45 protein-coding genes, 1 pseudogene and 2 riboswitches (1 of these 48 cut by a window edge) are annotated in these 45,904 nt (G+C 64.7%); of the genes and pseudogenes, 26 read left to right on the top strand and 20 right to left on the bottom strand.

The features are described 5' to 3' along the window. The 4 genes from AWB66_RS20865 to AWB66_RS20880 all read left to right on the top strand — a co-directional run. Positions 1–314, top strand: partial view of a hypothetical protein gene (locus AWB66_RS20865; RefSeq protein ID WP_125469762.1) — the 3' portion only. Its footprint begins 163 nt before the window's first position; only the last 314 of its 477 coding nucleotides appear in the window; the start codon falls outside the window, past its left edge; the stop codon is at positions 312–314. Between the two features lie 137 nt (positions 315–451). Beyond that, a complete protein-coding gene (locus AWB66_RS20870; RefSeq protein WP_200819031.1) occupies positions 452–1,789 on the top strand; it encodes an MFS transporter in 1,338 nt (445 codons plus the stop codon). A gap of 225 nt (positions 1,790–2,014) precedes the next feature. Next, positions 2,015–3,367: an MFS transporter gene (locus AWB66_RS20875; RefSeq protein WP_087632075.1), complete on the top strand. Its 1,353-nt coding sequence runs from the start codon at positions 2,015–2,017 to the stop codon at positions 3,365–3,367. Positions 3,368–3,409: 42 nt separating this feature from the next. After that, entirely contained in the window at positions 3,410–3,766 is a 357-nt protein-coding gene (locus AWB66_RS20880; RefSeq protein ID WP_235021185.1) for a DUF4148 domain-containing protein, read from the top strand. 94 nt (positions 3,767–3,860) lie between these two features. Here the strand turns inward: AWB66_RS20880 and AWB66_RS20885 are convergent, their stop codons facing one another. Further along, the gene (locus AWB66_RS20885) at positions 3,861–4,814 is read right to left on the bottom strand and encodes a LysR family transcriptional regulator (protein WP_087632076.1); all 954 of its coding nucleotides are present in this window, start codon (positions 4,812–4,814) and stop codon (positions 3,861–3,863) included. Positions 4,815–4,954: 140 nt separating this feature from the next. On the opposite strand from AWB66_RS20885, the gene AWB66_RS20890 reads away from it, so the two are divergent. From AWB66_RS20890 to AWB66_RS20900, 3 genes are read left to right on the top strand one after another with little or no spacing between them, the layout of a single operon-like run. Then, positions 4,955–6,283: an MFS transporter gene (locus tag AWB66_RS20890; protein ID WP_087632077.1), complete on the top strand. Its 1,329-nt coding sequence runs from the start codon at positions 4,955–4,957 to the stop codon at positions 6,281–6,283. A gap of 30 nt (positions 6,284–6,313) precedes the next feature. Then, a complete protein-coding gene (locus tag AWB66_RS20895) occupies positions 6,314–7,822 on the top strand; it encodes a M81 family metallopeptidase (RefSeq protein WP_087632126.1) in 1,509 nt (502 codons plus the stop codon). A 42-nt stretch (positions 7,823–7,864) separates the two neighbouring features. After that, positions 7,865–8,911 carry an alpha/beta fold hydrolase gene (locus tag AWB66_RS20900; RefSeq protein ID WP_087632078.1) on the top strand — a complete coding sequence of 349 codons (1,047 nt, stop codon included), beginning with the start codon at positions 7,865–7,867 and terminating at the stop codon, positions 8,909–8,911. A 27-nt stretch (positions 8,912–8,938) separates the two neighbouring features. Here AWB66_RS20900 and AWB66_RS20905 read toward each other — a convergent pair whose 3' ends face one another. Beyond that, positions 8,939–9,880, bottom strand: a complete 942-nt coding sequence (locus AWB66_RS20905; protein ID WP_087632127.1) for a LysR family transcriptional regulator — start codon at positions 9,878–9,880, stop codon at positions 8,939–8,941. A 107-nt stretch (positions 9,881–9,987) separates the two neighbouring features. On the opposite strand from AWB66_RS20905, the gene AWB66_RS20910 reads away from it, so the two are divergent. The 4 genes from AWB66_RS20910 to AWB66_RS20925 all read left to right on the top strand — a co-directional run bounded on the left by AWB66_RS20910 (position 9,988) and on the right by AWB66_RS20925 (position 15,575). Beyond that, positions 9,988–11,499 (top strand): CoA-acylating methylmalonate-semialdehyde dehydrogenase, encoded by a 1,512-nt coding sequence (locus tag AWB66_RS20910; RefSeq protein WP_087632079.1) that lies wholly within the window; start codon positions 9,988–9,990, stop codon positions 11,497–11,499. A gap of 134 nt (positions 11,500–11,633) precedes the next feature. Continuing rightward, positions 11,634–12,545, top strand: a complete 912-nt coding sequence (locus AWB66_RS20915) for a LysR family transcriptional regulator (protein WP_087632080.1) — start codon at positions 11,634–11,636, stop codon at positions 12,543–12,545. Positions 12,546–12,597: 52 nt separating this feature from the next. Further along, positions 12,598–13,698, top strand: coding sequence for an NAD(P)H-dependent flavin oxidoreductase (locus AWB66_RS20920; protein ID WP_087632081.1), 1,101 nt, complete (start codon positions 12,598–12,600; stop codon positions 13,696–13,698). A gap of 647 nt (positions 13,699–14,345) precedes the next feature. Then, positions 14,346–15,575: a glycosyl hydrolase gene (locus AWB66_RS20925; protein WP_087632082.1), complete on the top strand. Its 1,230-nt coding sequence runs from the start codon at positions 14,346–14,348 to the stop codon at positions 15,573–15,575. Between the two features lie 143 nt (positions 15,576–15,718). Here AWB66_RS20925 and AWB66_RS20930 read toward each other — a convergent pair whose 3' ends face one another. From AWB66_RS20930 to AWB66_RS20950, 5 genes are all read right to left on the bottom strand, one after another. Then, positions 15,719–18,100 carry a two-partner secretion domain-containing protein gene (locus tag AWB66_RS20930; RefSeq protein WP_087632083.1) on the bottom strand — a complete coding sequence of 794 codons (2,382 nt, stop codon included), beginning with the start codon at positions 18,098–18,100 and terminating at the stop codon, positions 15,719–15,721. Between the two features lie 191 nt (positions 18,101–18,291). Then, positions 18,292–18,546, bottom strand: coding sequence for a tautomerase family protein (locus AWB66_RS20935; RefSeq protein ID WP_087632084.1), 255 nt, complete (start codon positions 18,544–18,546; stop codon positions 18,292–18,294). A 47-nt stretch (positions 18,547–18,593) separates the two neighbouring features. Beyond that, positions 18,594–19,304 carry an SDR family NAD(P)-dependent oxidoreductase gene (locus AWB66_RS20940; RefSeq protein WP_087632085.1) on the bottom strand — a complete coding sequence of 237 codons (711 nt, stop codon included), beginning with the start codon at positions 19,302–19,304 and terminating at the stop codon, positions 18,594–18,596. 153 nt (positions 19,305–19,457) lie between these two features. Then, a complete protein-coding gene (locus AWB66_RS20945) occupies positions 19,458–20,252 on the bottom strand; it encodes an alpha/beta hydrolase (RefSeq protein ID WP_087632086.1) in 795 nt (264 codons plus the stop codon). Positions 20,253–20,355: 103 nt separating this feature from the next. After that, positions 20,356–20,706, bottom strand: coding sequence for a DUF4148 domain-containing protein (locus AWB66_RS20950; protein WP_087632087.1), 351 nt, complete (start codon positions 20,704–20,706; stop codon positions 20,356–20,358). Positions 20,707–21,430: 724 nt separating this feature from the next. On the opposite strand from AWB66_RS20950, the pseudogene AWB66_RS20955 reads away from it, so the two are divergent. Next, positions 21,431–22,025 (top strand): annotated as a pseudogene (locus AWB66_RS20955) (response regulator transcription factor). Between the two features lie 29 nt (positions 22,026–22,054). Here AWB66_RS20955 and AWB66_RS20960 read toward each other — a convergent pair. The 3 genes from AWB66_RS20960 to AWB66_RS20970 are packed head-to-tail and all read right to left on the bottom strand — an operon-like array spanning position 22,055 to position 26,044. Then, positions 22,055–23,332 carry a c-type cytochrome gene (locus tag AWB66_RS20960; protein WP_087632088.1) on the bottom strand — a complete coding sequence of 426 codons (1,278 nt, stop codon included), beginning with the start codon at positions 23,330–23,332 and terminating at the stop codon, positions 22,055–22,057. A gap of 11 nt (positions 23,333–23,343) precedes the next feature. Next, positions 23,344–25,584, bottom strand: coding sequence for a xanthine dehydrogenase family protein molybdopterin-binding subunit (locus AWB66_RS20965; protein WP_087632089.1), 2,241 nt, complete (start codon positions 25,582–25,584; stop codon positions 23,344–23,346). 1 nt (position 25,585) lies between these two features. Beyond that, positions 25,586–26,044, bottom strand: a complete 459-nt coding sequence (locus AWB66_RS20970) for a (2Fe-2S)-binding protein (protein WP_087632090.1) — start codon at positions 26,042–26,044, stop codon at positions 25,586–25,588. A 180-nt stretch (positions 26,045–26,224) separates the two neighbouring features. On the opposite strand from AWB66_RS20970, the gene AWB66_RS20975 reads away from it, so the two are divergent. Together AWB66_RS20975 and AWB66_RS20980 are read left to right on the top strand one after the other, a co-directional pair. Then, the gene (locus AWB66_RS20975; protein ID WP_087632091.1) at positions 26,225–26,647 is read left to right on the top strand and encodes a hypothetical protein; all 423 of its coding nucleotides are present in this window, start codon (positions 26,225–26,227) and stop codon (positions 26,645–26,647) included. Between the two features lie 78 nt (positions 26,648–26,725). After that, positions 26,726–27,274 carry a hypothetical protein gene (locus tag AWB66_RS20980; protein WP_087632092.1) on the top strand — a complete coding sequence of 183 codons (549 nt, stop codon included), beginning with the start codon at positions 26,726–26,728 and terminating at the stop codon, positions 27,272–27,274. Here AWB66_RS20980 and AWB66_RS20985 read toward each other — a convergent pair whose 3' ends face one another. After that, the gene (locus tag AWB66_RS20985) at positions 27,275–27,571 is read right to left on the bottom strand and encodes a DUF2934 domain-containing protein (RefSeq protein WP_087632093.1); all 297 of its coding nucleotides are present in this window, start codon (positions 27,569–27,571) and stop codon (positions 27,275–27,277) included. It abuts the gene before it with no gap. Between the two features lie 35 nt (positions 27,572–27,606). Continuing rightward, positions 27,607–28,026 (bottom strand): hypothetical protein, encoded by a 420-nt coding sequence (locus tag AWB66_RS20990; protein ID WP_087632094.1) that lies wholly within the window; start codon positions 28,024–28,026, stop codon positions 27,607–27,609. A 418-nt stretch (positions 28,027–28,444) separates the two neighbouring features. Between AWB66_RS20990 and AWB66_RS20995 the strand changes: the two genes are divergently transcribed. The 6 genes from AWB66_RS20995 (at position 28,445) to AWB66_RS21020 (ending at position 34,022) form a co-directional block, all read left to right on the top strand. Further along, positions 28,445–29,503, top strand: coding sequence for a phytoene/squalene synthase family protein (locus tag AWB66_RS20995; protein ID WP_087632095.1), 1,059 nt, complete (start codon positions 28,445–28,447; stop codon positions 29,501–29,503). Between the two features lie 213 nt (positions 29,504–29,716). Continuing rightward, entirely contained in the window at positions 29,717–30,583 is an 867-nt protein-coding gene (locus tag AWB66_RS21000; protein WP_087632096.1) for an STAS domain-containing protein, read from the top strand. Between the two features lie 2 nt (positions 30,584–30,585). Then, on the top strand, positions 30,586–30,966 hold the full coding sequence (locus tag AWB66_RS21005) for an STAS domain-containing protein (protein WP_087632097.1): 381 nt from the start codon (positions 30,586–30,588) through the stop codon (positions 30,964–30,966). A gap of 35 nt (positions 30,967–31,001) precedes the next feature. Further along, on the top strand, positions 31,002–31,364 hold the full coding sequence (locus tag AWB66_RS21010; RefSeq protein WP_087632098.1) for an anti-sigma regulatory factor: 363 nt from the start codon (positions 31,002–31,004) through the stop codon (positions 31,362–31,364). Continuing rightward, positions 31,349–32,356, top strand: a complete 1,008-nt coding sequence (locus tag AWB66_RS21015; RefSeq protein ID WP_087632099.1) for an ATP-binding SpoIIE family protein phosphatase — start codon at positions 31,349–31,351, stop codon at positions 32,354–32,356. The genes AWB66_RS21010 and AWB66_RS21015 overlap by 16 nt, the downstream gene beginning before the upstream one ends. 1 nt (position 32,357) lies before the next feature. Continuing rightward, the gene (locus AWB66_RS21020) at positions 32,358–34,022 is read left to right on the top strand and encodes an ATP-binding response regulator (RefSeq protein ID WP_087632100.1); all 1,665 of its coding nucleotides are present in this window, start codon (positions 32,358–32,360) and stop codon (positions 34,020–34,022) included. 24 nt (positions 34,023–34,046) lie between these two features. Here the strand turns inward: AWB66_RS21020 and AWB66_RS21025 are convergent, their stop codons facing one another. Both AWB66_RS21025 and AWB66_RS21030 read right to left on the bottom strand, forming a co-directional pair. Next, complete coding sequence (locus AWB66_RS21025) at positions 34,047–34,784, bottom strand: dienelactone hydrolase family protein (RefSeq protein WP_087632101.1); 738 nt, start codon at positions 34,782–34,784, stop codon at positions 34,047–34,049. 103 nt (positions 34,785–34,887) lie between these two features. Further along, positions 34,888–35,625: a sigma-70 family RNA polymerase sigma factor gene (locus tag AWB66_RS21030; RefSeq protein ID WP_159462924.1), complete on the bottom strand. Its 738-nt coding sequence runs from the start codon at positions 35,623–35,625 to the stop codon at positions 34,888–34,890. 175 nt (positions 35,626–35,800) lie between these two features. Here AWB66_RS21030 and clpP point away from each other — a divergent pair, with 175 nt between their 5' ends. Beyond that, complete coding sequence (gene clpP, locus AWB66_RS21035; RefSeq protein WP_087632103.1) at positions 35,801–36,418, top strand: ATP-dependent Clp endopeptidase proteolytic subunit ClpP; 618 nt, start codon at positions 35,801–35,803, stop codon at positions 36,416–36,418. Between the two features lie 13 nt (positions 36,419–36,431). Here the strand turns inward: clpP and AWB66_RS21040 are convergent, their stop codons facing one another. Then, the gene (locus tag AWB66_RS21040; RefSeq protein ID WP_087632104.1) at positions 36,432–37,706 is read right to left on the bottom strand and encodes a D-amino acid dehydrogenase; all 1,275 of its coding nucleotides are present in this window, start codon (positions 37,704–37,706) and stop codon (positions 36,432–36,434) included. A gap of 83 nt (positions 37,707–37,789) precedes the next feature. Continuing rightward, positions 37,790–37,884: riboswitch (glycine riboswitch) on the bottom strand. 3 nt (positions 37,885–37,887) lie between these two features. Beyond that, positions 37,888–37,983, bottom strand: a riboswitch (glycine riboswitch). Positions 37,984–38,141: 158 nt separating this feature from the next. On the opposite strand from AWB66_RS21040, the gene AWB66_RS21045 reads away from it, so the two are divergent. The 3 genes from AWB66_RS21045 to AWB66_RS21055 all read left to right on the top strand — a co-directional run bounded on the left by AWB66_RS21045 (position 38,142) and on the right by AWB66_RS21055 (position 39,162). Continuing rightward, positions 38,142–38,366, top strand: coding sequence for a hypothetical protein (locus tag AWB66_RS21045; protein ID WP_125469765.1), 225 nt, complete (start codon positions 38,142–38,144; stop codon positions 38,364–38,366). Positions 38,367–38,598: 232 nt separating this feature from the next. Continuing rightward, the gene (gene flhD / locus AWB66_RS21050) at positions 38,599–38,916 is read left to right on the top strand and encodes a flagellar transcriptional regulator FlhD (RefSeq protein WP_087632105.1); all 318 of its coding nucleotides are present in this window, start codon (positions 38,599–38,601) and stop codon (positions 38,914–38,916) included. A 21-nt stretch (positions 38,917–38,937) separates the two neighbouring features. Next, the gene (locus tag AWB66_RS21055; protein WP_087632106.1) at positions 38,938–39,162 is read left to right on the top strand and encodes a hypothetical protein; all 225 of its coding nucleotides are present in this window, start codon (positions 38,938–38,940) and stop codon (positions 39,160–39,162) included. Between the two features lie 42 nt (positions 39,163–39,204). Here AWB66_RS21055 and AWB66_RS21060 read toward each other — a convergent pair whose 3' ends face one another. Together AWB66_RS21060 and AWB66_RS21065 are read right to left on the bottom strand one after the other, a co-directional pair. Further along, the gene (locus AWB66_RS21060; RefSeq protein ID WP_200819032.1) at positions 39,205–40,476 is read right to left on the bottom strand and encodes a hypothetical protein; all 1,272 of its coding nucleotides are present in this window, start codon (positions 40,474–40,476) and stop codon (positions 39,205–39,207) included. A gap of 364 nt (positions 40,477–40,840) precedes the next feature. Continuing rightward, positions 40,841–41,743: a LysR family transcriptional regulator gene (locus AWB66_RS21065; protein ID WP_087632107.1), complete on the bottom strand. Its 903-nt coding sequence runs from the start codon at positions 41,741–41,743 to the stop codon at positions 40,841–40,843. 82 nt (positions 41,744–41,825) lie between these two features. On the opposite strand from AWB66_RS21065, the gene AWB66_RS21070 reads away from it, so the two are divergent. Together AWB66_RS21070 and AWB66_RS21075 are read left to right on the top strand one after the other, a co-directional pair. Further along, on the top strand, positions 41,826–42,593 hold the full coding sequence (locus AWB66_RS21070; protein WP_087632108.1) for a sulfite exporter TauE/SafE family protein: 768 nt from the start codon (positions 41,826–41,828) through the stop codon (positions 42,591–42,593). 413 nt (positions 42,594–43,006) lie between these two features. Continuing rightward, positions 43,007–43,420 carry a DoxX family protein gene (locus tag AWB66_RS21075; RefSeq protein ID WP_087632109.1) on the top strand — a complete coding sequence of 138 codons (414 nt, stop codon included), beginning with the start codon at positions 43,007–43,009 and terminating at the stop codon, positions 43,418–43,420. Positions 43,421–43,436: 16 nt separating this feature from the next. On the opposite strand, the gene AWB66_RS21080 is transcribed toward AWB66_RS21075, so the two are convergent. The 3 genes from AWB66_RS21080 to AWB66_RS21090 all read right to left on the bottom strand — a co-directional run. After that, positions 43,437–44,678, bottom strand: a complete 1,242-nt coding sequence (locus AWB66_RS21080; RefSeq protein WP_087632110.1) for an MFS transporter — start codon at positions 44,676–44,678, stop codon at positions 43,437–43,439. Between the two features lie 60 nt (positions 44,679–44,738). Then, positions 44,739–45,287, bottom strand: a complete 549-nt coding sequence (locus AWB66_RS21085) for a DUF2889 domain-containing protein (protein ID WP_087632111.1) — start codon at positions 45,285–45,287, stop codon at positions 44,739–44,741. Between the two features lie 14 nt (positions 45,288–45,301). After that, on the bottom strand, positions 45,302–45,904 hold a 603-nt coding region (locus tag AWB66_RS21090; protein WP_200819033.1), incomplete at its 5' end, for an electron transfer flavoprotein subunit alpha/FixB family protein.

Consider the following 45,904-nt stretch of genomic DNA (forward strand, 5'->3'; position numbering starts at 1 on the left):
AGCAGCTCGACCGGCGGTCCGTCGGCACACCAACGCCGTTCATGCAAGGATCGCACGACGCGCCGCAGTGGAAGCCCGTTTGCCGCAGAAGCGAGGACGCGTTCAACTTCGGGATGCTTGGGCTTTCCCTGTTCTTGACGTTATTTACCGGAAGCTACGCCTGCTGGCTCCTGAGTCGAGTCTGCTCGATGACGATGCGGCGGCTGACAGGTCGCTCGACGCGAGTCGAAGTGCAGGACGATCGTGCTTTGATCGTATGGAGCGTGCGCGATGCCAACATGCTTCGGATAGACGGCGCGCGCTATCGCCGCTGAAGCTTCCGCTTCCATGCCGCAAGGGTATGGAGCGAGACTCGATCGGTATTGGACGTCGTGTATTGGGTTCACCTATTCTGGCCCGGCAATGAACTGCCAGACCAACCAGAACAGAGTGCCAATCGCACGGAGACACCATGAGCACGCCACTCGACGTTTCGTCGCTGATCGACCGGGAGCCCATTCGCCCCTTCCAATGGATGATTTTCATCCTGTGCTTCGCCACCGCCCTATTCGACGGTTTCGATACGCAAGCGATCGCCTATACCGGGCCCGCGATCATCGCGGCGTTCGGCCTGCGCCCCGGCGACCTCGCGCCGATTCTCATCGCAGGCACGCTCGGCATGACGATAGGCGCGATGACGCTCGGCCTCTTCGGTGACCGGGCGGGAAGGCGTCCGGCGCTGCTCGGCGGCGTGGCGATCTTCAGCGCGGCGTCTTTGCTCACGGCGTTCGCCGGCAGCACCGGCCAGATCCTGGCCCTGCGTTTTATCGCGGGCTTAGGGATGGGCGGCTGCACGCCCGTGCTGCTCGCGCTCGCGGCCGAATTCGGTCCCGCGCGGCATCGCGGCGCGATCATGACGGGCGTGCTGCTCGGTCTTCCCGCCGGCGCGATGCTCGGCGGATTGCTTGCGGCGCGCATGATGCCGGTCATCGGCTGGCAGGGCGTGTTCGTCGTCGGCGGCGCGGTGCCGCTGGTGTTGCTCGCCGTGCTCTATGTCCTGCTGCCCGAGTCGCTCAACTACCGGATCAGCCGGTCGCGCGGCAACGCCAGCGAGTCCGTGCGCAAGACGCTGAGCCGCATCGTGCCGGCCGTGCTTCCCGCCGACGTCGTGTTCAAGACGCCCGCGACGGCCGCGCGCGCGAGCGTCGCCGCATTGTTCGCCGACGGGAACGCGCGCAACACCATCGCCATCTGGGGCGTGTACCTGTTCAACTGGATCGCGTGGTTCATGCTGCTCTCGTGGTTGCCGACCGTGCTCAAGACAGCCGGTCTGCCCGCGACGCAGGCGCCGATGGGCACGGTCGTCGTCAACGCGGTTTTCATTGTCTGCGCGATACCGCTTTCCATCCTGCTCCCCAAAGTGAACACGCGGCGCCTCCTGATCGCTCTGCTCGCGCTCGGCATTGCGATCGCGGTCGGGCTCGCCTACGCGGGCACGTCGTGGGGGCTCGTGTTCGTGCTGGCGGGCGCGGCGGGACTCGGCATCGGCGGCCAGCAGATCGCGCTCAACTATCTTGTTGTCGGCGCCTATCCGACGACCCTGCGCGCCACCGCGACCGGATGGGCCATCGGCATGGGCCGCGTCGGCGCGATCGCGGGTTCGGCGGTCGGCGGCAGCGTGCTGTCCATGAGCGGTCCGTCCGGCTTTTACATGGCCCTCGCGTTGCCGCTTGCTGCCGCACTGCTCGCGGTCACCGCGATCCGCACGAAGCATCCTGTCGTCGATGCCGGGCTTGCCGCAGCGCACTGACATCACAAGCAGACCGGGCACGCGCGACATCGAAAGCCCGGCGTCCATAAAAAGAAACGGCTCGCGCCGTCCACCGACCGCGCAGTAAAGAAGCCGGACCCATTCACCTCGACAGCACCTCTTTTGCGATCGGACGCGAGCATCGTTGCTCGCGTCCGTCGCATCGTCGCGTGCACGGGGCTTGCGCCGAAGGGCGCATCAGAACGACAGCGAAGGAGATATCGCATGCGTCAAATCGATGTTCATCAACTGGCCGACGACGCCCGCTTAAGAGGGTTTCACGCACTCGTGCTGTTCTGGTGCGCGCTCATCATCATTTTCGACGGCTACGATCTTGCCGTGGCCGGTATCGCGTTGCCGTCGATCATGAAGGACATGGGCGTCAATCCGACGAGCGCGGGCTTCATGGTCAGCTCGGCGCTCTTCGGCATGATGTTCGGTGCCGTGTTTCTTGGAACGATCGCGGACCGCATCGGCCGGCGGCGCGCCATCGCCATCTGCATCGTGCTCTTTAGCGTGTTCACTGCCGCAGCGGGCCTGACCCGCGATCCGGTGATGTTCGGCATCACGCGCTTCCTCGCGGGCCTCGGCATCGGCGGGGTCATGCCGAACGTCGTGGCGCAGATGACCGAATATTCGCCGCGCAGGATGCGCAGCACGATGGTGACGCTGATGTTCAGCGGCTACTCGGTCGGCGGGATGCTGGCGGCGCTGCTCGGCAAGGGCTTGATCGAGCGCTTCGGATGGCAGTCGGTGTTCATCGCGGCGGGCTTGCCGATCCTGCTCGTGCCCGCCATCCTCAAGTGGATGCCCGAGTCGATGCCCTATCTCATCAGGACGGGCCGCATCCCGGCGCTCAAGCAGATCGTTGCGCGCATCGAACCGGGCTACGTGCCCGAGCAAAGCGATCGGTTCGCGCTGCCCGGCGAGGACGTCGCGCACGCGCCGCCCATCGGCAAGCTGTTCACGGATGGCCGCGGCTTTAGCACGGCGATGCTGTGGATCGCGTTCTTCATGTGCCTCTTCATGGTGTACGCGCTGAGTTCGTGGCTGACGAAACTGATGGCAAGCGCAGGTCACAGCCTCGGCTCGGCGCTGACCTTCGTGCTCGTGCTCAACTTCGGCGCGATGATCGGCGCGATAGGCGGCGGATGGCTGGCCGACCGCTTCAATATCAAGTACGTGCTGATCGCAATGTACGCGCTTGCCGCGGTCTCGATCAGTCTGCTCGGGTTCAAGGTGCCTGCGTGGACGCTCTTCATGCTCGTCGGCCTCGCGGGCGCATCGACCATCGGAACGCAGATCGTGACGTACGCGTTTGCCGGTCAGTTCTATCCGATGGCGGTTCGCGCGACGGGCATCGGCTGGGCATCGGGCGTCGGGCGCAGCGGGGCGATCCTCGCGCCGATCGTGATCGGCGTATTGGTTAGCATGGCGTTGCCGCTTCAGCAGAATTTCATGGCGATCGCGGTGCCGGGCGTGATCGCGGTGCTTGCCGTGTCGCTCATCAACCAGCGCCGCTCGGATGCCGCCATCGGAAGCGGCAGCGCGGACCATGCGCTGGCCGAGACAGTCTGAATCGACGCGGCGCGCGCGGGTCGATGCGCGCCGACGGAAACTATGGCAATCTCGTTGGGCTTTTGCATTGCCCGGTTGTCGAATATTCGTTGCATCAGACCAATGGGAGGAATCATGCGAGGAACGCGAATCACATCGGTTGCAATGGCTGCCGCTCTTGGTGTTGCCCTCAGCTTCGCGCCGGTTGCGATGGCGCAGACGGCCGACGCCGGCGCATCGGGCACGGGCCAGGCGACCAAGGCCGAGAAGAAGGCGCAGAAACACGCGTCTCATCAGGCGACTAAAGCAAAACGAACGGCCGATCTAAAGGAAGCCGAGAAGAACGGTTACAAGCCGACCGGCGAAGAAGCGAATTATCCGCAGAACGTTCAGGGCAAACCGGGACAGAAAGCGCCCTGACACGCGCGTATAGGCGCGTGCGCCTGAGCCTGTCGCCGTCGCGTTCACCAGGACACGCGACGGCGAACGATCGTTTTGTCACGTAGCATCCTCGTCACTTTTTTCGTCTGCGGACCTTGCCCGCTTCCTTGGCTTCAGGCGTTGAAAACATCGGCATGCGCTCCTGAATCCACTTGAGCAATTCAAGCGGACCGGCGGCAAGCGGTCTGTCGATCTTGACCAGCACTCTTGCCTGCGCGCCTTCGAACAGAGGATGTGCAATGGGGATCGTCGTCAGCTCGCCGGATGCGAGTTCCTTGTACGCAGCAAATTCGCCGATCAGCGTCACGAAGTTCTCCGCCGACACGAAGCGCTTGAGCGCGCGTAGCGAGTTGGTCGTCAGCGTCGGGCGAATTGTCGTGTTCTCGGCAAGCTCAAGCATCTTCACGACATGACCGATCCCGAACGTCGGCGGCATGAGCGCGAGCGGATACGCGCGAAGATCGTCGATGCTCGCGGGTCCTTTTCGCCGCGCCAGCGGATGATCGCTGCGCAATAACAGCACGACCGGCTGAAGCGAACTCGCACGATATTCGATGCGCGGATGCGGCGGCGGGTTGTACGCGAGTCCGATATGCGCCCGGCTTTCTGCGACTTCGTCGAGTATCGCGTCGACTGCGAGCGTCTCCATGCCGATCTCCAGATTCGGATACTGCGCGCAAAACGGCGCGAGCACGTCGTCGACGAGCATGTCCACGTAACCCTCGCTGACCGCGAGCTGGATGTGCCCTCGCTGAAGGCCTTTCAACGCCTGAAGCTGGTCTTCGAGCTTTTCCTGCTGCGAACGATAGCCCTGCCAGAACTCGAGCAAATGCGCCGCCGCTTCCGTGGGCCGGACGCCGCGCGCCTGCCGTTCGAACAGCGTCGCGCCGAGTTCGTCTTCGAGCAGCCTGATCTGCCGCGTGATGACGGATGGCGACGTGTTGATGTTGTCGGCGGCGCCGCGAATGGAGCCGTGCGTGAGCACTTCGTGGAAATATCGAAGGCGCTGGTGATTGATCTCTCGCATTCCGTGGCTCCCGGGCAGATTGGGTGTTGCTCACAGGGCAACGATACGTGAACTTAGTTGCTCTTGCTGCCATGGTTTGGCGCTGCCACCATGCACTCAACCCCAGCGACGGGCCGAGTGAAGGAAACCGGGAGACACCCATGTCAGCAATCCATCCATCGAAGGCCGGCGATGCCGCCTCGACGCTCTATAGCAAGCTCAACTGGCGCCTCTTGCCGTTTCTGGTCGTCTGCTACATGTTCGCGTATCTGGACCGCGTGAATGTCGGCTTCGCGAAACTCCAGATGCAACACGATCTCGGCTTCTCCGATGCAGCCTACGGCGTCGGTGCCGGCATCTTCTTTCTCGGCTACGTGCTGTTCGAATTGCCGAGCAACCTGATGTTGCCGAAGATCGGCGCACGCCGGACGTTCAGCCGCATTCTCGTGCTATGGGGCATCACGTCGGCGTGCATGCTGTTCGTGCGCAACGTGCCGGCCTTCTATGCGATGCGATTCCTGCTGGGCGTCTTCGAAGCGGGATTCGCGCCGGGGATGATCTATTACCTGTCGTGCTGGTACGGTCCGGCACGCATGGCACGCGCCATTGCACTCGTATTCGTTGCCGGGCCGCTGGGCGGCATCGTCGGCGGGCCGGTGTCGGCGTGGCTCATCACGACGCTGTCCGGCGTTGGTGGTCTGAGCGGCTGGCAATGGATGTTTCTGGTCGAAGGGCTGCCCTGCATCGCGCTCGGTCTGCTCACGCTGCGTGTCCTGTCCGATCGTCCCGCCGATGCCCGCTGGCTGAGCGACGACGAGAAGCGCCTGCTTGATCGCGAGACCGCTCCCAGCCTGCATCGCGCGGATTCGTTCAGGGAGGTGCTGAAAAGCCCGAGAGTCTATGTGCTCGCGATCGCCTACTTCAGCATCATCTTCCCGATCTATGCGCTCAGCTTCTGGCTCCCGACCTTGCTGCGGGATCAGGGCGTGAACGACACGATCCGCCTTGGCTGGTACGCGGCGATTCCTTATGTGGCAGCCGCGATCGGCATGTATCTCGCGGGACGACGCTCCGACCGGCTGGGCGAAAGACGCTATCACTGCGCGATTCCGGCGCTTGCCGGCGCGGCCTGCCTGATCGCCACCGTCTTCGCCGACGGACATCTGACGCTGACACTCGTCGCCCTGACGTGTGCAACCGCCGGTCTCTGGATGGCTTACACGGTGTTCTGGGCGATCCCGTCCGAGCTCGTCGAGGGCAGCGCAGCGGCGGGCGGCATCGCGCTCATTAATACGGTCGGATTGTCGGGCGGATTCTGGGGCCCCGCTGTATTCGGCTGGACCAAGACCTGGACGGGAAGCGTGCGTGCGGGACTGCTCATCATGGCGTGCGTAGCGGCGGCCGCGGCGCTGCTGATCCTGACAGCCAGGCTCACGCTTCGGAAAGACCGCACCTTCGAGCCCGTTGCCGCGAACAATTCCGTCGTCTGATCGACACCCATCGCGTGGAGAGTGAAAAACATGAACATCCTGATCGCCGGTTTCCAGCATGAAACCAACACGTTCGCGCCGACCAAGGCCTCGTATACGAGCTTCGTTCAAGGCGGGGGATTCCCGCCGATGGTACGCGGCGCCGATGTGCTCGCGCTTCGTAACGTCAACGTTCCGATCGGTGGATTCATCGAGGCCGCGGAGGCTACCGGCCACGACCTGACGCCGGTGATCTGGGCAGGCGCGAGCGCCTCGGCGCACGTCACGACCGATGCGTTCGAGCGGATTTGCGGCGAGATCGTCGCGGCCGTCAGCGAAGGCGGATTCGATGCGATCTATCTCGACCTGCACGGCGCGATGGTGACCGAGCAGATCGACGACGGCGAGGGCGAGATCCTCGAACGCGTGCGGCGGATCGTCGGCGATCGCATACCGGTGGTGGTCTCGCTGGATCTTCATGCGAACGTGACTCAGCGAATGATCCGGCACGCCAGCGCGCTGGTGGCATACAGGACTTATCCTCACGTCGACATGGCGGAGACGGGCGAGCGCGCCGCGCAGATTCTCGAACGCCTCGTGTCCGAGCAGCGCCCGTTGCACTGCGCGTTTCGTCGCGTTCCGTTCCTCATCCCGGTGAACGGCATGTGCACGCTCGTCGCGCCGGCGAACGACATGTATCGCCTGGTGTCTGCACTCGAAGACGAGTCCGTGGTATCGGTGTCGTTTGCGCCGGGTTTTCCTGCCGCCGATTTCGCCGAGTGTGGCCCCACGATCTGGGCCTCTTCGTTCAGCAAGGAAGCGGCGGAACGCGCGGCAGATGCGCTGTATGCAAAGCTCGTCGATGAAGAGTCGCGCTGGGACGTGCCTTTCCTCACACCCGACGAAGCTGCGCTCGAAGCGATCAGCTTAAGCCGCGCGGCGAGCAAGCCCGTCATCATCGCGGATACGCAGGACAACCCGGGCGTCGGAGGCGATTCGAATACGATGGGCATGGTGCGGGCGTTGCTGCGTCACGGCGCGAGCGATGCGGCCGTCGGCGTGATCTGGGACGCCGATGCCGCGGCCGCCGCGCATCGGGCGGGCGTCGGCGCGCGCATCCGGATCGCGCTGGGAGGCCGCTCGGGCGTGCAGGGCGATGCGCCGCTCGAAGCCGTGTTCGAAGTCGAGCATCTTTCGGATGGACGCTTCCGTTTCGATGGCCCGATGCTCAACGGGATGAAAGGGGAACTGGGACCGGTTGCGTGCTTGCGGATCGAAGGCGTGAGGATCGCGGTGAGCTCGGTGAAGATGCAGGTCTTCGATCGCAACCTGTTCCGCGTTGCAGGTATCGAACCCGAGCGGATGAAGATACTCGTGAACAAGAGCTCGGTGCATTTCCGGGCGGACTTCGAGGCGATTGCCGAAGCGATCCTCGTCGCGAAGGCGCCAGGACCGATGGCCGCCGATCCGGCCGATTTGCCGTGGAAACATCTCGATGCGGACATGCGCGTGCGGCCGATGGGTCAGCCGTTCCGTTCAATGGGCCCCGTCACTGCCTGAACCCAACCTACCGTTATCGACACATCGAAAAGGAGAATAACCATGCCGGATCAAGTCAACGCTCGGCGTCGTCGCTTGCTGCAGACGACCGTCGCGGGTATCAGCCTGATGGAACTGGGGTTGAGCGGTCTCGTTCACGCGCAATCGAAGGAGGGCACGGGCGGCACGAAGCCGGCCACGCCTCGCGCCGGGTTTGCCGCGATCCGTCAGGTGAAGGCCGGCACGCTCGATATCGGCTACGCGGAAGCGGGTCCCTCGAATGGTCCGGTCGTGATCCTGCTGCACGGATGGCCCTACGACATCTACAGCTTCGCCGAGGTCACGCCGTTGCTTGCAGCCGCTGGATATCGCGTCATCGTGCCGTATTTGCGGGGCTACGGATCGACGCGCTTTCTCTCCGCCGATACGCCTCGCAACGGACAGCAGGCGGTCGTCGCCGTCGACATCATCGCGTTGATGGATGCGCTGAAGATCGACCAGGCCGTGCTCGGCGCCTTCGACTGGGGTGCGCGCACGGCGAACATCATGGCGGCGCTGTGGCCGGAACGATGCAAGGCGATGGTGTCGGTGAGCGGGTATCTGATCGGCAGTCAGCAGGGCAACAAGGCGCCGCTGCCGCCGCAGGCCGAGCTTGCGTGGTGGTATCAGTTCTACTTCGCGACCGAGCGCGGCCGTGCGGGCTACGAGGCCAATCGCCACGACTTCAACAAGCTTATCTGGCGTCTCGCCTCGCCGAAATGGAACTTCGACGATGCGACTTACGATCGCTCGGCTGAATCGTTCAACAATCCGGACCACGTGGCGGTCGTGATCCATAACTATCGCTGGCGGCTGGGGCTCGTCGAGGGCGAGGCGCAATACGACGCGCTGGAACAGCGTCTGGCGATGGCGCCCACCATCTCCGTTCCGACCATCACGATGGAAGGCGATGCCAACGGCGCGCCGCATCCCGATCCGGCGATGTACGCAAAGAAGTTTACGGGCAAGTATCTGCATCGGACCATCGGCGGCGGCATCGGGCACAACTTGCCGCAGGAGGCGCCGAAAGCCTTCGCGGACGCGGTCGTCGACGCGGCGCGCCTTGCGTGACCGACAGCATCGCGAGCCGCGTATTCGTCAGAGGGAAAATCCTTCGGCGAATGCCTGGCGCAGATAGGCGACGAAGACTGCCACGGCACGCGGCACGTGCGGCGCATAGGGCCGCACCACATAGAGCTGGTCCGCGAATCCGCCGACCGGGCGCCATTCCGGCAGCAGCGCGATCAGCCGGCCCGAGCGGATCGCGGTCTGCGCCGTGAAATCGGGCAGCAGCGCGATGCCCAGGTCGTCGAGTGCGGCATCTCTCAGTACCTCGCTGTTGTTGGCCGAGAACGGGCCGTTCACCGTCACCGTGGTGGGACCCGTGCTCGGCTTGCGGCCCGCCTTGCGCTCGAACGACCAGATGCCGGCGTTCATGCCGCGCGGATAGAACAGGCAGTCGTGCGCGGCGAGATCGGCGGGCGTCTGCGGCATGCCGCGCCGCTTGATGTACGCGCGCGTGGCGGCGATCACCGAACGTGTTTCGCACAGCTTCCACGCGACGTGCGTCTCGGGCACCTGCGCGCTGTGCCGAAGCGCTAGATCGAAGCCTTCGGTCGCGATGGAACTGAGGCGGTCCGACGCTTCCAGTTGCACGCTGACTTCCGGATTGGCGCGCAGGAATTCGGCCATTCTCGGAACGAGTTGCTGCCGCGCGAACGCCACCGGAGCCGTGACCCGCACGAGGCCGCGCGCGACGCCCGCCAACTCGCGGACCGTCGCGAAGCTGGTTGCGATCTGGTCGTACTGCGGCCGCGTGTTCTCGACAAGACGCTGTCCCGCCTCGGTGAAGCGCACGCTGCGCGTGGTGCGCTGAACGAGTTGAACGCCCGCGACACGCTCCAGTTCCGCGATGCGCTGGCTCATCGCCGCCTTGCTGACGCCCAGGCGCGCGGCGGCGGCGGTATACGTGCCTTGCTCGGCGAGCACCGTCAGCCAGTGGAGATGCGTCCACAGTCCCTCGATATTTTGCGTATCCATGTTCGATTGTTCGCTATGGAAAACAATGATTTCAATCATAGCGTCTTTGCAGGAAGCGGGGAGCTTCCTACACTTGTGTCACGCCAATCATACATAGAGGAGTCGAAATGCAAGCCTTCAGCGACAACGCCGACGTCACCCATTTCATTCACGGAGAACCTGTCCGCGGATCGGGGACGCGCACGCAGCCGGTGTTCAACCCGGCGACGGGCCAGCGCGCGCGCCAGCTTCTGCTGGGCGAGGCGGCCGACGTGGATGCGGCGGTTGCGAGCGCGAAGGCTGCGTTTCCCCAGTGGAGCGACACGCCTCCCATTCGCCGTGCGCGCGTCATGCTGCGCTTCCTCGAACTGATGAACCGCCATCGCGATGAACTCGCCGCCATCATCACGGCCGAGCACGGCAAGGTGTTTTCCGACGCACAGGGCGAAGTTTCGCGCGGCATCGACATCATCGAATTCGCTTGCGGCATTCCGCAGTTGCTTAAGGGCGACTACACGGAGCAGGTCTCGACCGGCATGGACAACTGGACCGTGCGGCAGGCGCTGGGCGTCGTGGCCGGCATCACGCCGTTCAACTTCCCGTGCATGGTGCCGTGCTGGATGTTCCCGATCGCGATCGCGGCGGGCAATACGTTCATCCTCAAGCCGAGCGAGCGCGACCCGTCGGCGTCGCTCTTCATGGCGCGCCTGCTGAAGGAAGCCGGGCTGCCCGACGGCGTCTTCAACGTGGTTCAGGGCGACAAGACGGTCGTCGACGCAATCCTCACGCATCCGGTCATCAAGGCGGTGAGTTTCGTGGGCTCGACGCCGATCGCCAACTACATCTATGAAACCGGCGCCAAGCACGGCAAGCGCGTGCAGGCGCTCGGCGGCGCGAAGAATCACATGGTCGTGATGCCGGATGCGGACCTCGATCAGGCGATCGATGCGCTGATCGGCGCGGGCTACGGCTCGGCGGGCGAGCGTTGCATGGCGATCTCGGTGGCGGTGCTGGTCGGCGATGTCGCGGACAAGATCGTGCCTCGGCTTGCCGAGCGCGCGCGCAGCCTGGTCGTGGGGAACGGCATGGAAGACACGGCGGAGATGGGGCCGATCGTCACGCGGCAGGCGCTGGAGCGCATCGAAGGCTACATCGCGATGGGCGTCGACGAAGGGGCGTCGCTGGTCGTGGACGGTCGCGGATTGAAGGTGGCGGGTCACGAGGACGGCTTCTTCACGGGCGGCACGCTGTTCGATCATGTGACGCCGGAGATGCGCATCTACAAGGAAGAGATCTTCGGGCCGGTGCTGGCGTGCGTGCGCGTGAAGGACTTCACGGAAGCGGTCGATCTCGTGAATGCGCATGAATTCGGCAACGGCGTGGCCTGCTATACGCGCGACGGTCACGTGGCGCGCGAATTCGGACGCCGCATCGAAGTGGGGATGGTCGGCATCAACGTGCCGATTCCGGTCCCGATGGCGTGGCACGGATTCGGCGGCTGGAAGCGCAGCCTGTTCGGCGATACGCACGCGTATGGCGAGGAAGGCGTGCGCTTCTACACGAAGCAGAAATCGATCATGCAGCGCTGGCCGGAGAGCACGGAGAAGGGCGCGGAGTTCGCCATGCCGACGTCGAAATAACGCTGCTGCGGTTTGAGGTCGAGGAAGGGCGTCGGGCGAGAAATCGCGCGGCGCCCTTTTTGCATTGCCGCGCCCGTCGTTCAAATTGCCTATCCTTCGGTGTATCAGTCTCGAGCGAGAAGGGCACACCAAGCATGCAGCGACAATTCGACGACCTGGTCCTCGGCAGTATCGAACTGTTTTGCCTTGCGGCCGAACTCGGCAGCTTCACGCTCGCCGCGACATCGGCAAGCGTGACGCCGGCGGCCGTGAGCCGCGCGGTCGCACGCCTCGAGGAGCGGCTTGGCGTCAGGCTCTTCGTGCGAACGACGCGCCAGATACGCCTCACCGATGCCGGACGCAGCTACTTCGAGCATTGCCGCCAGGCATTGGCCCAGCTCGTGGACGCCGAGCGGGAAGCGACAGGCCAGCAGACGACACCGGCCGGCGTCCTGCGCATCAGCATGCCGACACCATACGGCCACGGTCGCGTGCTGCCGCTGATCGCCGAATACCGGATGCGATACCCGGACGTGACCGTCGAAGTGCATCTGAGCAACCGGAACATCGATTTCGCCGAGGAAGGTTTCGATCTCGCGATACGCGGGCGCGCGCCCAGGGACTCGGGCCTGATCGCGCGCAAGCTGGAGGATGCCGAGCTTGTCGTCGTCGCGTCGCCGGCGTATCTGAAGCGAGCCGGCACGCCCATAACGCCCGACGATCTCGCGAGGCACGATTGCATCCAATACGAATTGCCGAGTAACGGCCGGAACATCGCGTGGTCGTTCATGAGGGACGGCGAGAGCGTCGAGGTGATGACGGGCGGCGGCTATGGCTCGTCGGGCGACGTGCTGGCGGGCGTGACGCTGGCTCGCCACGGCGCCGGGCTGTTTCAGACCTACCGCTTCACTGTCGCGCAGGATCTGAACGATGGCATGCTGGTGGAAGTCCTACGCGAGTTCGGAGGCTGCACGCGGCCGTTCATCTTGCTGTATCCGCATGCGCGACACGTGTCGTCGAGAGTGAGAACGTTTGTGGATTTCCTCATGGAAAAACTGCATGCATGAACGCAACGCGTGATTCACGCATGTTCGATCAACCCCAATGAAGAGACATGACATGAACAGTCGTACTGAACACATTCCGCTGTTGCAACGGCTCGGCATCGACAAGCCGATCATCCAGGCGCCGATGGCGGGCGTGAGCACGCCGGCGCTTGCCGCGGCGGTTTCTAACGCGGGTGGACTCGGCTCGCTCGGCGTGGGCGCAATGAACGCCGAAGGCGCGCGCAAGGTGATTCGCGAGACGCGTGCGCTCACGGACAAGCCCTTCAACATCAATGTCTTCTGCCACGAACCGGCGGTCCTCGACGAGCCGACCGAGCGCGAATGGCTGAACTGGCTCAAGCCGCATTTCGACCGCTTCGGCGTTGCCCCGCCCACGACGCTCGGCGAGATCTATACGAGCTTCAAACGCGACGAGGCGATGGTGAAGGTGTTTCTCGAAGAGAAGCCGCCCATCGTCAGCTTTCACTTCGGACTGCCTTCGCCGCAAGTGATTTCATCGCTGAAGGCTGCGGGAATCAGGCTGCTTGCATCGGCGACGAACGTTGACGAAGCCACTCAGTTGGCGGATGCCGGAGTCGATGCGATTGTCGCGCAAGGCATCGAAGCGGGCGGCCATCGCGGCATGTTCGATCGTCAGGCATTCGATGACGGCCTGGGCACGTTCGCCTTGACGCGCTTGCTCGTGCGCAGTGTCGATCTGCCGGTGATCGCCGCCGGCGGCATCATGGATGGTGCGGGCATCGCGGCGGCGCTCGCGCTCGGTGCGCAGGCTGCGCAACTCGGCACCGCGTTTGTCGCGTGTCCGGAGACGTCGATCGACGACGGATACCGGCGCGCGATTCTGAGCGATGCCGCGCGTCATACCATCCTCACGTCGGCGATCTCGGGCCGGCCTGCACGCAGCATGGTGAACCGGTTCACCGAGCTGGGGCGTTCGGTGGGTGCTCCGAAAACGCCGGACTATCCCGTTACCTACGATGCGGGAAAAGCGCTGCACGCGGCCGCCAAGGCGCAGGGTGAGTTCGGCTATGGCGCGCAATGGGCGGGGCAGGCTGCCTCGCTTGCACGCCACTTGCCAGCCGCCGAACTGATGGCGCAACTCGAAGCGGAGTTCGACGAGTGCGTAAAGGGACTACAACGCTTCGGCGCGTAATGCCGTTCGGGTGACGTTGCCAAGGGAGTGACTTGTTTGCTCCGGCAACATGTCACTTGAAGCGAGCGAAAGGCGAATTCTCCGGCATTTGCCGCCATTGGCGGGAATGAACGGCCATACGAATTCGCCGTAACTTCTATTCCTCTGACTTAATTAACAAAATCGCGCTCCGATTCGGAAATGGCGTTTCGCCAGCCTTGCGAACGATTTTCTCGTGAAATTATTTCCGACAGAATATCTAAATACTTAAAAACAGCGCTTTTTACCGCGTAATTTATGCCGTTTTCAGTCTAATCAATAATATGATTAGGAATATCTGGTGACGTTTTCCAATGTCGTTAGGAGTATTTTCCTTCATACATATGAGTTAAAGGCAATTGTTTCTATCTTCAAAGAGTTACATTGTGTTACGCGTGCGGTAGTTTATTCCAAAATATACTCATGCCTTCTGAGTACTAACGCACATACTACCGATGCGACCTGCCAATTCTCCTGCCGCTAAAGTCGAAACTGCCGATTCGAACCGTTTTCAGCTCAATACGTCGTCCGTAACACGTCGAAATTTCCTGTCCATGTTAATGGCCGGTGCGGGGAGCGCTGCGCTCGCCGCTTGCGGTGGTGGAGGCGATATTGCCGATTCCGGCGATGTGGCGGGTGTTGCAAAGGCTGCTGCCACGGCATCGCCGGATGGAACGGTCATTCCGTCGGCGCAGTCGATCGTCGACTCGTCCGGCAATACGTGGACGCTCGTCAGCAGCCGCGTGACGAAGAACGGTACGGGCGTGGCGACGGGTTCGCCCAGCGCGTTGACCCTGATGCTCTGGTACGGCGGCGTGATCTACGCGAAGAACTCGGCGGGCACGTGGTACAAGAACGGCAGTGCGTGGACCTCGATTGGAACGGTTGACCCGCGCACGAAGACGCCGGCGACGGCTGCCGCGGCGGCACCGCTCTTCTACGGCATGAACGGCCACATGGCTTACGGCACCGGCATCTACAAGACGCTGGGTCCGGCTGCCCAGCTCGCGATGCTCAAGGACCTCGGCGTCACCAACTACCGTGCGGACGTCGCAAGCGACGGCATGGCGCAAGTGATCTCCGACGCGCTGCGCGGTCCGTTTGCGAACAGCGGCGTGTCGATCCTGCCGGTGCTCAATCCGCTCTCGTGCGGCTGGAGTCCCAACGCCTCCGAATCGGCGTCCTATACGCTCGGCTACAACCTGGCTGTCGGTTGCACGAAGGTGCTGAAGGGGCTCGTCAAGTACATCGAGTGCGGTAACGAACTCGACGTCGCGCTCAAGATCAGCGGCAACGGCAGCAGCTACAACCACTGGAGCCCGACGATGTGGCCGTCGTTCCGTGGCGTGCTCCGCGGCATGATCGACGGCGTGAAGGCCATCGACCCCACCATCAATTGCGGCGTGAACGTCGGCATCCCGATGGCGTATGGCGCGCTTCAGATGCTATGGCGAGGCATCACGCCGAACGGCACGACGGCAGGTCTCGCGAACGCAGCCGCCATTCGCTGGGACTTCACGACGTATCACTGGTATCACAGCTCGGGCGACATCCTGTGCGGCTGGAACAACAACGCGTGCCAGGACGTTCTGCAGGTGCTCAAAGACTCGTTCGGCAAGCCGATCTGGCTGACGGAATGGGGTTGGACCGGCGGCGTCGATTCCGGCCAGGCGGCCGCGGATTACGTCACGAAGACGCTCACCGAATATCGCTCGATCAAGGACAAGTACAACATCCAGTCGGTGATGATGTACTGCATCGTCGATGCGAACTATGGATTGATCCAGGCGAACGGCACGACCAAGAACCCGGCCTACGCCGCGTTCAAGAACTTCGTCGCTGCAAACCCGGTTTCGTGATCGACCGCATCACGCAACACCCTCACGCAACATCATCACGCAACACCGTCCGCCGTGCTGGTGACGCCGCGCCTCGCATCGCAGGCGGGCGTACCGCACGGATCGATTTTCCACTTCCCATCGCACGCGCGGGTGGGTGCCCTTCAGAGACCGAGGAACCATCGAAGGACCGGCTCGCCACTACCCGGCGGCAAGGCCCAGGCGCCGGTCGCGCTGAAGTCCCATCTCGGCCCGTAGCTTGCGGGGTCGCGCATTTGCGCGGTCGTCATCCGGCTCGAAGTCGGGGCAGCCGTGCCGGCTCCGGCGCCCACGAGCGCGCCGGATGTATCGGCGTTCCAGTAGACATCGCGGGCAATCGTGCCGGTGTTGTTGCCGGCAATGCCGCCCGGCCGCTGCGTTCCCGCGCCGGCAGGCGTCACCGATGACGTGGTGAACGACTGCCCGATCGCGCCGCCGTTGTTGCCCACCAGCCCGCCACGATAGTTGCCTCCGTCGACAGAGCCGCTCGAATACGACTGGGTGATCGTGCCGCGATTGGCGCCCGCCAGTCCGCCGACCTGGCTGCGCGCATCGCCGCTCGCGTTGCCGAGCGAATACGACTGCACGATGGTCCCATCGTTCTCGCCGACGAGACCGCCCGTCGCGCCCTGACCGGATGTCGCCCCACCGCTCCAGCCGCGTTCGATCGACCCGCGGTTGACGCCGACGAGCCCACCGGCCGCCGAGCCCGTCGCCGAGCTCGTCGAGACGGAGCCCGTTGCGCCGACGTTGACCACACGCCCGTCGTTCACTCCCGCGAGCAGGCCGACCGGCCCTTGCGAGGACGATGCGGTGCTGCCCGCGATCACGAAATTACGCACGACCCCCGTCTTGCCGATGTCTGCGAACAGTCCCGTGCCTTGTGACGACGTGCCGGATACGTTAAGGCTGCTGAGCAGATGCCCCATGCCATCGAACTGTCCGGTGAACGGTTTCGCCGCGCTGCCGATCGCGTGCACCGCGTTCGGCGCGAAGCCGAGATCGAAGCTCGTGCCGAGCGCATAGTTGCCGCCCAGGTTGTTGTTGATCGCGTTCAGATCGGCCGTCGAGTTGACGAGCCGGTAGCCCGTGACCTGCGTGACGCGCCCGCTGAAGGGCGCCGGACTCCATGATGCATTCGTGATGACGGTGCCCGGCTTGTAGCTGCCGTTCATGTCGTAAAGCGCCGTCACGATACCGCTGCTGCGCGACCAGTCGAACGTGCCGTTGTTCGTCACGCTGCCGTGGTTGTCGATCGAGTTGCTGTCGGCGCGGACCGTCAGGCTGCCTGCGCCCGCGTTGGCGATCGTCGTGCCCGGCGCGATGCTCACCGAACGAGTGGCATCGAGCGTGAGCGACGATGCGCCTTGCCATCGAATGTCCGATCCCACGCCGATATTGCCGCTGGCCTTGTTGGCGCCGGTCGCGTTGAGCGCAACCGAAGTCCCGCTTGAGAGGCTATCGGCGAGCGTGTTCGCAGTCGGCTTGTCGATCGCGAACTCGGGCGACGTCAGGTTCCATTGCGCCGCGCGGACCTTCGCGCCGGCCACCTTCAACGTATCGGCGTTCATGTCGACCGTGCCGCCGCTGCCGTCCGCGTTGCGCGCCGCGATGTTCGCGCCGCGGGCATCGACCGTGCCGGCATCGGCGACGAGCCACACGTGACCCTCGCGCGTCTCGGTGCCGGTCGAGCGCAACGCACTGTTCTTTCCCGCGAGCGCGTAGACGTTGCCGTCGGCGGCCTGCAGGTTGATCTGCGCGGCCTGCACCGTGCCGGAGTTGATGGCCCGCCCGTGGCTCGGCATCTCCACCGACACTTGCGGCCCATAGGCGTAGTCGGACAGCAATACCTTGCTGCCGGCGACGAGTTCGGCGGAGCCCTTGGGCGCATCGATGGTGCCGGCGTTCACGACATCGCTACGCGCGATGAGGAACACATCGCCGCCGCTCGAACTGATCTTGCCGAGGTTGACCACTGCGCTGTTGGACGTGCCCTCTAGCGACAGAGAGTCGAAGCCGTTCATGAAGGCGTTGTTGTCCGCGTCGAGCGTCGACGCGACGAAGCGTCCGCCGGTCGTGATCACGCCGCTCTTACCGACGACCACGCCATGCGGGTTGATGAGATAGACGCTGCCGGTGGATTTCAGCGTGCCGTCGATCGTCGACATCGCGTTGCCGGTGACGCGATTGAGCGTCGTCCCCGATCCGTTGTTGATCGAGACCGTGCGTCCCGCGCCGATCGAAAAACTGTTCCAGTTGATGATGCCGCGCGCGCCCGACTGTGTGATGTCGAGATTGGCGCCATTGCGCGCGATCGTGCCCGTGCCGCCGACGAACTGGCCGTTCTGCGGCAAGGGCGGCGCGGCCAACACATCGGCGACGTCGATGCAAAAACCCATGCTCAAGGCGACGAGCGCCGCTAAGGGTCGAAGCCTTAAAGGCCGCGTGCAACCCGCGGCGAAGCCGAGCGCCTTGGCGCTCTCAGGACGGTAATTGGAATGCCGCATGTGCTCCTCCAGTGCGCGGATGTCCCCGTTTAATCATTTTTCAAATTGTTATCCATCACCGTCGAAGGCAGTGTAACAGAGCGAATTTGAATTTCTAGAGGGGAAAAGAAGGGTACGAACCATGCGTGCTTAGCGCGCTTGCGACGGCGCGCTCTAAGGCAAGCGCCATCGAAGGGAGCGCTTGACCGGGTTCAGGCCTGCATGCACGTTTGCCCTGTCTTTAGCGCTTTTTGCGCACGATAAGCATCGACGGGCAATCCGCCCCAGCCCCAGTTTTCCTTCTCGACTTCCTGTATTACGACGAACGTGGCTTCGAGTGGCTTGTTCAGCACATCGCGCAGCAGTTCGCTGACGCCCTTGATGAGCTGCGCTTTTTCATCGGCGGTGACGGCATCGGTGCCAGGCGTGTTCCCTTCGCGAGTCACCTGGATTGTGACGATAGGCATGTTGCGCTCCTTCGAAAGAGGGGCACCCGCAAGCGCCCCGACTGGGTTTAGTGGCCGGCGCTCTGACCGCCGTCGACGTGCAGGATTTCGCCGGTGACGAACGGTGCGGAGTCCAGATACAGGACCGCGTTCACGATGTCGCTCATCTCGCCCATGTGTCCTACCGGATGCAGCGCGCCCAGCGCTTCGTGCGTATCGGGCGCATGCATCGGCGATTTGATGATGCCGGGCGATACCGCGTTAGCCCGAATGCCGGCCTTGGCATATTCGATCGCGATCGACTTGGTCGCCGAGTTAAGGCCGCCCTTGGTGAGCGACGCGAGCACCGAAGGCACGCCGCTGACCGCATGGTCGACGAGACTAGTCGTGATCTGGACCACATGCCCGCTGGCCCGCTTTTCCATTTCGGCGATCGCCAGTTGCGTCACATGGAAGAACCCATTGACGTTGACGTTGAGAACGGCGGCGTAGTCTTCCGCCGTGTACTGAGTGAACGGCTTCGCGATGAAAATGCCGGCGTTGTTGACGAGCGTGTCGATGTGGCCGAAGCGTTCGATGGCTTCGTCGACGACACGTTGCGCGACCTTGCGATCGCCGATATCGCCGGCAATCGCAAGAACATGCGGGTCCTCGGACGGCTTGATCGAACGCGCAGTCGCGACCACGCGATAGTCGCGCTCGCGGAAAGCCTTGACCAGTTCAGCGCCGATACCTTGCGATGCGCCCGTGACGACGACCACTTTCTGTGAGTTGCTCATGATGCGTAACCTCGAATAAGTAGATGGGCTGTGTTGCCGATCGGGCCAACGGCGCCGATGGATGCCAATCTAGGCTTATTGAGGCGTGTTGCGTACACCCGCCACGGACAAACAGTTTTGAGTCGCGAGAACAAATGGATTTCCGCGCCCGGCTTATTGGATTGCGTGCCTTGCTGCATCCTCGATCACGGCGGCAACCTGCTGCGGGCGCGACTCGTACACAGAATGACTCGCGCCGGGAATGACCGTCGTGTGGCTGTGCGCGCGTGCGTAGTACCAGCGCTCCAGATCCGGGCTGATGATCTTGTCGTCGGCCGCGACGATGCCCCAGCTCGGCTTCGTGGTCCAGGCCGCCGCGGTCAGCGGCGCCGAGAAGACTTTCGCGGCGGTCAGCATCTGCGAACGCGATTCGAATCGAGCTTGCTTGAGCGGCAGATCGGCGGCGAAGTCCTTTGGAAAGACGGCGGGATTCAGGTAGGTGTAGCCGTCATCGGTTTTTTCGACTGCGCCCGTCTGCTTCGATGTATAGCTGGGCTTGCCCTTGCCGAGCGCGGCCTCGTCTTCACCAACATTCGGCGCGTGAGCGGCGACATAAACCAGACCCACGACGTTCGAATGAACGCCGGCTTCGGTAATGACGGAGCCGCCATAGCTATGGCCGACGAGGATCGTCGGACCGGGTTGGAGGTCGAGGACGCGCTTTGTCGCCGCGACGTCGTCTTCGAGCGAGGTCAGCGGTTCCTGGACCACGCTGACATGGAAGCCGTCGCGCGTAAGGATGTCATAGACCGGCTTCCAGCCGGAACCATCGACCCACGCGCCGTGGACCAGAACGATATTCTTGACCGTCGTGGGGTTGTGCGGGGCGTCCTGCGCCATTGCACCCGCCGATGAAAAAATGGAAAGCGACAAGGCGACGACCGAAGCCGCGCGCGAAACAGTATTCATTCGAAACTCCATGGGGATAAAGCAAATGCAGGATGGCCGGCCGACTTCGCGAACGTCGAAATGTCGTGCGCGCGGCCGTCGGCACGACATCCCGCTCTCGTGCTTAGCTGCCGAAGTAGAGCTTGCAGAAGCTTGCCGGGCCGACGCACGCCGAATTCATTGCGGTGTGCGACGCCCGACCGGAACTTGACGTGCCGTTCTGCGCGACGCCGCCATAGCCAAGCTTCGCCTGGGTTTGCTCCTGTTGAGCAGCGACCTTCGCTTCTGCGGCCTGGATGTCCGCGGGATAGTCGGTGTCGCTGGCGCGCGCCGGGTTGTATCCGGCCTTTTCCACTTGAACGAGGTCGGCACGGACTTCGGCGCGCGTCACCGGGCCATTCGATTGAGCGAAACTCAGAGCGGGAGCCGCGAATGCGCCAGCAACAAAGGCGAGACTAACGAGAAGCTTTTTCATGACGTGATACTCCTTGAAGAGAGGTGAGTGAAACATTTGGGCAATGCATGAAAACGGTCATGCGGGTTTCGAATACTAGTTAGGCATACGTATTGATGAAACAGCGGATATGCGCTTAAAACCGATCGTGCCTGTTCCAACATCGAAAAGGACGCGCCTTGCGGCGGCCATACTTACGTGAACACGGACAATCGCGAAGTAATCCACTGTCCCGCAGTTATTTTTCGCTGGCTGATCGTTGGATCGCTTGCAGGTTCAGCCGTGAACGTAATGTAATCGCGGTTGCGGCTTGAACCAAGACCTACGAACGGCGGTCGGGAGACAACGATCGTCGTATGCGTGGATACATCCGGATGAGTCGCGCGAGCATTGCGTGTTGGTCCGCGTGAAGAACTCAGCCTTCGGGATGAACACGCGAGTCACGCGTATTAACCGGTCATACGCAGGTATGAGGGCGGATCGAATCGGACCGCGAGCGCTTCGGTTTTTCGCCCGTCTAAAGAAATCACCTACCTAAGACGCGCTGTGGCCCGTACTCGGGTATTCATGCTTTGCGGTTCGATTTCGTCTGGTTATGATTAAATTTTGAGATGACGCATCGCGGGGCCCAAATTGCCTTGCGGGAAGCGCGCCGTTCGCCATGAATCCCTGCATTGCCGAGTCGCCGATGACTTAATCACCTTCGACGTCCTCCCTCGTCTATATCGTCGACGACGATGCGGGCATGCGCACGTCCCTGTCGTGGCTGCTGGATTCGGTCGGAATCAAGTCGCTTTGTCTCGCGAGCGCGCCCGAGTTTTCTCGCCGCGTTCGATCCCACGATTTCAGCGTGCCTCGTGCTCCACGTGCGCATGCCGCAGGCGAGCGGCTTCGACGTGCAGGGCGCGCTGAACGAACAGGGCGCGACCTTGCCGATCATCTTCGCGAGCGGTCACGGCGACATACCGATGTCGGTGCGCGCGTTGCAGAATGGCGCGATCGATTTCGTCGAGAAGCCCTACAACTCGCAGCAGATGCTCGACCGCGTGCAGCCGGCGTTGAAGCTCGCGACGCAGCGTCATGCAGCGGACTAGAAGCGGCGCGCATTGACGAAGCGGATTGCATCGCTGACGGCACGCGAGCGGGAGGTGCTGCGCGGTGTCGTCGATGGTAAGGGCAGCAAGCTCATTGCCGCCGATCTCTCGATCAGCGTGAAGACCGTGGACGTCCATCGCGCGAGCATCAAGGAGAAGCTCGGCGCGTCGTCCATCGCCGCGCTGGTGCGCGACGTGATGCCCGTCTGGGACGACAATGCGCAATCAGAAGCGCCGCTGCGCTGAACGGCGTGCGCTTCCAGGGGCCAGCGCTTTTACTTTGCGGCTTGCGTCGACTTGCGCAACTTCGCGACGTCCTCCACCGACACCGCCGCCGCGCCGTTATTCCAGCCGCCGCGGATGAACGTGAGCACATCGGCGATCTGTTTGTCCGAGAGCGTCGGTGCGTATTTCGGCATCGGATACGCGGACGGCAAGCCCTGAATCACCAGATCCTGCGTGCCATTGAGCGTCACGTTGATGAGCGACGACGCATCTTTTTCCATCACGTTCGGATTGCCCGCAAGCGGCGCGAGCATCGGCGCAAAACCCATTCCGTCGACACCGTGGCAATGCATGCAGTACGCGGTATAAACCTTGGCGCCGGCATCGACCGCGGGATGCGCGAGCGACACCTTCGTTACGTTCGGATCGTACGCATAGCGCGGCGCATTCGTGCCGCCGGACGCGGGCAGTGACTTCAGGTATTGCGACATCGCGGTGATGTCCTCGTCGGTCAGGCCCTGCGTGCTGTGGTTGATCACGTCCGTCATCGAGCCGAATGCGGAGGCGTGCTTGTTCGCACCGGTCTTCAGGAACTGCGAGACTTCGCCTTCCGACCAGCGCCCGAGCCCGACGTTGTACTCGCCGGTCAGGTTCGACGCGAACCAGCCGTCGAGCAGGCCGCCCGTCAGGAACGCGCTGCCGCTCTCGTCGAGCGCTTTCTCCTGGAACGCGATGCCGCGCGCCGTGTGGCACGAGCCGCAATGTCCGAGTCCCTGGATGAGGTACGCACCGCGATTCCACGCGACGTCCTTGCCGCTCTTGTCCTGATACACGGCCTTGTCGAGGAAGACGACGTTCCAGAGCTTGAGCGGCCAGCGCATATTGAGCGGGAACGGAATGTCGGACGCGCGATTCGCTTGCCTGACGGGCGCCACGCCCTTCATGAAGTACGCGTAGAGCGCCTTCACGTCGTCGTCGCGGACCTTCGCGTAGGACGGGTAAGGCATCGCCGGATAGAGATTGTGACCGTCCTTCGCGACGCCGCGTCGCAACGCGCCGTCGAAGTCCTGCTCGCTCCAGTTGCCGATGCCCGTTTCCGGATCGGGCGTGATGTTGGTCGTGTAGATGCGGCCCATCGGTGTGTTCATCGGCAGGCCGCCGGCGAACGGTTTACCGCGTGGCGCCGAGTGGCACGCGATGCAATCGCCGGCCTTCGCGAGATACGCGCCACGCGCGACGAGCGCGTCGTCGGCGGTGGCCGCGCCGGCGCCCGACGAAGCCGCAAACGACAAGGCAAGGCCGATGCCTGCAAGGATTTTTCTTGGCATGTCGGTTCTCCTCACGCGGTGTGCAGTTGACGGCCGACCGGCAACTGCTTCAGGCGTTTGCCTGTCGCGGCGTAGATCGCGTTGGTGAGCGCGGGCGCGAGCGCCGCGGTGCCCGGTTCGCCGATGCCGCCGGGCGCCTCCGTGCTCTTCACGATATGCACGTCGATCGGCGGCGTCTGCGAAAGACGCAGCATGCGGTAATCGGTGAAATTGCTCTGCTCGACGCGGCCGTCCTTGATCGTGACCTCGCCGTACAGCGCTGCCGTGATCGCAAAGATGATGCCGCCCTGGATCTGCGCCTCGACCGTATTCGGATTCACGACCATGCCGCAGTCGACCGCGCACACGATGCGGTTCACCGCGACCTCGCCGTTGTCGACGCTCACGTCGGCGACGATCGAAAAGAAGCTGCCGAACGCGTGCATCACCGAGATGCCGCGTCCCTGTCCTTGCGGTGGCGCGCTGCCCCAGTTGGCCGCTTTCGTCGCGACGTCGAGCACGTTGAGTGCGCGCGGCGTCTTGCCGAGCAGGTTGCGCCGGTACGTCGCGGGATCGATCTTCGCCTGCACCGCGAGTTCGTCGATGAAGCTCTCCACGACGAACGTGCCGCGCGTCGGTCCGACACCGCGCCAGAACGCGGTGGGAATGTCGCGCGGCTCCTGCCGCACATAATCGACCAGTTGATTCGGCAGGTCGTAGGGCAGGTCCGCTGCGACTTCGACGGCATCCGGATCGAGCCCGTTCTTGAACGCGGGCGGCGCGAAGCGCGCCATTACCGACGAGCCGACGATGCGATGCTTCCACGCCACGGGCTTGCCGTTCGCGTCGAGCCCGGCCGAGATCGCGTCGTAGTAGTACGGCCGGTACATGTCGTGCTGGATGTCTTCCTCGCGCGAGTAGGTGACCTTCACCGGCGCGTCGACCTGCTTGCCGATCAAGAGCGCGTTCGCGATGAAGTCGGTCTCCAGCCGCCGCCCGAAGCCGCCGCCGAGCAGGTGATTGTGGATCGTGATCTTCTCGGCGGGCAGGCCCGTGACGCGCTTCGCGGCATCGACGGCGCGTGTCGGTACTTGCGTGCCGACCCAGACGTCGCACGCATCGGCGCGCACGTGGACCGTGCAGTTGACGGGCTCCATCGTCGCGTGCGCGAGGAACGGCTGCTGGTAGACCGAATCGACGCGCGTCTTGGCGTCCTTGAATGCGCGGTCGATGTCGCCTTCCTTGCGTGCCACCGCGCCGTCGCGCTTCGCGGCGTTCGCGAGGTCGTCGATCAGATGCTGCATCTGCAGGTCCGCGCCCTTGCCCTCGTTCCACGTGAGGACGAGCGCGGACGCACCGCGCTTCGCGGCCCACGTGTGGTCGCCGATCACGGCCACCGCGTTGTCGAGCTTCACGACCTGCGTGACGCCCGGCACCTTCTTCGCGACCGTGTCGTCGACGCTCGCAAGCGTGCCGCCAAACACCGGGCAGTTCACGATGGCCGCGTACTTCATGCCGGGCAGGCGCACGTCGAGCCCGAATACGGCGGTGCCGTCGACTTTCTCCGGCGAGTCGATGCGTTTCGCCTGCGTGCCGACGAGCTTGAAATCCTTCGGGTCCTTGAGCGGCACGTTCTGCGGCGCTGGCAGCTTCGCGGCGGCCTCGACGAGATCGCCGTACGCGATCGAGCGGCTGCTCGCGGCGTGCTTCACCTGGCCGCTCTCGGCGTGGCACGCGGCCGGATCGACCTGCCATTGCTGCGCCGCCGCCGTGACGAGCAGCACGCGGGCCGTCGCGCCCGCGCGGCGCATCGGTTCCCACGCATAGCGGATCGACGTCGATCCGCCCGTCAGCTGGCCGCCGAGCAGCGGGTCCGCGAAGAGCGCCTCGTTCGGCGGCGCGTGCGCGACCGTCACGCTGTCGAGCGGCACTTCGAGTTCCTCGGCGATCAGCATCGGGATGGACGTGTAGACGCCTTGCCCCATCTCGACCTTCGGAATCACGAGCGTGACCTTGCCCGCGCGGTCGATCTGCACGAACGCGTTCGGCTGGAACACGCCTTCTTGCGGCGCTTCGTTGCCGTCGCCGCTCACGACCGATTTGGCACCGGGCGCGGGCTGGCCCGCGGCGGAGAAGCTGAAGCCGAGCAGCAGCCCGCCGCCCGCCGCGGCACCCACCGAGACGCCGAACTTCAGGAACGTGCGGCGCGTCAGGCCGGAATGGCGCGCGTCGGGTGCGCGGCCGTTTTGCGCATCGATCAGTCCTTGCGACATGTCACGCCCCCTTTGCGGCGTGCTTGATCGCCGCGCGGATGCGGTTGTACGTGCCGCAGCGGCAGACGTTGCCGTCCATCGCGGCGTCGATGTCCGCGTCGCTCGGATTCGGATTCGCCGCGATCAGCGCCGCCGCCGACATCACCTGCCCGGACTGGCAGTAGCCGCACTGCACGACGTCGAGTTCCTTCCAGGCGTCCTGCACTTTCTTGCCGGCGGGCGTGCCGCCGACGGCTTCGATCGTCGTGATCTTGCGCCCGCCCACGGCCGCGACGGGCAGCACGCACGAGCGCACGGCGGCGCCGTCGAGATGGACCGTGCACGCGCCGCACTGCGCGATGCCGCAGCCGAACTTCGTGCCGGTCAGCCCGACCAGATCGCGGATCGCCCATAGCAGGGGCATGTCGGGAGGGGCGTCGACGTCGTGATTCTCGCCATTGACGTTCAGCGTGATTGCCATGTTCAGCTCCGATGTGGGGTTGTTTTTGTGTGCATTGCAGATCCTTGCGGGCGAGGGCGGGCTGGCAGCGCGCGACGCCGTTTTCGGTCATGCTGTAGACGAATGGAGCCTTTGTACCAGAAGCCCGTTATTTGCGCTTCGACGGCCGGGAGCGGCGCGCTTCCGAGGAGGAGAGACACGATGGACGACCGATGGCAGTTTCAACTGCGACTCGACGCATCGGCGGAACTGGCCGCTGCACTACGCGAGGGTGCCGCACGCCCGGAGGACGAACCGCTCTTCGACGTGCTGCGCCGACACCGCGCCACGCTCAAATGCCAGTTCGACGCCTTCAAGGAGTACGTCGACGAAGCGCAGGCCCGGGGCGCCGACGGCTATCCGCTCTTCGCATGGACGCGGGCGACCATCGAGGACCCCGCAAAGAAGGCGAAGTATCTGCGCGTGTTTACCGTGTATGCCGACGGCGACGAGGTCTACGGAAAGGGCGTTGCCGACGCGCTGGAGAGCGACCTGCTCGCGTTGGGAAAAGACACGGGGATCGCGCACATCGCGCGCTTCGATACCAATCCGGCGAACAACCCGCAGCCGCCCGCGACGCCATGAGGTGCGGAACGTCCCTTGCTGATCGCTATCACACGTCACCCTCGCACTCAAACGACCACGCATGACAAGGAGCATCACATGGAAAAGGGCGGTTCGAAGCATTCCGGCGCCGAGGCGATCACGCTGATCGACGAGCAACTTCGCGTGTTGACGATCGCGCTCGGCGGCGCCGGTGCGTTGTCGCCGGCCGACGGGGTCGAACTGGCGCGCAAGCACGCGCCGCCGCTCGTGCTCGGGGCGCAGCCGCCGGCCGGCGCCGACACCGAGCCGCCTTCGCGCGCCAAAGTGCAGCGCGTGCTCGTGACGAATGCGCTGCTCGCGGTGGGCGGCTTTCTCGAAGATCACGACATCGCCAACTCGCGCGCGCCGGAGATCCAGTTCCTGAGCCGCGTCCGCGATGCGATCAGGAACGGCAACGTGCTGACGCTACGCCCGGGCGAATCGGTGCCGGAGACCCATCTGGGCGATCTGACGATTCGCGCATCGGACACCGGCCGGCCGCTCTTTTGCGAGGACGACGAAGCCAACGGATTGATGCGTATCGGCGATGCGGTCGCGCTTTTGCAGCGTGTCGCCGACCATTTGCGCGGCATGCGGCATCTGTACAGCGCAGGCGACGCTGGGTAGTCAGCCCTGCGCTTCGAGCTTCGCCTTCGAGCGCGGGGGCTTTGTCGCTGCGGCGGGTGCGGCCTTCGGTGCGGCCGTCTTGCGCGGCTTGACGGCTTTTGCCGAAACGCTCGCGCCGGCCGGTCGTTCGGCAGCCTTGGTGCGCCGCTTGACGGTCTTCTTCGGCGCACTCACCTCGGCTTGCGCGAGGCGCCAGAACTCTTCCGCGCGTCCGTCGGGGCGGCCGTCGGCTTCCCAGAGGTGATACGCGCGCACGCGGATTTGCGCTTCGAGGCTTTGCGATTCGATGTCGTTCATTGCAATGTCGGAAGAAGTAAAAGAGGGCTAGCGGATCACGCCATGACGCCTTGCGCATCGACGTCCGCGGTGCCGAGCCGGCAGAAGATGTCGCAGACCTCGGACATCTCGGCGTCGTCCGCGATACTCACGATCACGCGCATGCATTGAAGGTCGTCGGCGATTTCAGCTTCGAAACGCGACGTCGCCGGGTCAGCGTAGTCGTGGTCGTTGTCGAACAGGCTGTCGTGCCAGTCGATCACGCCGAGATGTTCGCCATGTCCGGCATATTCGGCGTTCATCCAGTGCGTCGCGACGATCGCGTCCCGGGTCGCGGCCGCGCATGGATCGACGGCGAAACGCGCGGTGCCGTCGACGCGGATACGGTCGCCGCCGATGCCGAGCGCGCGCAAATCGTCGAGGGCTTCGGCGAGCTTGCGGGTGCCGCGAAACGCGCCGGTTACTTCACGCATCATGCTTGTCTCCATGCAGCGCCGGGCGATGGCGCGGCGAATCAGTGCGATGCCGGGCACGAGTCGGGACGACGGCCGGTCGACGGTCGTGACGTGATTCCTTGCGGGAAGAGACGGCGACCATCGCGACGGGCGGGCAGGTGAGCCGCTCTGCGGTGGCACGCGGGTCCGCGCGAATTCCGAAACAAAAAGAATGGGCGGGTGCGACAAATCCGAAGCAGATCAGGAGGCTGACCGCAACGTTCGACTTCATGCGGTACTTGAACTCTAATGCTCAACAATAAGATTTTCAACGAAATATTTCGCGGAAAATCATCTGAAGAATCGGCGCCCAAGAGCGGCGGACGCGCCACGGCCGCGCCGATGCGCGCGCTACAATGCCGCGGCACCGTTTTCCACCGATCCTCATTTGACCTCAGCCATGACCGTCCCAGCCGGGCATTTCCTTCTCGGCCCGCTATTGAAGAGCGTCTCGCGCTCGTTCTATCTGACGCTGCGCATTCTGCCTGCCGGGATGCGCGATCCGGTCGGGCTTGCCTATCTGCTCGCGCGTGCCGCCGACACGATCGCCGATACCTCGCTCATCCCGCCCGGCCGGCGCCTCGAACTGCTGCTCGGCCTGCGTGCGCAGGTCAACGGTGAACCGGCCGGCGGCGCGCTCGATGCCGCGATGTTGGATGTCGCGAGCCAGCAGACGCAGCCGGACGAAAAGGTGCTGCTCGAATCAGTGCCGGCGGCGCTCGCACTGCTGTCCCGTTTCGACGATGCCGACCGGCACGCCGTACGCGGCATCGTGACGACGCTCACCGAAGGCATGGAATTCGACCTGCGCACATTCCCGGACGAAACCTCGGGACAGGTTGCCGCGTTGACGGAATGGGACGAACTGGATCGTTACACCTATCTGGTGGCGGGTTGCGTCGGCGAATTCTGGACCGCGATGACGTTCGCGCACCTGCCGGGCGTGCTGAAGGCGAGCCCGGAGACGATGACGGCACGCGGCATCCGCTTCGGCAAGGCGCTGCAGATGACGAACATCTTGCGCGATTGCGGCAAGGACTTGCGCATCGGGCGCTGCTATCTCCCGGCGGTGCTGCTCAGACGCGAGGGATTGCGCGCGGAAGAACTGTTCGCGCCCGACGCATCGCAGCGGGCGGCCCCGGTCCTGTTCGAACTCACGCGCACGACGCTCGACCACTTTCGCGATGCGATCGACTACACGCTAGCCATTCCGGCGCTATCGCTGCGGCTGCGGCTCGCGTGCCTGTGGCCGATCATGATCGGACTGGAGACGATGGCGCTGCTCGTCTTCAACGACCGATGGCTCGATCCCGCGAGCGTGTCGAAGGTTCGTCGCGGCGATGTCTATCGCATCATCGCGCGGTCGTTGCCGATGGCGTTGTCGAACGCGATGTTGCGCGCGTGGTGCGAGCGCATGTTCAGACGTATCGAGGCGCGGATCGTCGCGCGTGCTGCCTAAGGCAGCGATAAACGGCAAAAGCGGCTAAAGCTGCATATTTCTGCGGGTAACAATTACCCAGCTCGTTAAGCTGCTTTATTCATACCCGCACATTATTCCGCTGCCGCGAACCGCAAACGTTTTGCGGTCGCGATTTAATTTCCCGGCTTCCTCAACCGCTATATCATGTTGCCGGTTTAGCAAGCCAAGAACATAACTGCACTGGAGAAGCACTTGAGCGAACCGCACGGTTTGGCCGACATCATCGGCAAGCAGGAATCGAATATCTTGACGGGTTGGGTCAACGAACAACTCGCAACCGCGCGCCAAGGCGTCATCTCCGAAGTCGAGCTCAAAGAAGCCTCGCGCGCGTTTCTCACGCAGTTCTCCCGCGCGGTGTCGAGCGACTATACGGGGCAACTCGAAGGCCCGGCCTGGGACAGCGTGCGCGTGCATCTCGATGCGCTGTCGCGCCAGCGCGTCATCCAGGGCTTTTCCGCATCCGAAACGGCAGGCTTCATCTTCTCGCTGAAAAAGCCGCTCTTCGACGCCTTGCAGAACACCGCCGGCGTCGATTCGGAGAGCCTGCGCGCGGAATTCTGGAAGCTGAGCCAGGTGCTCGACCGCCTCGGCCTCGTGACCGTCGATGCGTATCAGCGCGAACGCCAGCAAGTGATCGAACGTCAGCAGCAGGAACTGCTCGACCTCACCACGCCCGTCGTGAAGCTGTGGGATTCGATCGTGGCGCTGCCGCTCATTGGCACGCTCGACAGCGAGCGCACGCAGGTCGTGATGGAAGGGCTCCTGAACGCGATCGTCGAGAACGAAGCGGCCATCGCGATCATCGACATCACGGGCGTGCCGACCGTCGATACGCTCGTCGCGCAGCATTTGCTCAAGACCGTCGCGGCGGCCCGCCTGATGGGCGCGGAGTGCATCATCAGCGGCATCCGCCCGCAGATCGCGCAGACCATCGTCCATCTCGGCGTCGATCTCGGCGACGTGGTGACGAAGGCGACGCTCGCCGAGGCGCTCAAGATCGCACTGCGCCGTGTCAATCTCACCGTCAGCAAGTTGGGCGCCGTCAGAGCAGGTGATTGAAGATGGAGCAGATTCCGGTTCTCAAGCTTGGCGAATTCCTGCTGGTGTCGATTCAGGTCGAGCTGCATGACGAGCTCGTTCTTTCGCTGCAGGAAGACCTGACCTCGCGCATCGAATCGACCCGGGCCCGCGGCGTGCTGATCGACATTTCGGCGCTGGAAATCGTCGACTCGTTCATCGGCCGCACGCTCGGCCACATCGCGGCGATGGCGCGGGTGCTGGACGCAGAGACCGTGCTGGTCGGCATGCGGCCCGCTGTTGCGATCACGCTTGTGGAGCTCGGCATGACGCTCAAGGGAATTCGAACTGCTCTCGATGTCGACAAGGGTATGGCGATGCTGCGGTCCTCGGCCGACTCGGGAGAATCTTCATCGTCACGCTAAATCGGGTCGTCCTGGATATCCGCACGCCGGCCGAGGTGAACCTCGCTCGCAAGGTCGTGCAGGACTGGGCAACGCGCCTTTCCTTCGGCACGCTCGAACGTACCAAGTTCGTCACGGCGGCGAGCGAACTCGCCCGCAATACGCTCGTGCACGGGCAAGGCGGCACGGTCACGCTCGTCGAAGTGGAGAAGGACGGGCGTCAGGGCATTCAACTGATTTTCGAGGACAACGGTCCCGGCATCCCCAACATCGACAAGGCGCTGGAAGACGGCTACAGCACGGCGAAAAGCATGGGCCTCGGCCTCGGCGGCGCGCGGCGGCTCGTCAACGAGTTCGAGATCGCCTCGACGATCGGCAGCGGGACACGCGTGAGCATCGTGCAATGGAAGCGACGGTAATTCTTTCGGACCAGAGCGGCGTCGCGCACGCCCGCCGGTCCGCTGTCGCGCTCGCGCAGTCACTCGGCTTTTCCGAGCGCGTGCAGGCCGATGCCGCGCTCGTCGTGAGCGAGGCGGCCACCAACATCCTCAAGTACGCGAGGAGCGGCGAGATCCATCTCGCGCCTTACTCGAATCACGCGGACCGGACGGCTAGCGGCATCGAGATCGTCGCGGTGGATCGCGGGCCGGGCATCGTCAACGTGGAGGCGGCCAGAAAGGACGGCTTCTCGACGGGCGGCAGCCTCGGCGCGGGACTCGGCACGATGGAGCGGCATTCCGCGCTGTTCGACTTCTATTCGCTCGCCGGCAGCGGGACGGTGCTGCTTGCGCGGGTCGCGAGCAAGGCTGCAGGCGACGCGGGCAAGCGCCCGTGGACGGTCGGCGCGCGATCGACGCCGAAGCTCGGCCAGCAGATCTGCGGCGACGCGTGGAGCGTGTCGGAGACGGGCGACGCGCTCTGGGTCACGTTGCTCGACGGCCTCGGCCACGGTCCGCTCGCGTCCGAGGCGTCGCACCGGGCGCTCGACGTCTTCAGCGAGCGCGCCCGCGACGATTCGCCCGGCGACGTCCTGCGCGCGGCGCACGCGCGGCTGCGCTCGACGCGCGGTGCGGTGATGGCGGTGGCGAAGTTCGAGCCCGCGACGAAGTCGATGACCTATGCGGGCGTCGGCAACATCATCGCGATCGTGAACACGGGCGAGGTCAACCAGCATCTCGTGTCGACCGACGGAACCGTCGGCTACAACATGCGGCTCGTGCGCCAAAGCCACGCGGACTGGAACGCGCGCAGCGTGTTCATCGCGACGACGGACGGGCTGTCCACGCGCTGGAACCTGAGCCGTCATCCGGACCTGCTCGCGCATCATCCGGTCGTAATCGCTCACGTGCTTCACCGCGACTTCGCGCGCGATAACGACGACGCGTCGATCGTCGTCGTCAAGGCGGCCTGAGATGCAGCACCGAATCCTTTCCACGTCCATCGCGAGCAACCTGAGCCTCGTCGCGATCCGCGACCGCGCGCGGCAGATCGGCGAGCTGTTCGGACTCGACGACCTGCAGCGCACGCGCTTCGTCACGGCGGTGTCGGAAATCGCGCGCAATGCGGTGCAGTTCGCGGGCGGCGGCACGCTGACGTTTTTAGTCGGCGATTCGAGCGAGGCGGCCGGCGTGCAGAGCATCGTCGCGCAGATCGCCGACAAGGGGCCGGGCATCGCGAAGCTGGATCAGATCCTGAGCGGCGTGCATCCCGAGGGCCGGCCGGGCATCGGCCTGACCGGCAGCCGGCGCATGGCGGACGGCTTTTCCGTCAGCACCGGAGCCGGCCGGGGCACGACCGTCACGCTGGAGATGTTGCTGCCGCGCGACAAGCCGCGCCTGACACTCGACAAGCTGAGCGTGCTCGTCGACCAGTTGACGCGGCGCAAGGCGCAGACGCCCGTCGAGGAACTCGAACAGCAGAACCGCGAGATGCTGATCACGCTCGGCGAACTGCGTCGCAAGCAGACCGAGCTGGAAGAAGCCGATGTGCGGAAAAACGAATTCCTCGCGATGCTCGCGCACGAGCTGAGAAATCCGCTCGCGGCGGTGAGCCTCGCGCTGGAACTGGCCGAACGCGGCGGCGCGGCGCACGGCGCGTACGGCGACACGCTCGCGCTGATCGGGCGGCAGACCGCGCAGTTGTCGCGCATGGTGAACGATCTGCTCGACGTGTCGCGGCTCACGCGCGGCAAGGTGGACCTGCACACCGAAGTGGCGCGCATCGACGAGCTGATCGTCGGCGCGCTCGAAATGACGGCGGCCGAACTCGAACGGCGCGGCCATCGCGTGACCACGATCTATCCGCGCGACGTCGCGCTCGTGCGGGGCGATGTCGCGCGCCTGAAGCAGGTGTTCAGCAATATCCTGCACAACGCGGCGCGCTATACGTCCGAGCCCGACGAGATCGTCGTGACGGTCGGTGCAACGGACACGGAAGTGACGATCGAAGTGTGCGATCGCGGCATCGGCATCGAGCCTGCGATGCTGCCGCGCGTCTTCGATTTGTTCGCGCAGGCGTCGACTGCGATCGGGCGGCAGGACGCGGGGCTCGGCATCGGGCTCACGGTCGTGAAGCGTCTCGTGCAGGATCATGGCGGCTCGGTGCGCGTGGAGAGCGCGGGCATCGGCTGCGGAACGACGTTCGTCGTCAGGCTGCCGCGCGTCTACGAACCGCTGCCCGACGAAGTGAACCCGCTCGCCGCCATGCCGCAGCAGCGCGCGCAGCGCATCCTGATCGTCGACGACAACCGCGACGCCGCCGAGGCGCTCGAAGCGCTGCTCACGATGGGCGGACACCAGTGCGAGGTGGCGTTCGACGGCGCGTCGGCGTTCGAAGTGGCGGAGTCGTTCACGCCTTCGGTGGCGGTGATCGACATCGGCCTGCCCGACATGACGGGCTTCGAGGTTGCGCGCGGGCTGCGCGAGAAGGCGCGGGGCCGGCCGTTGTGTCTCGTGGCGCTGAGCGGCTATACCACGCCCGACTTCCGGCAGAGCGCCGACGAAGCGGGATTCGATCACTACTTCGCGAAGCCCATGCCGATCGACGATCTGTACGCGCGGCTGGCGGGGTTGAGCTAGGAGCCGGCGCGCGCGATCCGGCTGTCATGGACGCGCCGCTTCGAGCCCCGGCGAACCTTCCCACAGCGTGCGCCCGAAAAACGTCAGCGTCCGGTCCCACGCCATCTGCGACCAGACCGGATCGAACTGGGTGCGCGCGATGCGGCCCGGCCCGGCGGCCGTTTCGTTCGCGAACGCATGATGGGCAAGATACCGGTGGAACTCGACATCGACGTTGGCCTCGCGCAGCTTCGCTTCGAGCGCGTCGACCGTCTCAGCCGGGAAAAACTGGTCCTGCGCGGCCCAGTGGCCTTGCACGGGCACCTTGATCGCGGATGCATCGATGTAGTCGAGCGGCGGGAAGCCGTACCAGACGACGCCCGCGGCCACACCCGGAACCTGGCACAGCGCAAGCAGCGTGAGCGCGCCGCCCATGCAGTAGCCCGTCACGCCGACGCGCCCCGATCCTTCCTTCAGGTACTCGACCGCGCCGCGAATGTCCTGCGAAGTGGCGTCGCCGAAGTCGAGCGCGCCGAGCAGATGACTCGCCTCTTCCTCTTCGACCGTCGATTTGCCGCGAAACAGGTCCGGCACGAGCGCCCGGTAGCCGCATCGCGCGAAACGGTCCGCGACGCCGCGGATCTGGTCGTTCAGCCCCCACCATTCCTGGATCACGACGATGGCGGGCGCGCCGTCGGGCTTGTCCGGCTGCGCGAGATAGCCCGCTACATCCTGTCCGTCGGGGCGGCGAAAAGTCACCATGGATCCTGCGGTCTTTGGCATGAGACGGTCTCCGTAATCGGCTGGAAGTGGCGCGGGGCCTGGCCTCGCGAGAAGCGCAGCCTATGTTACGCCGAAGCCGTGCGGCGAGCAGTCATGCCATCGGTCAGTCGAATGCCGCTATCGCCGTCGATGCAGCGCCGCGCCGCAAGCGCACGATGAGTGCCGCCGTTTCCAGCGTCGCGAGCGTGCTGGCGCGCGCTCGTGTGTCCGGCGCCGCTGTTGCTGCGGCCGTCGGGATCGATCCGAGAACGGCGTCGCGGTCCTGCCGGGCGATGGCATCGACGAGCGTGGCGACGGCGTCGTCTTCCGCACGCGCGCGTCCGTCCGACCGCGCGTTGTCGTCGAGGATGCGCGCCTTCGCGCGATGCACCATCTGGCGGCAATGCGCGGGCGTGCGCCCGAGCGCCGCCGCGATGCTCGCGTAGTCCGCATCGAACGCTTCGTGCAGCAGGAGCGCCGCGCGCTCTTCGGGACCGAGCCGTTCGAACAGCAGGCGCACCCCATGCGCGACCTGCGACGCCTGCTCGATCCGGTCTTCCGCCGACGGAATCGATGCCTCCCCGGCCGGCGCGGGCAAGGCTTCGTCGAGTTTCTCGCGCTCGCGACGCGCGCGCCGGACGTGATCGATCGCAAGGCGCGTCGCGACCGTCGTGAACCATGCGGCGGGCACGCGCACGTCGTCGGCGGACGACGTGTACCACCGGACGAACGTGTCCTGGACGATGTCCTCGGCGTCCGCCCGGTTGCCGACGATGCGCTGCGCGATCGAATGAATGCGCGCTCGCAGTGTTTCGAAGACCGCGGTCCGCGATGCGGTGGCGTCGTCCGGATCGGTTGTCATGCGCATGGCTCCTCTGCTCGATGTGATGGCGCTTCGAGGCATGACGCGCGGCGCCACGCGAATGTGACAGCGCGGCGGAATTTTTTCGCGTGCGTCACGGCAGGACCCGGCCGGTCGTCAAGTGGAGGAGAGCGCAACGGCGCGATCCCGCCACTTCATACGAAACGGAGCCGCGATGAACCTGCACAAGCGCAACCCGACGAGCCTCAATCTCGTGCCGACCGTCATCGAGCAATCGGGACGCGGCGAGCGTGCCTACGACGTCTATTCGCGCCTCTTGCGCGAGCGCATCGTGTTTCTCGTCGGACCGGTCAACGACCAGACGGCGAGTCTCGTCGTCGCGCAATTGCTGTTTCTGGAAGCGGAGAATCCCGACAAGGATATCGCCCTTTACATCAACTCGCCGGGCGGCTCGGTCTACGACGGCATGGCGATCTACGACACGATGCAGTTCGTGCGCCCCGACGTCTCGACGCTCTGCACCGGCTTCGCGGCGAGCATGGGCACGTTCCTGCTGAATGCGGGAACGAAGGGCAAGCGCTTCGCGCTGCCCAACGCGCGCATCATGATCCATCAGCCGTCGGGCGGCTCGCAGGGCACCGCCGCCGACGTCGCGATCCAGGCGCAGGAAGTCCTGTATCTGCGCGAGCGTCTGAACGCGATCACGGCGGAGCGCACCGGCAAGACGGTCGAAGAGATCGCGCGCGACACCGACCGCGACAACTTCATGTCGGCGGCCGAGGCGCGCGACTACGGGCTGATCGACGAAGTGCTGGCCGGCCGCCGCGAGTGAACCTTGGTGCGTGTTACGAGCGCAGCGGCGCGGGCCGCGGCGTGCCCGCGCCCGCCGGCTTGCGACGGCTCGCGCCGTGCTGGATCGTATCGGCGATCGACTCGGCCGTCGCCGCCGACAGCGTCCAGCCGAGATGCCCGTGCCCGGTGTTGTAGAACACGCCCGGGCGCTTGCCGGCGCCGACCCGTGGCAGCATGCTCGGCAACATCGGTCGCAGGCCGGCCCACGGAATCACGCGCGCGGTCGAGACCTGCGGGAAGAGACGCCGTGTCCAGTCGACGAGCGGCGTAACGCGGTCCGCGCGAATGTCGCGATTGAAGCCGTTGATCTCGGCCGTGCCGGCCACGCGAAAGCGATCGGCACCGAGCCGGCTCGTGACGATCTTCGCGTGGTCGTCGAGAAGGCTGACCCACGGCGCCGCGTTCTGGCTCTGTTCGTCGTCGAGACAGACGGTGATCGAATAACCCTTCACCGGATAGACGTTGACGTGGTCGCCCAGCATGCCGGCGAACGCGCGGCTTTGCACGCCCGCGCACACGACGACCTGCTCGAACACGTCCGCGTGCAGCGCTCCGTCGCGGCGGGCGTCGATCGAGAAGCGCGCGTCGCCGCCTTGCCGGATCGACTCGATCTGCGTGTCGTAGCGGAATTCGACGCCGTGACGCGCGCAGGCATCGGCGAGACCGCGCGTGAACTTGTGGATGTCGCCGGTCGAATCCGACGGCGTGAAGAAGCCGCCATGAAACTCGCCCTGCAATGCGGGCTCGATGCGGCCGATCTCGTTCGCGCCGACCGCATGGCGGTCGAGGCCGCCTTCGCGCAGCAGCGCGTTGACCTTCGCGGCGGCGTCGTAGTCCTTGCGATGCCTGTAAATATGCAGGATCCCGCGCCGTTCCAGGTCGAACGCGATGCCTTCGCGTTCGGCGATCGAAAAGAGATGCTCACGCGCGGCAAGCGCGAGGCGCACGGTCTCGATGGTGTTCGCGCGGTAGTTCGGGATCTGGCGCAGGAACTCGCCCATCCACGAATACTTGTGCCACGAGGGCGACGGATTCATGAGAAGCGGGGCGTCGCGCGTGAGCATCCAGCGCAGGCCCTTCAGCACGGTGGCCGTGCGGTTCCAGACTTCGGCGTTGCTGACGGAGAGCTGGCCGCCGTTCGCGAACGACGTTTCCATCGCCGCATAGCGATGACGTTCGTAGACGGTAACCTGGAAGCCGCGGCGGGCGAGGGCGTAAGCGGTCGTGACGCCGGTAATCCCGGCGCCGATGATGGCGATTCGTGACATGACATGGTCCAGATCGAATTGAGCATCGCCGGATGCCTTCGACCGCGCTCATTGCGCGAGTCGGCTTCCGGCGCCGATGCCCCATCTGTCCATGTACCTGAGAGTTTCTCTTGCGCCAGTGAAGCGGTGATGCGGCGGAAGATCCCCTTCGGTGGGCGCGTCGCGCCTCTCTCCAGATCGTTCCTGCGGCGCGGTCCTTGGGCCTGAGAGTTTCCGGGGCGGTTGCTCCGTCGGCGTCGTCATCGGCTGCCTTGACGATCTCTCCCGCGCTGCATGTCGAGAACAGGTGCAAGGTAACGTCCGCGAATATTGTTGGCAAGTCTTTTCGGCTTCACGGCGAAGCCGCCTGCACGCAAACGATTGTGCGGCATCGCGACGCGGGCGGCGCCGCACGACCGTCCTCAAGTTTGGTTCGCACGCGCCGAAAACTGGTCAATGGAACAAGACAAAGACCTCCCGCTCGGCCGCATGCATCCGCTCCGTGGCGAAGCATTTGCTCTCGCGCTGAGCATCGAGACGATCCGGCGCGCGCGCGGCCGGAGCAACCCGCGCGATTTCACGCTCGGCTCGCCGCAGTGGGAACAGGTCAGCCTCGATTTCGCACGCGACATCCGCTGGGCGCTCGGGATGAACGACGAGGACGACGAGCCGGAACAGTAGTAAGCCCGTTTGTTACACGTGGCCCTCATCCGGACCGCGCCGGTTGGCCGGGCGCGCAATGGTTTGCGCAAGAGTTACCTGGAAATTCTTGCCATCCGAAAAAAACGTCCGAAAACCCATTGCTAATCGTTTGCGGCGACCTTAGACTCCGATCCATCCTGTTACGAAATGTAACGAATGTTACCGGAGTCGGTCCAGAACGACCGTCCTCCCAGCCAGACCGGAGAACGTCATGCAAACCGCCGAGACTTCAGAAGCGATTCGCGAGATCAACCTTTCGTACATCATGCTGGCCCAGCGCCTGTTGCGTGAAGACCGCGCAATCGGCATGTTTCGCCTCGGGCTGTCGCGGGAGATCGCCGACATCCTGGCGAACCTGACGCTCGCGCAGGTCGTGAGGCTGGCCGCGTCGGACCAGTTGCTGTGCTTCTTCCGCTTCAACGACCAGGCGATGCTCACGGCGCTCACGCAGGCGCCGAAGAACTCGACCGTCGCGCCGACGCACGCCGCGATCATCATGGCCGGCCTGCCGGCAGCCCAGTTCGCCTGAGACAACGCGGGTGTGCATTTCATGAACCAGGGCGCGCTATTTCCCTTCGGCGTCGATGAAGCGCTTTTCGACGACGCGCGCCTCGTCGCCGCGCGCGTGAGCGCCATGCGCCGCGCGCAAGGGCAGGCCGTCCCGAGCGACTTCGCGGAGGGCACGCCCGAAGCGGACGCCATCGCACTCGACTTCCTGCGCGACATCGAACGCGCACTCGACCACACCAGCAAGTCGCTGACCGGCGGCCATTAGGCCCGCCGGTCGTCCTTCTCCTGCCTTAAGGCAAACCTCCGCTTACTGTGCCTCGCTCGCCCATACGTAGACCGGCAGCGTGCTGACCGGCGTGCCGATCTGCAGCGTGATCGCACGATGCGAGGTCAGTTCGATCGCGCGCAGGTCGCCCGTATAGCGACGCACGTCGCCGTTGTCGTTGATATAGGCGACCACGGTGCCCGTGATGCCCGCGACGTTCGTCGCCGACAGCGGCTGTCCCCAGATATCGAAGAACTTGCCGAGCGTGAACGACTTGATGTTCGGCGTTTCGATGTGGATGATGCCGGTCTGGTCGTGCGTGTGCATCTCGTAGTTGCACTGTCCCGGAAGGCCGATGTTCATCGGCACCGCGAGCGATTGGCCGTCCTTGAAGATCGCGAGATGCGTGTGCACGTGATAAAGCTCGCTCATGCCGACCGCGCAGACGATGTCGTCGACCGCGGCGCCCTGGCCGCCCGTCGCGGTGTCGCCGTTCGCCCAGAACGCGCTGCCGACCACGCCGCCGTACGTGAGCGTGATAGGCGAGGTGGCGAACGGCGGCGGATCGGTCCACGCATAGGTCGGGATCTGCGTGAGCGGCGTGCCGATCACGATCGTCACTTCGCCATGCGCGGGCAGCACGAGGCTCGCGAGATCGCCGGTGTATTGCGTGAGCACGCCGCCGTTCGTGACATAGGCCGTGATGGGCGTGCCCGTCAAGCCGGCGATGTTCGTCGACGAGAGCGGCTCACCCCAGATCGCGAAGAACTGGCCGAGCGTGTAAGAGCCGTTCGTGCTGGCATCCATGCGGATCTTTCCGGACGAATCGACCGTGTGAACGGGATAGACGCAGCCGGTTTGCGCGGTCATCGTCGGCGCGACCGTGCCGACGTTCGCCGGCAGCGCGAGAAGCTGCCCGTTCTGATAGATCGACAAGTGCGAGTACGTGTATGCGTTGCTCGGGGCGGCGCAGTTGAGGCCGCCGACGGCTTGGCCGATTCCGCCCGTCGCCGTCGAGCCCGCGTTCCATGTCGACGTGCCGAGCGTGGTGCCGTCGATGACAGGGGTGGCCGCGGCGAGTGTCGGCGCGGTCACGGCGGGCTCGCTTGCAGTGGTTGGCGGTTGCGCGGGGACGTCGCTTGCAGTGGTCGGCGGCTGTGCGGTCGTCGCGCTTGCGCCGCTTGCCGGAGCCGCGCCCGAAGTCGATCCGCCTCCCGTGGAGGTGGCCGGACTTCCGCCACCGCCGCCTCCGCAACTAGCCAGCAAAACGAGGCTGCCGATGATACAAGACCGCACAAGCAAGTCACGCGACATGTCTGCACTCCGCAAGATCGATTGAATGAGAATGAGTCGAGCTAAAGAATGTCTTGTCTTGCGTCAGAGCGCAATCGCTGGCGTTACCTAAAAACATCGTGAACGGTGTTCTCTTCTTCATCGAGAAGCGATGAAGCAGCGCATCGGGTAAATGCGTCAGCAATGCGTGCGGCAAGCGGGAAAAGTTGCCGCGCGTCGGGCGCTCTGCTAGCGCTTACGCATGCAATGCGGTGGCAGCAATCGTCTCGTATGATTGATTCGTTCGCTTAACGATTTAAGTGTCCGGCGCGCTATGCGGACATTGCGCTTTGCACGAAGCCCCGCATCTGTGGCCTGGCGCACAATCATGCGCGCGCAACTAGGGCTAGCCGGGTAGCAGTATCTCGATGGGTCCATCGATCAGATGCTGCGCGAGCAATTCGGCATTCGGCGTGAGTGCTGCGAAGTTGCGCGCGCACAGATGAAGCCGTCGCGCGGACCACGGCTCCGACAGCGGCACGATCGCGAGACCCGGGCGGCGCAGCGTCGCTGTCGATGCCTCTGACAATATCGCCACGCCGATACCCGCTTCGACCAGCATGCCGATATGCCAGATGCTGCGCATCTGAATGCGGTAGTTGAGCTGACGCCCGAGTCGAGAGGCACGTTCGGCGAGATGCGTTTCGAGCGCGGCATCGGCGAGTCCGACGAACGGTTCGTCGACGATTTCCGCGAACGACACCGACGCGCCCAGGCTCGCACGATGCGACCGGCTGGCGACCACGACGAGTTGATCGCGCGCGATGAGATGCGTCTGCAGCATCGCGAGATCGGCGATATCGGCCACGACGCCGAGTTCAGCGCGCCCTTCTGCGAGTGCCTGCACGATGTCCGCGCTCGGCCGCTCTTCGAGATCGATGGAAAGATCCGGATACGTCGACAGAAAGCGTTCGAGGCGCGGCGGCAGGAAGGCGGCCAGCGCCGCCGTGTTGGAGAGCAGGCGAATGCGCCCCTTGAGACCCGTCGCGTAGGTTCGCAACTCGCCGCGCATCTGTTCGACCTGACCCAGGATCGCGCGCGCATGGCGCACGAGCGCGGCGCCCGCCGCGGTCACGCGCACGCCGCGCCGATTGCGTTCGAGCAACGGCGCGCCGAGCGCGGCCTCCATCCCGGCGATGCGCTCGCTGACGGAAGCAAGCGCGAGATGCATCGCTTCTGCGCCCCGCGTGAGGCTGCCGCGTTCGACGACGGTCAGGAAGAGCCGCATGTCGGTGAGATCGAAGCGCATTGGAGTCCCTTCGGTTTTGCCGAAGTCTAGCATTGGAAAAGCCAGATTGCCGCCTGAACGGCTCGCCGCTACGATGCCTCGCATGCACTCCCTTTTTCTGGTCTTCGGCGCGGGACTACTGGCCGGCGCGATGAACGCGCTGGCGGGCGGCGGCTCGTTCGTCAGCTTGCCCGCGATGATCGCGGCGGGTGTGCCACCGGTTCAGGCGAACTCTTCGAGTACGGTCGCGCTGTTCCCGGGCGGCCTTGCCAGCGCGTGGGCGTATCGCGACGGACTCGGCCCGGTCGGCTCCGTGACGATGCGCTCGCTGCTCGTCGCCACCCTGATCGGCGGGTTCGCTGGCGCGATTCTGCTGCTGCGGACTTCGTCGGCGGCGTTCTCGGTCGTGCTGCCGTGGCTGCTCTTGATCGCGAGCCTCGCGCTCGCATTCGGGCGGCGTGTCGGCGACGCGTTGCGGACGCGCTATCGCATCCGCGGGTCGGCGGTGCTCGCGATTCAGTTCGGGCTCGGCGTGTACGGCGGCTACTTCGGCGGCGCGGTCGGCATCATGATGATTGCGATGTGGGGCCTGCTCGACACGCGCGACATCAAGAGCCTGAACGCGCCGCGCACGCTGCTCGTCAGCGCGGCGAACGCGGTGGCCGTGCTCACGTTCGTGATCGCGAAGGCGGTCCACTGGCCGGAGACGCTGGCGATGCTGGTCGCGGCGGTCATCGGCGGTTATGGGGGCGCGCAGATCGGGCGGCGCGCGTCGCCCGCGATTGTGCGAACGTGCACGCTCGTGCTGACGTTCTGCATCACGCTCGCGTTTTTCGTCCGGACCTACGCACCCGCTTTGCCGGGCCGATGACGCGTCGGGTTCATCAGAGGAGGGAGGCAGCCATGATGTCAGCATTGCTTCAGACGATCGGCTCGCTCGCCATTCTGGCGAGCATTGCCGCGCGCTTCATTTTTCCGGCGCATCGTTGAAGGCGACGGCCGTGTCCGGCACGCCTTGCGCCGCGTAGGAGAAACTGCCGACGTCCCGCTTTGAATAAAGCGGCATGGCGACAGGCAGCGACGCGATCGATGTAGCGATGCGCTCAAGTTCAGCATGACGACGAATACTTGCCCGGCGCGGCGAATGCCGATACGCTGCGCTGGGCCGGCGAAGCTGCAACGGCCGAGGCGGCGCAATAGTCGCAAGCTGGGCGGCACGAAAGTCTCTAACGAAGTTCCGGCGCGCCGCGCGTGGCCGCCGGCTACATCAGGGAGCGAACTATCATGCGATACACCCTCTTCGAGAACCGCAAGGACGAGCTGATCCTGATCGCCCGCATCCTGCTGATGGTCCTGTTCCTGATCTTCGGATGGAGCAAGCTGACGGCGTACTCCGGCACGGTCGCCTACATGGCGAAGGAGGGCGCGCCGATCCCCGCGCTGTCGGCGGCCATCGCGATCGTGGTGGAATTCTTTGTCGGCATCGCGATCGTGCTCGGGTTCTACACGCGGCCGCTCGCGCTGATCTTCGCGCTCTACACGCTCGGCACGGCGCTGATCGGCCATCCGTTCTGGACGATGGCGGACGGCGAACGCATGGCGAACATGATCAACTTCTACAAGAACGTGAGCATCATGGGCGGCCTGCTCCTGCTGTGCGTCACGGGCGCGGGCCGGTATTCGCTCGACCGGCGCTGACCGTCGCCCGGCCCGTTCACTGGCTGCATCCCGGCTTCTCGACCGCGCGTCGTCGCATCTGCCGATCCGGCAGGCACAGCAGCGCGAGCGCGATGCACGGCACGACGCCAAGCGCGACATAGGCGAACCCGAGACTACTGGTGCGCTCGGCGAGATAGCCGAAGGCGGGCGGACCCACGACCACGCCGAAATACGTGAAGAACAGCGCACCGCCGGTGACGGATGCGACCGCGCCGCGCGGTGCGAGCCGTGCCAGTTCGCCGAGGAACACGCCGTTCCATCCGATCGCCGTCGCGCCGAACACCGCGGACACGACGCACAGCGCCTCAATGCCCCAGTGCGTGGCGAACGAACCCGTCGCCACGCAACTCAGCGCCATGAGCACGCATACGGCCATCAGAACCCGCCGCGACGAGCCGATGCGATCGGCGAGATGGCCCCACAGCAGTCGTCCGGCAATGCCCGCGCCCTGCGCGACGGCGTAGATCACGCCGGCCTGCGCGAGCCCCATACCGGCTTCGCGATGCAGGAACGCCATCAGGTAACCGCTCACCGACAACTGGCACGCGGAGAACAGCAACGAGACGACGGCCATCGAACGCAGTTGCGGATGCGCGAGGACCTCGGCGATCGGCCGGTACCAGGTCGTCGAGATGACGAGGCGCCCGGTCGCTTCGGCGTCGAGTGTGCGAAGCGGGCTGCTGACGAGCGAGACGGCCGCCGCGAGCACGGCGAGCCCCGCAAGGCCGGTCTTCCACGAAAAGAATGTCGCGATGAACGGCAGCGCCGCGCCGGTGAGCAATCCGCCGAGCGGCACGCCCGTCTGCTTGAGCGAGAACGCGATGCCCATGCGCGCGGCAGGCGTGGTGCGCGCGAGGATCTGCGAGCTTGCGGGCGTGATCGGGCCATAGCCGAGTCCGCAGAGGAGCGCGGCGAGAAGCCTCAGGTTTGCGTTGTCGACGCTCAGGAGCGCGAGCGCGAGTGCTTGCAGAAGGAGCGCCGCTTGCGACGCCCTGACAGGACCGAGTCCCGTCACGACCGCGCTGCCGATCACGCTGCCGATCATCGCGCCGAAGTAGACCACCGCGAGGAACACGCCGACCGCGGCCGGTTGCACGCCCGGAATCGCCGGCGCGAGAATCGGAAACGCGAGCGTGGCGGCGGTGGCGACGGCCTGGATCGCAAGCGTGCAGGCGAGCGTCACGATCTGGGCGCCGAGGCTTGCTTGCTCGGGCGGTGCGGTCTGCCGGTTGTTCATCGGTACGTGTTCGGTGGGTTGAGCTTCGGAAGGCTGTGCGCTTGCGACCGCTCGCGACGCTCAACCGGCTTTTTGCAGGTGCGGATCGCGATACCACGTCGGATAGAACAGGCGGACGGCGTCGCCCTCGGTGCGCAGCGCGTGGCAGCCGTCGAGTTGAAACGGCTGCCGCTCGGCCGACGCGTTGATCTCTTCACTCATGGTCTGAAAGGCCGCCGTGGCTACCGCGCCGATCAGTTCGGTCAGGTGCGAGCAGCCGTTCACGCCCCCGAACAGTCCGCGCACCTCGCGCATGAATCCGGCCGTGATCGTCATGCCGATCAGCTTCCGGTAGTCGGGCGCGACGCGCTCGCAAAATCCCACGTAGGGGACGACGGTAGATTCGGCGCGCGCGTCGACGATCAGGAAAGCGGTGCTGACCGTGAGGCAGAGGGACATTTCGTGGATTGGATCGCCTGCGCCGCGGGTGACGCCGTGCGACACGCGGTCATAGGTTTTCGTATCGACGAGATGGCCCTCGATGTCGTACAGGCCATCCTTGCGCTTGTAGCCGCGCAATTCGACGCGTCGTGTGTGAAGCAGTTCGCGCTCGACCGTGGCGAGTCCCATCTGCCTCTCCTCGATCAGAACGTGGCCGCAAGTTCCGGCACGACCGTGAACAGATCGCCGACGAGGCCGTAATCGGCAACACCGAAGATCGGCGCTTCAGCGTCCTTGTTGATCGCGACGATGACTTTCGAGTCCTTCATCCCCGCCAAATGTTGAATGGCACCCGAGATGCCGACTGCCATATACAACTGCGGCGCGACGATCTTGCCGGTTTGACCGACTTGATAATCGTTCGGGACGAAGCCTGCGTCGACTGCGGCACGAGATGCGCCGAGTGCCGCGCCGAGCTTGTCTGCCAACGGTTCGAGCACTTTCGTGTAGTTCTCGCCGTTGCCCAAGCCGCGTCCGCCAGAAACGATGATCGATGCGGACGTCAGTTCCGGACGGTCCAGCTTCGTGAGTTCACGCGACACGAACTGCGAAATGCCAGCGTCCGCTGCCGCTTCGATCTTCTCGACCGCTGCGCTGCCGCCTTCGGCTGCCACCGGATCGAAGCCCGTCGAACGCACCGTGATGACCTTGATCGGGTCGCTTGATTGAACCGTCGCGATGGCGTTGCCCGCGTAGATCGGACGCTCGAAGGTGTCGGCGCTGTCGACTGCCGTGATGTCGCTGAT

It is taken from the genome of Caballeronia telluris (assembly GCF_001544495.1).
Taxonomy (GTDB): domain Bacteria; phylum Pseudomonadota; class Gammaproteobacteria; order Burkholderiales; family Burkholderiaceae; genus Caballeronia; species Caballeronia telluris.

Bases quoted from the DNA above. Each gene is read 5' to 3' on its own strand.
- AWB66_RS20870 (WP_200819031.1), top strand. From the start codon at position 452: ATGAGCACGCCACTCGACGTTTCGTCGCTGATCGACCGGGAGCCCATT.
- AWB66_RS21015 (WP_087632099.1), top strand. From the start codon at position 31,349: ATGGAAGCGACGGTAATTCTTTCGGACCAGAGCGGCGTCGCGCACGCC.
- AWB66_RS20945 (WP_087632086.1), bottom strand. From the start codon at position 20,252: ATGAATACTGTTTCGCGCGCGGCTTCGGTCGTCGCCTTGTCGCTTTCC.
- AWB66_RS21005 (WP_087632097.1), top strand. From the start codon at position 30,586: ATGGAGCAGATTCCGGTTCTCAAGCTTGGCGAATTCCTGCTGGTGTCG.
- AWB66_RS20970 (WP_087632090.1), bottom strand. From the start codon at position 26,044: ATGGCAATCACGCTGAACGTCAATGGCGAGAATCACGACGTCGACGCC.
- clpP (WP_087632103.1), top strand. From the start codon at position 35,801: ATGAACCTGCACAAGCGCAACCCGACGAGCCTCAATCTCGTGCCGACC.
- AWB66_RS20940 (WP_087632085.1), bottom strand. From the start codon at position 19,304: ATGAGCAACTCACAGAAAGTGGTCGTCGTCACGGGCGCATCGCAAGGT.
- AWB66_RS20995 (WP_087632095.1), top strand. From the start codon at position 28,445: ATGACCGTCCCAGCCGGGCATTTCCTTCTCGGCCCGCTATTGAAGAGC.
- AWB66_RS20900 (WP_087632078.1), top strand. From the start codon at position 7,865: ATGCCGGATCAAGTCAACGCTCGGCGTCGTCGCTTGCTGCAGACGACC.
- AWB66_RS21030 (WP_159462924.1), bottom strand. From the start codon at position 35,625: ATGACAACCGATCCGGACGACGCCACCGCATCGCGGACCGCGGTCTTC.
- AWB66_RS20985 (WP_087632093.1), bottom strand. From the start codon at position 27,571: ATGAACGACATCGAATCGCAAAGCCTCGAAGCGCAAATCCGCGTGCGC.
- flhD (WP_087632105.1), top strand. From the start codon at position 38,599: ATGCAAACCGCCGAGACTTCAGAAGCGATTCGCGAGATCAACCTTTCG.
- AWB66_RS20930 (WP_087632083.1), bottom strand. From the start codon at position 18,100: ATGCGGCATTCCAATTACCGTCCTGAGAGCGCCAAGGCGCTCGGCTTC.
- AWB66_RS20885 (WP_087632076.1), bottom strand. From the start codon at position 4,814: ATGCGAGAGATCAATCACCAGCGCCTTCGATATTTCCACGAAGTGCTC.
- AWB66_RS20905 (WP_087632127.1), bottom strand. From the start codon at position 9,880: ATGGATACGCAAAATATCGAGGGACTGTGGACGCATCTCCACTGGCTG.
- AWB66_RS21065 (WP_087632107.1), bottom strand. From the start codon at position 41,743: ATGCGCTTCGATCTCACCGACATGCGGCTCTTCCTGACCGTCGTCGAA.
- AWB66_RS21085 (WP_087632111.1), bottom strand. From the start codon at position 45,287: ATGGGACTCGCCACGGTCGAGCGCGAACTGCTTCACACACGACGCGTC.
- AWB66_RS20960 (WP_087632088.1), bottom strand. From the start codon at position 23,332: ATGCCAAGAAAAATCCTTGCAGGCATCGGCCTTGCCTTGTCGTTTGCG.
- AWB66_RS20915 (WP_087632080.1), top strand. From the start codon at position 11,634: ATGCAGCGACAATTCGACGACCTGGTCCTCGGCAGTATCGAACTGTTT.
- AWB66_RS20980 (WP_087632092.1), top strand. From the start codon at position 26,726: ATGGAAAAGGGCGGTTCGAAGCATTCCGGCGCCGAGGCGATCACGCTG.
- AWB66_RS21080 (WP_087632110.1), bottom strand. From the start codon at position 44,678: ATGAACAACCGGCAGACCGCACCGCCCGAGCAAGCAAGCCTCGGCGCC.
- AWB66_RS20965 (WP_087632089.1), bottom strand. From the start codon at position 25,584: ATGTCGCAAGGACTGATCGATGCGCAAAACGGCCGCGCACCCGACGCG.
- AWB66_RS21045 (WP_125469765.1), top strand. From the start codon at position 38,142: ATGGAACAAGACAAAGACCTCCCGCTCGGCCGCATGCATCCGCTCCGT.
- AWB66_RS21075 (WP_087632109.1), top strand. From the start codon at position 43,007: ATGCGATACACCCTCTTCGAGAACCGCAAGGACGAGCTGATCCTGATC.
- AWB66_RS20890 (WP_087632077.1), top strand. From the start codon at position 4,955: ATGTCAGCAATCCATCCATCGAAGGCCGGCGATGCCGCCTCGACGCTC.
- AWB66_RS21025 (WP_087632101.1), bottom strand. From the start codon at position 34,784: ATGCCAAAGACCGCAGGATCCATGGTGACTTTTCGCCGCCCCGACGGA.
- AWB66_RS20895 (WP_087632126.1), top strand. From the start codon at position 6,314: ATGAACATCCTGATCGCCGGTTTCCAGCATGAAACCAACACGTTCGCG.
- AWB66_RS20975 (WP_087632091.1), top strand. From the start codon at position 26,225: ATGGACGACCGATGGCAGTTTCAACTGCGACTCGACGCATCGGCGGAA.
- AWB66_RS20910 (WP_087632079.1), top strand. From the start codon at position 9,988: ATGCAAGCCTTCAGCGACAACGCCGACGTCACCCATTTCATTCACGGA.
- AWB66_RS21060 (WP_200819032.1), bottom strand. From the start codon at position 40,476: ATGTCGCGTGACTTGCTTGTGCGGTCTTGTATCATCGGCAGCCTCGTT.
- AWB66_RS21055 (WP_087632106.1), top strand. From the start codon at position 38,938: ATGAACCAGGGCGCGCTATTTCCCTTCGGCGTCGATGAAGCGCTTTTC.
- AWB66_RS20875 (WP_087632075.1), top strand. From the start codon at position 2,015: ATGCGTCAAATCGATGTTCATCAACTGGCCGACGACGCCCGCTTAAGA.
- AWB66_RS20935 (WP_087632084.1), bottom strand. From the start codon at position 18,546: ATGCCTATCGTCACAATCCAGGTGACTCGCGAAGGGAACACGCCTGGC.
- AWB66_RS21020 (WP_087632100.1), top strand. From the start codon at position 32,358: ATGCAGCACCGAATCCTTTCCACGTCCATCGCGAGCAACCTGAGCCTC.
- AWB66_RS20990 (WP_087632094.1), bottom strand. From the start codon at position 28,026: ATGATGCGTGAAGTAACCGGCGCGTTTCGCGGCACCCGCAAGCTCGCC.
- AWB66_RS20920 (WP_087632081.1), top strand. From the start codon at position 12,598: ATGAACAGTCGTACTGAACACATTCCGCTGTTGCAACGGCTCGGCATC.
- AWB66_RS20950 (WP_087632087.1), bottom strand. From the start codon at position 20,706: ATGAAAAAGCTTCTCGTTAGTCTCGCCTTTGTTGCTGGCGCATTCGCG.
- AWB66_RS21070 (WP_087632108.1), top strand. From the start codon at position 41,826: ATGCACTCCCTTTTTCTGGTCTTCGGCGCGGGACTACTGGCCGGCGCG.
- AWB66_RS21040 (WP_087632104.1), bottom strand. From the start codon at position 37,706: ATGTCACGAATCGCCATCATCGGCGCCGGGATTACCGGCGTCACGACC.
- AWB66_RS20880 (WP_235021185.1), top strand. From the start codon at position 3,410: ATGGCAATCTCGTTGGGCTTTTGCATTGCCCGGTTGTCGAATATTCGT.